The following is a 57250-nucleotide window of genomic DNA, read 5'->3' as shown; positions in this document are numbered from 1 at the left end:
GGGTGTAAGGCGCAGCTTTGTTGATTTAATAAGCCTGCATGGGCTAAAGCGATTGCGCCATTCCAGAGTCCGCCAATCAGCAAGTTTTGACTATCTGCCTGTTTCAGAATACGGGTGAGTTCCGGGTGATGTTGGGTTGAACAGCGATAGCCTCCACAAATAATCAGCAGATCGGGCAGAGGCTTGTTTTCAAATGCGCTCAGGGTTCCCTGGGCAGCGATTTCGATACCAAGATCACTTACCACCGGAGATGTTTCAGCAGCATAGGTCTGGTAATGAAACAAAGGGGTAGTGCGCACCAGATTCGCAGTGACAAGCGTATCTACTGCTGCTGTAAAGGCGGTCATAGAGAAGTGCTGTTGCAAAATAAAGCCTACCTCTACCGGTACTTCATTCTTATCTGAGGCGGGTAGGAATGGACTGTTGGTATCACGCATTAATGTGCTGAAGTTTCGTTTTTCTTTTATACAGGTCATGTGTGTGGCCCTTTTTTATTGTGAATGCTTTATAGCAGGTTTTTCTGGCTGTTAATAATGAGTAATCCGAGATGCGTTGTTGGTATGTAAAACTTTGTAAATAGATGTTAATGACCATTCATTTAACCCCCGTTTTTATTTGAAAAGGTTTTACATCTGTAATGTTTGTGCAACGAAAATTTTATTTCTGAACGACTTTAATAAGCTTTATAAGGTTTTTGTCTTAAGCGGTTTACATTCGATTGTATGAATAAATTTCAGCGGGTTTTTTTATTTTTTTATAGGGTTTTTAATCGAAGAGTATCGCTGTATAAAAATAAGGGTTCGTTTTTGAAAGCCTTTGAATATCTCAAATGAACATCACGCGAACATAAAAATAATTTTCTATTAAGAAAACGCGGAGACAACAATGAATAAGATCGAAAGTCGTTTTAGCCTGAAATCTGTAATTGCATCGTCCATGGTTCTGGGGGCTGTACTGGCGACGCCTGTTGAAGCTGCTACAACCCTGCGTATTGCAAGTCAGCATGCGCCTGATCAGTATGCATCTGAAGTACTACGTCAGATCAAAACTGATCTGGAAGGTGCGGGTGTAGATTTGAAAATCAAGCTCTATCCTGCAGGTCAGCTGGGTTCTGGTGAACAACTGATTGGTGAGGCGGTACGTGGCAGCATCGATATCGTTCACTCTTTTGTATACAGCCATAAAGACCCGGTATTGGAAATTAACTCGCTACCATACCTGGTATCAAACTACGATGAGATGGAGAAAGTGTTCAGCCCGGGCTCAAATTTCTACGGTATCTTCGATCAGCGTATGGATAAGATGGGCCTGAAATTGCTGGGTGTTACAGCTGAAGGCTTTATCGGTGTTATGTCTTCTTCAATGCCGGAAAATTATCAGACTACCGGCTCTAAAGGTCAGAATATCCGTGTATGGAGTGCGCAGTCAGCTAAGCTTGCCACCCAGGATATGGGTTACAACACGACGACAATTGACTGGGGTGATGCTTTCCCGGCGATCCAGCAGGGTGTAGTCGACGGTATGATCGGTGCTACACCGGAAGCGGCTTATACAACCTTCAAAGAAGCCATTAAGAACTATGTTCCTTACAACGCGTTTGTTGAAAACTACGCTTACTATGCCAGCAAGAAAACCTGGGAGAAGAAGCTAAACGAAGAGCAGCGTAAAGTTATTGCTGAGGTGTTTGCTAAAGCAGCGGCTGGTTTTGTTGACTGGAGCCGTGAGAACGACGCTGCCAACCTGAAGAAGCTAGAAGAATTTGGTGTGAAAATCCTGCCGCTGACCGACGCAGAACGCAGCGCTATTGCTAAGGAAGTACGGGCGAAAACCTGGCCTAAGCTGGAAGAACGTCTGGGTAAAGATATCCTGGAAAAAGTTATTGCTGATCTGTAATAGCGTCTCTCCCCATCGCTAAGTGGTGGGGAGTTTTTTAATCGAAATTTTATTAAATGATAATAGATTTTTAATCTTATGATTGGTGCTATTTCATTTTATAAGGTGTCGGTGTCTTAATAAAATAAGAGTGTAGCTCTATGCATCTGAATATACCGCGCCCTTTGGGCTCGCTGGTAAATATTCTGTTACGTAGCAAAGAATATATATTGGCGATTGCCAGCCTGATAATGGCATTTGTGTTTTTCTTTGTGGTTATCCTGCGTTACTGGTTTCAGGCTGACCTGTTTGCCTACGAAGAGTGGGTATTAATGATCGCGTTCTGGGTTTATTTCCTGGGCGGGGCAATGGGTAGTTATGAAAACACCCATGTGAAAGCTGATTTTCTGTTATCGCTTATTGATAGTGTTCGTACCAAATGGATCGTTGTGAATTGTACGATCTTCCTGGAAATCATTATCGGTATGGTTCTGAGTTACTGGGGCTGGCTGATGTTGTGGGAAGAGATCAGTGCCTATCCGGACTGGCAACGTACCACCGGACTGGAATTGCCATTTGTCATTCCTAAGCTAGGCATCTTTCTGGGTTTTGTCCTGATGACGTTTTACACCTCATTGCATCTTTGGAGCGGTCTGCGTGATGGCCCCACGGAAGAATGGGAATCTGACGAAGCGCCACCACATATCTGATTTAGGTATTCCTTATGTTAATTTTACTGACACTTCTGGTGATCTGTGTCGCGCTGGTGGTGGGTATTCCGGTACCTTTCGCCTTCGGTCTGGCACTAATCTATATGTCGCTTACCGGTGATCATGAGCCGGCGGGTTTTCTGACGTCTGGCCACTGGCGCATGAATGTACTGGTCCTGATGGCTATTCCGCTGTTTATTATGGCCGGAACTATTATGGAACGAGGCAAGATAGCTGAGCCTCTTGTTGATCTTGCTGAGCTTTTTGTTGGCCGGTTTAAAGGCGGTATTGCTTATACAGCGGTGGGCGCCAGTGCTATCTTTGGTTCGATTGCTGGCAGTGCGACAGCAACCCTGACCTGTATCGGCAGCATTATGATGCCGCAACTTCGCAAAGCAAACTATCCGGAAGGACTGTCCGCTGCGCTGATTACTAACGCTGCACCATTGGGGTTGTTGATTCCCCCCAGTGCGATTCAGATTATCTATGCCTGGGTAACCCGGCAGTCGGTGCTCAAGTGCTTTCTGGCGACGATCGTGCCTGGCCTGATTCTGGTGACCTTACTATGTATCGTTAATTACGTGATGTTACGTAAATATAACAATATTAAAGTGCTGCCAAAATCGGATAACTTCGGTAAAGAAGTCGCTAAGAAGGGGCGTTTTGCGTTTCCTGCTCTGTTAATGCCTTTCATGATTCTGGGGGGTATCTATGGCGGTATTATGACCCCGACAGAAGCAGCAGGTATTGCGGTGGTCTATGCCATTCCGGTTGGCTTCTTTATCTATAAAGGTTTGAACGTTGCTAACTTTAAAGAAGCATTAGTACAGTCTGCGACCACCACCGGTGTTGTAATGGTGATGTTCTTTATGGTGATGATTGTGAGTCGCCTGCTGATTTTTGAAGATATCCCTGATCTGGCCAAAGATCTGATCTTCTCAGTATCTGAAAATCCTATTGTGGTGCTGATTATGATCAATGTCGTGATGATCCTGATCGGTATGTTAATGGACGATGTTAGTGGTGTACTGCTAGCGTCACCTCTGTTATTCCCGATTGTGGTGGAGTTGGGTGTTGATCCGATTCAGTTTGCTGCCATTGTCGGAGTTAACCTGGGTATGGGTAATATCACACCACCGACAGCCCCCTTGCTTTATCTGGGCTCGAGGGTAACCGGTGTGAGGGTAAGTGCGATGCTTAAGCCCACCCTGATCATGATTCTGTTTGCCTGGATTCCAACACTGATCATTACCACTTATATTCCGCAGGTATCGTTATTCCTGCCGGAGATGTTCTTCGGTTAAAGCGGATGAATATGTGATATCTGATTGCTGCAATGCTGAAAAGGCCCTAAGGTAAAACCGTAGGGCCTTTTTTAAGTAAGGGATAACGGACTGTGATAGAACGATTAACACCTTCATCACCTGAAGTGCTTGCGGTTTCCGTACAAGAATGCGGTGAAGCTTTGGTTGATATTCGTAGCCTGGGTAGCCTTAAATTTGGTCCACCGCCGGAAAGTCCGGCGACGGCTGCAGACTACACCTTTATGCGACAGGGGATCTATCAGCGCTTACTACAAGCTCAGGCGTTGTTACCTGAAGGTATCAGTATGCAACTCTATGAAGCCTATCGTAGCCTCAAGGTGCAGGAGATGTTGTTTGCTGATGAGCTGGAAAGGGTGCGTAAGCGGCAATCAGATATCTCTGATGCAGACTGCTTTACTGAGGCCACCCGCATGGTTTCGGCCGTTGCTTATCCTGACGGAACTCTGAATATCCCCCCACATAATACTGGTGCTGCTGTCGACCTGCTGTTGTTAGATGAGAACGGGCAGGCATTGGATTTTGGTATGGATATATACCGCTGGACCGAAGTTGATCCTGACCTGTGTCTGACCCATGCGCCGGGGCTCAGTGATGAAGCTGTCAGCAATCGTCAATTACTGGTAGATGTGATGACCCGGGCGGGGTTTGTTAATTATCCGCAGGAGTGGTGGCACTTCTCCTATGGCGATCGTTTCTGGGCCTATCTGAGTGGCCATGACCATGCTATCTATGGCGCTGTGATGCACGCCTGAGGAGCTAAGCTCTACTCTCGAAATACTTCCTGACTCTGCCTATTAGATATCTGGAGGGCAATATAAAGGGAAATTATCCTTTAGAGCGCCCGAATGTTACTCATTTTGCGTAAATTCGGCTATGCAAATGTTTGGGCTCAGATGATAGTTAATCTAATATTTTGTATATGAAACAGCTGGTTACATTATAAATTGAGTGACTGTTTCATTTGTTTACTTGTTTTGATGGAAAGTTAATCAGCTGTTAGGCTCGAATGTTCATGTTGCACCTGGAGTTGTGATGGGTACCCCTAAGAGGTCCGAATCTGAGTTACATGAAGAGATAAGGCAGTTACGCTCTGAGCTGGCTTCTGTACATCAGAATAAAGAGGAACAGACTGCCGAGCTGTTCAATAGTGAGGAGCGTTTTGCCGAGGCTATGCGTGTCGCCAGTGATGGTCTGTGGGACTGGGATCTGGATACCGATGAGGTCTATTACTCGCCTCGCTGGAAGAGCATGCTGGGCTATGATGATGCTGAATTGCCTAACGATCTGAGTACCTGGGCAAAAACAGTTCATGCTGATGATAAAGAATTTGTACTTAACGCAGCCAAGGATTATCTGTCCGGCAAGCGAGACGCATTTGAAGTAGAGATGCGTATGCGGCATAAAGATGGCTATCATCTCTTTATCCGATCACGCGCCTTCAAGGTTCGTAAGGATTGCGGTAGCCAATCCTATCGTTTGATTGGCACTCATGTTGATATTACCCAGCGGAAAAGAGATGAGCTGTTTGCCGAGCGTAATGCCAAAATTCTGGAAATGATCGCTAAAGGTAACCCCGCCTCAGAGATCTATGATGAAATTGCCCACTTATATGAGGAACGTCACCCAGGAATGCGTTGTTCTATGCTTGAGCTGGAAGGTGATACGTTGCTTCATGGTGGGGCGCCAAGTATGCCTAAAGCTTATTGTGATGCTGTTCATGGATTAAAAAATGGACCGGAGATCGGTTCATGCGGAGCCTCAACATATACCGGTAAGCGGGTCATTGTCGAAAATATTGAAACCGATCCAAAATGGGAAAACCTGAAGCAGGTTGCTATGCCTTTTGGTATGCGTTGCTGCTGGTCTGAACCGATCAAAAGTGCATCCGGAAAAGTGCTTGGTGCTTTTGGTATGTACTATGATCATCCTGCAAGCCCTAACGAAGATGAATCCCTTGATCTGACGTCTGCAGCGCGATTGGCGAGTGTCATAATGGAGAGGGATCACAATCTTAAACGGATACGGGATCTGGCCTTTAAGGATGACCTGACCGGGCTATCGAGTCGTGCGCATCTGTTTCAGTATATCGATAAATTTATTCAAAATACGTCACAGGAAAACCACCGGTTTAGCCTGCTGTATATCGACCTCGATAACTTTAAGAGCGTGAACGATAGTCTGGGACATGATATTGGCGACCTGTTACTCAAAGAGATCGCTTCACGTTTGAAGGTGATAAAAGGTGAAATTGATTTTATTGCCCGGTTGGGGGGAGACGAGTTTTGCGTACTGATTAAGGATACAAATGATAGTTCGCATATTGTCAGTGTTGCGCAGCGTTGCCTTGATGTCATATCTAAACCGACTGATTTTTTTGGCCGCAAATTTATCCCGACCTGCAGTATCGGTATTGCGTGCTATCCGGATGATGGGACAGACCTTCAGGCGTTATTAAAAGCAGCTGATACAGCGTTGTATGCAGCGAAAGATCTGGGTAAGTATTGCTACGCTTTTTATCAGAAGGATCTGTCTGATAAAGCGGATTACCGCTTCAAAGTAGAGCAATATTTGCGGGAAGCGATTGAAAATTTTCAGTTAACACTGGTCTATCAGCCTCAGGTCGATATCAATAGTGGCGTTATTACGGGGGTTGAAGCGTTGTCCCGCTGGCATCATCCGCAATTAGGGCAGGTCTCCCCAATCGATTTTATAGGTACCGCTGAAAGAATCGGGATGATAAAGCCGTTAACCGAGTGGGTGTTGAAAACAGCCTGTAATCAGGCTGTTTCCTGGAAGCGTTCAGGTTTGCCTGTTGTTCGTATGGCGGTCAATATCTCGCCAAGTCATTTCCTCGATAGCGATCTAATTCCTTTGATCCAGAAAGTTCTGAAAGAGAGCGGTATGGTCGCCTCTGAACTGGAGTTAGAAGTCACTGAGAGTGTTGTCCAAACCAGTCAGCAAAATCTGTCTGTGTTTCGTGGCCTAAAAGAACTGGGTGTTTTACTGGCAATAGATGATTTTGGCACAGGTTATTCCTCTTTTGCTTCTTTAAAACATCTCAATGTTGATTACCTGAAGATCGATAAGTACTTCATCGATGATATGTTGAATGATAGAAAGTCAGAACTCTTAGTAGGCTCAATGATTGAAATGGGGCATAACCTGGGGCATGAAATTATTGCCGAGGGTATTGAAACCCCTGAGCAGTTAGGCATGCTGGAAAAGATGTGTTGTGAAACAGCTCAGGGTTATCTTTTCAGTCGACCGGTCAGCGCTGATGCTATTGCTGAACTGTTAGAGAAAGAGAAGATAACTGAATACGATATAGCCTGAGTCTTTTAGGTAAATACTTTGTGCCAAGAATAACGTCTTTAAGCCAGCACTGTTAGATCGGTTTTAAGTTCAGGATTTTTCAACCAGCAGGTTATTAACATTGCGTAGCGTCCGGGCCATTTCCCGGGCCAGGTTCATCATCAGAATACCGAATTCGAGAGGGTATTGGTGGTGAAAGTCGTGGTAAACCCGACTGTTAATTTCCAGTGAAACTGTTGCTCTGTCTGCTTCTGCCCGGCCAGCCCGGTCGTGCAGAGCGATCAGGCTGACGAAACCTATTTGTTCACCTTGTTTGAAGTCCCGGATATAGGCGTATCGACCATCGTGGTATTTATAGTATCCAACCTGGCCGACCAGAATAATATGGAAGCTGTCTCCCGGCTGTTGTCGGTCAAATAACCGTTCCCCTTTTTCGTATTCACGTATAACTCCTTGTTCCAATAACCAGTTGATGGCGGATTCAGGGAGTGCGCCAAACACCGATGCATCTGTAAAAGAGTGCAGGTCATGTTGCTTTAGCAGCTGTTGAACGGTCATTTTTTTCATCAGCAGGTCCTTCATTCAAGCTTAGTTATCGCTCTACTTATAGTTTAGCTCGAAAGTTTAGCTGGAAAGTTTAGCCCGAAGCCGGCAATGAGAGTGAAAGAAGCGCAGGCAGGCAGGACTTACTGGCAAGATCTTCAGCTTAACTTTTCCATTGTCTGGCCAGCGAAAGGGATTCAGCCATTACCTGTTGTAGAGTCTGTAAGAACTCATATTGGGGCGTTTCGCTGTTATCCGCTTGTTGTTCAAGCTGGCGCAGCAGATGGCTGGCCTGAGTGAAACCGATAGTGTCACAAGCCCCCGCCAGTTTGTGTGCTTGTTGCGATATTTCATAGTCATCGGTTGCCTGGATACTTTGCTGTAATACCGGCCAGAGTTCATCATGTACTTTACAGAACCCTTGCATCAGTGTTGCCAGCTTTTCTGAACCAAGCATCTGTTGATGTACCCTGATGATAGCCTGATCAAGCAAAGGTGAATCGGCATCAAGCTGAGACTGGGGTGTATCTGGCTGAGCTATGTTGGTAATTCCGGCAATGGCCTGCAGTAGTTGTTCTTTATGTACGGGTTTGGCGATTACGCTACTGATACCCGCTTCGAGATAGTTGTGTATGTCTTCTGGCCGTACACTGGCGGTGAGAGCGATAATCCGGGTGTTGTGATTGATACAGTCCGGATCATTATTGAGTCGGGCACTGACTTCCAGGCCGCTTAATCCTGGCAAGTGCATATCCATCAGAATCAGATCGAAGTGTTGTTCCCGACCCAGTTTTAGTGCTTTTATACCATCTCCGGCTATAGTCACCTGATGCTGTTGTTCTTCGAGCAGGCCCAGTACAACCTGTTGATTGATTTCGACATCCTCTACTAACAGGATCTGCTGGCATCTGCTGTGTTGAAGCGATACTGGTGTCTCAGCGGTCGTGGCTGGATCGGCCAGCGGCAGATTAAGTTCCAGCCAGAAAATACTGCCTGTGCCTGGTTGACTGGTGACGCCGATCTGGCCGTCCAGATGTTCTGCGAGTTCTTTACAGATAGCCAGCCCCAGCCCGGTACCACCAAAGCGGCGGGTAATCGTTTCGTCAGCCTGAGTGAAACGATCGAAGATATGCTGCTGTAGTTCCGGTTCTATACCGATACCGGAGTCACTGATACTGAATCTGAGCTTTTGTGTGTCTGCACTCTGCGCTAGCAACTCTACGCTTAGTTTTACATCACCCTGGTCGGTAAATTTAATCGCATTACTTAGCAGGTTGGTGATGATCTGGCGCAGGCTACTCTCCTCGGTATGAAACAGATCTGCTACATCAGCGCTGTAGTGGAGTTGGAGGTTCAGTTGCTTACGATTGGCCTCAGGTGTTAACAGGGCGGTGAGATTGTGCAGCAGGTTTTTAAGTGAAAACCGGGTCGGACTAATGCTGTAAGCACCTTCAACCAGACGACCATATTCCAGCACGTTGTTAAAGGTTTCCAGTAAAGCATTGGTAGAGTCGTGCAACACCTGAATATGCTGTCGCTGGCGGCTGTCCAGTTGTGAGTTTTCCAACAATTGGATCATTCCCAGCATACCGTTCATCGGGGTTCGGATCTCGTGGCTCATAGTCGACAAGAAACGTGATTTGGCATTACTGGCTTCCTCTGCCGCATCTTTAGCTTGCAACAGGCTGGCGGTGCGGCGTTCGACCATCGTTTGTAATTGATCTCTGTTATAGCGTAACTCCTCCTGTTCCTGTTCCCGTCGACGGATTTCCTGACGAATTGACTGGCGCATATCGTTCAGCGCTGTCACTAACTGATCCAGTTCATCACTGTTTTTCGGTGGTTGACGATTCAGGGTCAGGCTGTGTTCCAGCTGGCCGGCGCCGATATCCCGGCTGTAGTTGGCCATCGCTTCCAGATGGCGGGTAATTTTACGCTGAAAGATGATCAGTATGACCAGAACAATCAGTACCACTAACAGCGTCTGAGTGAGCAGAATGCTAAAGCCCCGGCTCCAGATGCGTTGATAAACCGCTTTGAGATCGAAGTTGACCTCCAGTTGTCCCAGATTGCGTTGTTGTTCCGGTGTTGTGTGAATCAGATTAAAGCTATGGCTTTGCAAAGGGTTGTCTGGAAACGAATTTAATTCCCCCTCTACTGAGGTTTCACCGGTGTCAGCGTTTTTTAGTACCAGATAGCTGACATCAGGCAAGTTGTGTATGCCTTTTAGTTGTAGTTCGATCTGTGCCTGATCAACATCCCAGAGGCTTTTAGCCAGACTGGCCAGGTAGCTGCTGCGAACCAGTTCGACCTGTTGATCAATGGCCCGAAACTCCCGCCGATAATCCAGCGTTAATTGCAGCGCAGTAGAGAACAGGATGAACAGGAAACTACAGCCACAGACATACACCATAATTCGAAAACCAAGGGGGTGTTCACTTGAGTAACGGGTGATTTTCGATAGCAGACCTTTAGGCTGTTTCATTGCTTGGGCTCCACCGGTGTCTGGTCGAGATATAGCAAACTATAGTGGTTTGTTAACTGACTAATAGTGCCATTCTGATGCATCTCTTGCAGGCGGCGGTTTATAAAGGGCAGGTGCTGTTGTAAGCCGCTATGTCGGCCCACCGCAAGAAAATAAAATTCAGTGCTGACTCTGTAGTTCAGCGGTTTTACCTGCTCATGAAACCCCAGCTTTCGGCTTTGTAGGCGCCCACTGAGTAGACCTACCGGCATAAAGTCGATCTTTTGATTAGCCAGTTTTTCAAAATTTTGTCGGTTACGGGAGACGTATTCAATACGGTTATTCTGTAATAGAAACTGATCGAAGCTTTCGCCAAAGCTGTCACCTAAAAGAAGGCCGGCCACTTTACCCTGCAGATCGTTCAGCGTTTTAAAAGGGATTGGTTTATCCCGATTGACGAAAACTGTCACCGGATCAGCGATGACAGGCTGACTGCTGAACCATAGATAGGACTCCCGACTGGGGATTCGGTAAGCGGCGACCACTATGTCAGCGTTACCCTGCTGTACTTCGAGCAGGCAGCGTTTCCAGTTATAACCGGCCCGGAGTTTTATACTGTAACCCAGTTCAGCAAATAGCTGTTGGGTGACGGCTGGCGCGAGTCCTGTCAGTTGCTGGTTACTCACCCAGGAGACCGGCGGGTAAAATGGGTGGCCGCAAGCTTTCAGGGTGCGGCTGAAGCTGGTAGTGGGTAGCAAGGTCAGTAAACTGATCAGTAATGCTACCCCGGTCCGGATCATGGCATGTCTACCGGTTTGGGGGTAAAGAGATAACCGGCGCCGTGCACGGTGAGTATTGTTTTAGGGTTAGCCGGATCATCATTAAGTTTGCGGCGCAGTCGGCCAATCAGGACATCGACGGTACGGTCACTGGGCACCCATTCACGGTTTCGAATCTGTTCCAGAATCTGCTCTCTGCTCATAACTCTGCCGGCATTAATCATCAGGGTGTTGAGTAGCTGAAACTCACCTTCAGTCAGTTGAATGCTTTGTTGCTGTTCATCTATTAGCTGACGGCGGTCCAGGTTCAGCTTCCAGCGTTCAAAGGTTTTAAAGCTATGGGGCAGGGAGTCGGTAGGCTTTTGATCGGTACAGTGGCGTACCCGCCGGATCAGGTTTTTAGTGCGGGCAAGTATCTCACGGGGATTGAATGGTTTAGTTACATATTCATCGGCACCACATTCCAGGCCGATTAAACGGTCAACTTCGTCCTGTCGGCCGGTGACCAGAATGATGCCCACTTCATTATTAACCCGTAGCTCCCGTGTCAGGGTCAGCCCATCTTTGCCGGGTAAGCGAATATCCAGCAAAATCACATCGATCGCTTCGCTGCGCAGAATGGCTTCGGCCTGCTCTGCGGTATCGGCGGTAAAGACGCTATAGCCTTCTTCTTCAAAATAGCTGCTAAGACAGTGCCGGGTCAGTTCTTCATCATCGACTACAAGAATTCGGGCTTCGGGGTTCATAAGGGTTGTATACCTGAGTGCGGAAAACCGCAGCTGCTGATTATTTTTATTGTCCTTTGAGTACAACTTCCTGATGTTAAAACTAGTGCCTTGTCGGGTCGCTTGGCAAGCGTTGTTTACATAATATTTACAAGGTTTTACAACTTTGAACCGAATTTTAAAGAAGGTCTATACTGTTTTGACCTCAATAATTGAGATTTTAGTGATACAACATGAAAAATAATCAAAATAATGATGTTACATTGATTATGGGCTTAAGCCTTGTGAACGCTGAGTTTATGGAAATGTAGACCAAAGTTTAATGAAATAAAGTGATACAATAAAATTGATCTTCATCAATAATTGTGTAATATATATTCTATCTTGAAAACTGAGTCAGCTGTAACTATTTGGTTTTCATCTTTACCTGTACAGGGGCGTTAGATCCCTGAATGTTAAAACGAGGAAATGACAATGACAGACGCCTTTATCTGCGATGCTATCCGTACACCTTTTGGTCGTTACGCGGGTGGTCTTGCTCCAGTTCGGGCTGACGATCTGGGTGCGGTGCCTATTAAGGCGCTGATGGATCGTAACCCACAGGTAGACTGGACTCAGGTAGAAGACATCATTTACGGCAACGCTAACCAGGCCGGTGAAGATAACCGTAACGTGGCGCGCATGTCTGCTCTGCTGGCAGGTTTGCCGACCGATGTTCCGGGTACCACGATCAACCGTCTGTGTGGCTCAGGTATCGATGCCATCGGCTATGCATCCCGTGCGATTAAATCCGGTGAAACCGATCTGATGATTGCCGGTGGTTGTGAGTCTATGTCACGTGCACCTTTTGTTATGGGTAAATCAGAGTCAGCTTTCAGCCGTAACCCGAATGGACTGTATGACACTACGATCGGCTGGCGCTTCATTAATAAGAAGATGAAAGCTGAATACGGCGTAGATAGCATGCCGGAAACCGCTGAAAACGTTGCCGAGCAGTTCAATATCTCTCGTGAAGACCAGGATCTGTTTGCTTTTCGTAGCCAGCAGAAGACTGCTGCAGCGATGGAAGCCGGTCTGTTTAATGAAGAGATCGTGCCGGTTGTTATTCCTCAGCGTAAAGGTGATCCGGTTGTTATCGATACCGATGAGCATCCACGTGCTTCAACTACACTGGAAGCATTAGGTAAGTTACGTGCACCGTTCCGTGAAGGTGGCTCTGTTACTGCGGGTAACGCATCCGGTGTAAATGATGGTGCCTGTGCGCTACTGATCGCGTCTAAAGAAGCGGCTGAAAAGCACGGTCTGACACCTAAAGCACGGGTTGTTGGTATGGCGACTGCCGGTCTGGAACCGCGCATCATGGGCTTCGGTCCTGCGCCAGCTACGCAAAAAGTATTGCAAAAAACCGGTCTGACTCTGGATCAGATGGACGTTATCGAATTGAACGAAGCGTTTGCCTCTCAGGGTCTGGCGGTAATGCGTGATCTGGGACTGCCAGATGATGCAGAAAATGTGAATCCAAACGGTGGTGCGATCTCACTGGGTCACCCTCTGGGTGCCAGTGGTGCGCGTTTGGTAACCACAGCGATGTATCAGTTGCACCGTACCGGTGGCCGTTATGCACTGTGCACTATGTGTATTGGTGTGGGTCAGGGTATTGCACTGATCATCGAACGGGTCTGACGAGCACTGGATATGCTGGTTCTTTTACTCAGCTGCGGCGTTAAAAACCTGTTCAATCGGTCATTGATAGTTATCAACTCCCTCATGACCCAGGTTTTTGCCTTGCTGCTGAGCAAAATTCCGGCGCATATCGAGCACTCGACGTCATACAAACAGAACAAGCAGTAAAAGAAGCGCATCACGGTCCCGAATACCGACATAACTATAAAGATGCGCTCAACAGAACTATAAGACAGGACGAGAATAACTATGCAATATGACCAGCCACTTCGTGGTTCTCTCGATCATATCGAAACTGCGAGCATTGATGAGCTACGTGAGCTGCAACTTAACCGTATGCAGTGGAGTATCGCTCATGCCTATAACAATGTACCGGCGTACAGAAACCTGTGTAAAGAGAAGGACGTTCACCCGTTCGATCTGAAAACACTGGATGATCTGGCGAAATTCCCGTTTACCACTAAATCTTACCTGCGTGATACCTATCCGTTTGATTCATTCGCGACGCCGATGAATGAAGTGGTACGTATACATGCTTCTTCCGGTACGACCGGTAAGCCAACGGTAGTAGGTTACACCCAGAACGATATTAATACCTGGGCGGACATTGTTGCGCGTTCCATTCGTGCTGCTGGCGGTCACTACGGTGACAAGGTTCATATCTCTTACGGTTACGGCCTGTTTACGGGTGGTATGGGTGCTCACTACGGTGCAGAGCGTCTGGGTTGTACGGTTATTCCGATGTCCGGTGGTCAGACTGAGAAGCAGGTTCAGCTGATGCGTGATTTTGATCCTGACATCATCATGGTGACGCCGTCTTACATGCTTAATATCATCGATGAGATGGACCGTCAGGGTCTGGATCCACGTGATACGGCACTGCGTCTGGGTATCTTCGGTGCCGAGCCATGGACTGACGAGATGCGTAAGAACATCGAGAATCGTCTGGGTATTGATGCGGTTGATATCTACGGTCTGTCTGAAGTAATGGGGCCGGGTGTAGCGATGGAGTGTATCGAAACCAAAGATGGCCCGACTATCTGGGAAGACCATTTCTACCCTGAGATCATTGATCCGAATACCGGTGCAGTATTGCCGGACGGCGAATACGGTGAGCTGGTATTTACCTCACTGACCAAAGAAGCACTGCCAATTATTCGTTACCGTACCCGCGACCTGACTCGCCTGTTACCAGGTACTGCTCGTCCGATGCGCCGTATCGATAAGATTACCGGCCGTTCTGACGACATGATGATCATTCGTGGTGTTAACGTGTTCCCGACTCAGATCGAAGAACAGATTCTGAAGATTGCTGCGCTGGCGCCTCATTACGAGATCGTAGTGGGTAAGCAGGGCAACCTGGATACGGTACTGGTTAAAGTTGAGCTGGCGCCTGAAGCCGCTTCTGCAAATCAGGATCAGGCGGCTAAAGAGCTGTCTCATCACATTAAATCGGTTGTGGGTATCTCCACGAAGATTGAGATTCTGCCAATGGGTGGGATTCCTCGTTCAGAAGGCAAAGCCAAACGGGTATTTGATAATCGCCCTAAAGGTTAATTACTGATAGTTGGCGGCTTCTTTACAGGCTACCAATTGAAAGAACGATCGCGACGACTGACATTAAATTCAGTCGGATGCGTGACATAAAAAATATAGAGGCGATTGAAATGACAGCACCTCAAGAAGAAAACTTCATGCGCAAGATTCAGGCCGAAGAGAAGATCGAGCCTAAAGACTGGATGCCTGAAGCTTATCGTAAAAATCTGATCCGTCAGATCTCCCAGCATGCTCACTCCGAAGTAATCGGTATGCAGCCGGAAGGTAACTGGATCACCCGTGCACCTTCACTGCGTCGTAAGGTAGTTCTGCTATCTAAGGTTCAGGATGAGGCGGGTCACGGTCTGTATCTTTACAGTGCTTGTGAAACGCTGGGTATCTCTCGTTCTGAGATGATTGAACAGCTACAAAGTGGTGTTGCTAAGTACTCTTCAATCTTCAACTACCCGACCCTGACCTGGGCGGATGTGGGTGCGATCGGTTGGTTGGTAGACGGCGCAGCGATTGTTAACCAGGTATCTCTACAGCGTACCTCTTACGGTCCGTATTCCCGTGGCATGATCCGTATCTGTAAGGAAGAATCTTTCCATCAGCGTCAGGGTTATGAAGCGATTCTGGAATTGGCTAAAGGTTCTCCAGGACAAAAAGAGATGGCTCAGGATGCACTGAACCGTTTTTACTGGCCTGCGCTGATGATGTTTGGTCCACACGATTCTGAGTCTGCGCACTCGCAGAAGTCGATGGAGTGGAAGATCAAGCGTGAAACTAACGATGACCTGCGTCAGAAGTTTGTTGACCAGACTGTTAAGCAGATTGAAGTGCTGGGTCTGGAACATCCTGACAAGGCTATTAAGTGGAACGAAGAGCGCGGTCACTACGATAGCAGCGATCTGAACTGGGATGAGTTCTGGAGCGTTATCAACGGTAACGGTCACTGTAACCGTCAGCGTATCGAGCACCATGTAGCCGCTCACGAAGAAGGTGAGTGGGTACGTGATGCGATCACAGCATATAACGATAAGAAGCGTGCCAAGAAAGCACAGAACGCGGCATAAGGGGTATCTGAAATGACAAACATCACTGAAAAACTGGAACTGTTTGAAGTATTTGTACGTTCCAAGCGTGGCCTGGACCACAAGCACATTGGTAGCCTGCACGCTGAAGACCATGAGCAGGCATTGGAATATGCCCGCGACTGTTACACTCGTCGTACTGAAGGCGTGAGCATTTGGGTTGTTAAGTCCGATGATATCTGTGCTTCTCAGGAAGACGATGCAGAGTGCTTCTACGACCCGAGCGATGATAAGCCGTACCGTCATGCGACTTATTACGTTCTGCCTGACCCAGTTAACAACATGTAATTGGGGGAGAGCTGAGAATGAGTGATCAAATTAAAAATGCAATTCAGGAATATGCTACCCGTCTGGGTGATGACTCCGTCGTACTGGGTCACCGTATTTCTGAATGGGTAAGCTACGGCCCGTTCCTGGAAGAAGATATCGCCTACGGTAACGTTTCTCTGGACTATGTTGGTCGTGCCCGTCTGTTTTACAGCTATGCTGCTGAACTGGCAGACGACGGACGTGACGAAGATGACTTCGCGTACATGCGTAACGACCGTGAATACCGCAACCTGTTGTTACTGGAGATGCCGAAAGGTGACTTCGCTTACTCTCAGGTGCGTCAGCTGTTTGCTGATGTTTACTACACTCTGGTGTTGCCTGAACTGCTTCAGTCGAAAGATGAAACCCTGGCGGGTGTTGCTGCTAAAGCCATCAAAGAGACTAAGTACCATCTGCGTCGCAGCCGTGACTGGGTGCTGCGTCTGGGTGACGGTACTGAAGAGAGCCATAAGCGTACTCAGAAAGCCGTTGATCAGCTGTGGGGCTATACCCATGAACTGTTCGATATGGATGAAACTGAGCAACTGCTGGTAAACGAAGGTATCGCGGTTGATGTTTCTAAGCTGCGTGATGCATGGCTGAAGATGGTTAGCGATATCCTGACTCAAGCCACTATCACTGTACCTGAAGACAGCTGGGCTGTTCGTGGTGGTCGTACCGGTTATCACACTGAACATCTGGGTCATATGCTGACTGAGATGCAGATAGTGCACCGCTCCCACCCGGGCTGTAAGTGGTAAATGGTTATGAAAGAAATCTCACTGATGGCCGAAGATCAGTATCAGCGTCAGCAGCAACGTAACGCTGAAGATGTAAAGGAGCTATGGGACCTGCTCGACGCAGTTAAAGATCCAGAAGTCCCGGTACTGAGCCTTTGGGATCTGGGGATATTGCGTGATATTCAGCGTGATGGTGACCGTATTACGGTCACTATCACGCCGACCTACTCCGGTTGCCCGGCGATGGACAATATCAGCACCGATGTGGCGCAACTGCTGAACGATAACGGCTATGCCGATGTGACTGTAAAAACGTCATTGTCGCCGGCCTGGAGTTCAGAGTGGATGTCTGCCGAAGGTCGTAAAAACCTTCGTGCCTATGGCATAGCGCCGCCGGAAGATGCTGAACTGGATGCTGATGGCCTGACGCCTGATGCCCATGCGGCATGCCCGCATTGTGGTTCACGTAATACCCGCAGAGTAAGTGAGTTTGGATCGACTGCATGTAAAGCACTGTTTCAGTGTGATGACTGTAGTGAACCTTTTGATTATTTTAAAAAGATCTGATCTTAGATCAGTCTTATTAATAGGACAGGTGAAGCATGTCTGACACCAATTTTTACACGCTTAAAATCGCTGATGTACAACCGGAAACGGACACGGCTATCTGCGTGAGCTTTGCTGTACCGGCTGAACTGGCCGATAAATTCAAGTTCATCCAGGGCCAGTTTCTGACCCTGCGCGCTATGATCGATGGTGAGGACGTACGTCGTTCTTACTCTATCTGTTCCGGTGCAAACGATGGTCATATGCGGGTTGGTATCAAGCGGGTTATGAACGGTAAGTTCTCTAACTTTGCTAATGAAACCTTTAAGCCGGGTATGGATATCGAAGTAATGCCGCCGCAGGGTAGCTTCTACACCGAAGTTAAGCCTGATCAGAGCAAGAACTACATGTGCATTGCTGCGGGTTCCGGTATTACGCCGATGATCTCGATTCTGAAGACCGTTCTGTCAACTGAGCCAGAGTCTAAAGTGACCCTGATCTACGGTAACCGCCGAAGTAACTCAGTGATGTTTAAAGACGAGCTGAACTTCGTTAAGAACCGTTACATGAACCGCTTTAAGTGGATCAACGTGATGGACTATGAAGATCAGGGTGCTGATCTGCTTAATGGCCGTATCGATAATGCTAAAGGTTACGCGCTACAGAAAGCGGGTCTGATCAACATTAAAGAAGTTGATGAAGCCTTTATCTGTGGCCCTGAGTCGATGATGTCTGAAGTATCCCGGGGCTTCCGTCTGGAAGGCCTGACGGATGATCAGATCCATTATGAACTGTTTGCTAACTCTTCTGAAGACTCGAAAGAGATGCTGGAAAAAGCCGCTGCCCGTAAAGAGCAGTTTGGCGAAGAGAAGATGTCTAAGGTGACGGTTAAGGCTGATGGCCGTGCGGTGATGTTTGATCTGGCTGCTGTTGGTGAGAACATCCTTGATGCGGGCATGAACAATGGTCTGGATCTGCCATACTCCTGTAAAGCTGGCGTATGTTCTACCTGTAAGTGTAAGTTGGTAGAAGGTGAAGTCGACATGGATATCTCTCACGGCCTCGAGAAACATGAGATCGAAGCGGGTTATATCCTGAGCTGTCAGGCACACCCAATTTCCGACACTGTTGTAGTGGATTTCGACGAGCGTTAAGCGTTGAGTTGAAGATAAAAAACCCGGCTTTTGCCGGGTTTTTTTGTGTCGGGCCCTGGGCTGATTTAATTCAACTGGTAAGCGCTAGCTAAAGGTCCACTCGGTTGATAAGCCGATAATCTTAGGTGGCAGCCGGGTCTGGTTTTCACCACGCTCCAACCGTTGTAGGAATATCTGCCAGATCTCTGCGACGGATACACTGTTATCCAGCCGCTCAACAAATTCAATTTGATCACCCACCTGAATCTCTCCACACTCCAGCACCCGGTAGTACCAGCCAGAGATAGCCTGAGACATAATAAGGGCTGCCATATGACTATTGCCAAACTTGTGGTTGATCTTCCAACAGGGACGGCGGGGCTGGGATACCTGAACCACAGCGGTGCCTAGCTTGAATATATCGCCTATATGTACGGTTTCATCGGTCAGCCCGAGAGTAGAAATGTTCTCTCCAACGGCGCCGGGAACAAACTGCTCAGCCAGATGGGGCAGGGCTTCCTGTAGCAGAGCGTAGTGTTCGGCAGGGTAGTGATAGATCGCTTTTTCGAGGCCTCCGTGCACTCTTCTGTCTGCCTGTAGATCATCCACCAGGCCCTCGGTTTCTATTCGGTGGCGCTGGTCGGAAAATGCCTTATAGATCCCGGTCGGCGCCTGGTCCGGGCCAATTGTTCTTAGCTGGCCAATATAGATTCCATTAACGTTTGTTGTCTGAATATCCATATAACAGCGATCCTCTAACAGTTTTTTATCGAGAGTGACTTATGTTTTCAAAGAGGTAAATACTGCTTGAGTACTGTTTCGAATTTTGTTGGCTAACGGGTCTATCTATACTTCATATATGAATAATGATCCCCATGCCCCCGTGACTCATACCGCCAGTTTCCGATTTTATGAAGAACTGAATGATTTTCTACCCCGGGATAAACGTAAGCTAACTTTTGATTGGTCCTTTATTGGCTGGCCCACAGTGAAAGACTGTATTGAAGCGATCGGAGTACCCCATTGTGAGATCGATCTGATCCTGGTAAATGGCGCATCAGTGGAGTTCAATTATCCGATGCAGGGCGGTGAAAGGGTGGCGGTATATCCACAATTTGAAGCCTTTGATATCACCCCTTTGATCAGGTTACGTCCAAAGCCGCTAAGGGAGACTAAATTTGTTGTGGATGTAAATCTGGGGACCCTGGCCCGCAAGCTCCGGTTGCTGGGTTTTGACACGCTATACCGCAATGACTTCGGTGATAACGAGCTGGTGGATATCTCGGTAGCGGAGCGACGTATTATTCTGACCCGGGATCTTGGGGTACTAAAGCATGGGGCAGTGAGTCATGGCTATTGGGTACGTAGCGATGATCCCCGGCAGCAGGTCAGGGAGCTGGTTGAGCGGCTTCAGTTACAGAAGCAGTGCCAGCCTTTTATCCGCTGCTCCCACTGTAACGGGATTCTGCAGGAAGTAGATAAGGGGGCGATTGTTTCCCGGATACCTGAAGACACACTGAAATATAGCAACAAGTACTGGCAATGCCCCGATTGTAAGCGTGTCTACTGGCGCGGCAGTCATTACAGCAGAGTTCAGGAGTGGATAAATGATCTAATCGGATAACTCTTTAGCCTGCGTCGTTGGTTGCAGCAACATCGTCAGTTCATGCTTGCCAGAGATATTCATTTTTTTATAGATGGACGTAGCCTGATTCTGGATGGTTGAGGGTGATCGTGCCAGTGCCAGAGCAATTTTCTTATAGCTATCCCCCAGTGCCAGCTTTATAGCGATCTCCTGCTCTCTTTCAGTCAGGACTGCCAGTGGGTTTTGCTCTGTTCTGATTTCGACCAGGTAATGGTCGTCATCGATCTTATAGAGGTGCAATTCGTCGATGTTGATGGTTGCGTGTTCGTTGCTTAGTAATTTTTTCCAGGTATCGGGGGCGACTTGAAAGCCATTGATTATGCCATTTTCCAGTCGGGCATCGAGAATGAAACGGTTATTGCAGTAGATAATGTTGCCGGTGTCGTTACAAATTGCAAAGGCGTGGGAAGATGTATCCGAGGTTATACCAACCTCCTTCTGAATATGGAGTAGTAAACAGATCTCATAGCTTTCTCTGATGTGAGGATCAAGCATCTGCTTGATCAGCTTATCCTGATGGTTGAAAGGTCGATTCAGGTCATTGCGATACCAGGTTATATAGGTAAATAACTGAGTGCCGGGTCTTTCAAAACCGAGTGAAATTGCCTGAAGGATTCCATATTTTAAACAGTGAGATTTGAAATTTGGATCGAGGAGGTTCGGATATACTATTTCAGAAAGGATCACCGCCTGTCCCAGATTCTCATTCGTTTTAGCAGCAAGTATGTCCTGAGCACCTGTTTCCAGTACCCTGGTATAGCTTTCGATCATTTCGTATGGCTGATTAAAAAGGTAGAGAGATACAAAATTCAGAGGCGGAATACCGTCAGTCCAAAAACCTGAATCGAACTCTAAAAGCTCTGCTGTTTCTGTCATCGCCCAGGCCTGAAATTCAGGTGGAGACATCAACTTTGCCTGGCTATAGAGTTGAGCTATCAGGGTTTCTATCTGATTCTGCATATTTTCCATCAACCAGCCTCTTTAGGTTTAATCACTTGTGTCAATTCGTCTTTACCTTTGATCTGGAGTTTTTTATAGATCGTATAGGCCTGATTTTTTATCGTAGACACTGACCGGTTACGTTCTCTGGCGATCTCCTTATAGCTCATCCCGGTAGCCAGATCCTCTGCGATTAACTGCTCGGTATCTGTCAGCTGCCGGGTATTATCGATCGGTTGCAGACTGATCAACCACTGATTATTTTCGATTCGGGTTAAGCTGATATGGGTTTGGTCAATGCTAAGTTGCCGCTGGTTTTTAAATTTCTTCCAGAGGTTGGGATGAATGACCGCATTTCGAGCGATATCAGATGTTTGCAGATACTGTATAAAGTTTTCGTTGCAGTAGTAGATATATCCTTCATCGTCGGTTAAGGCGATTGACTGCTGCTCCCAGCTGTTTGCGATGTCATTGTTATCTTTATACAGATTGAATAACAGGCAGAGCTCATAGCTTTCCCGCAGATGGGGATCGATGATCTCTTTGAGTCGTTTATCTTCTTCTGTGAATGGTCGGGCAGGGTCAGCCCGGTAATAAGCAACTGAGGTAAAGAGCTGGAGTTTTGGCTTATAGAAAGCCATGGCACAACTATGTTCCATAGAAAATTGTTTGCAATGGCGCTGGTACCACTCGGTACTGTGCCAGTCGGAGTAAAAATCCTGTTGTGCAACTGCAGTGCCGAGATTATTGATTATATGTATAGTCAATTCATCTGCTAATCCGGACATTAGCAGTTTGCCGTAGTTGTCCACCATCTCAGGGGACTGCTTATACAGAAACAGAGAGTGGATTTTTGTAGCACCAACACCATCACCCCAGATCCCGGAATCAAAGGCAACGATCTTGCTGGCTTCTTCCATAGCCCACTCCTGAAAGAGAGCAGGTGAGATCTGTTTAGCTTGTGTGTATAAGCGCTCGATCAGTTGTTCTGCCTGCTTAGTTTTACTATTCATAGGTCAAAGAAACTCGAGAGATAATTGGTTTTTGTTATTCAGTTTTAGCTTTTCAAAAATACTGTTCAGGTGATTATTCACCGTGGAAGGGGAGGAATTGGTCACTTTGGCGACCTCTTTATAAGAGAGGCCGCGGGCGTAATGAAAAGAGACCGCAAACTCTACCGGTGTCAGCGAGAGTAGTCGTGCTGGTGTTATCCCGATATTGATCAGAATATCATCCTGAAACGCACCAACGGTTCGTAGAAACTGGTTGTTGTCCCTCAGAACCTTATATTTCATCAGAAAAGGGATGTTAGAAGAGCTAAGCTGAATTTTTTGTTGTAACTGTTGCAGCCTGTCCCGGGTATGTTTGCTGCAATGTTTAATCGTACCGCTGGCTGTTAGCAGGGCAAAATGATCGCTGTCCTGTATTTTTGAAAAGTAGGCCAGGTGAGAAGTGTCATAGGCTTCAACCATATGCGGGATCAGCGTAATGATCGCCGCGCGGGTCTGACTGTCAAATGGCTTTTCAGCGGCCAGAGTGAGTCTGTGCTGACGCTCACAGAGGACCAGGTCAGCTGAGCCGGTGATACTGGAATCAGTTTCAGCGGTGCTGATGTTTTGCTTATGATCGCAGCTGGATTGATCATCTGGCAGCTTAAGCAGCTCAATTTTAGAGCTGTTCATTAAATAGCTGTCATCAAAGCTCATCATCCTGGCTTTGTCACCCTCCCGCCAATACAGGGCGGCGATACCGAAACGACTCTGGCATTGCTGGAACAGCCAGTCCCGGAACTGATAGGGGGGGAGCTGTTGCGCTGTCCGATGCAGCAAAAGTATAAAAGCAGATAGTTCCTTGTTCACAATACGACTCACTGAACATGGTGATCTTCAGCGACTTCATAGGTCATCTGACCTATACACTACTTCAGCCTCTGAGGTTAACCTAATCAAAGACATTTAAACAATCCTAATAAAGAACTTAAGTGGCTGTACAGGGAGAGTATCGCCGGACAAAGATATGTCGGAGTGTCCTGATACTACTATGTATAATCTAAATCCTGCAGTTAGTTTTTCCTCGTCCGCTATGCCCTCTGAACCAGTCTATTTACGTTTTTACGACGGTCTGAATGACTTCTTGGCGTTTCAACATCGTTTTACCACCCTTAACTGGCAATTGATGGATAAGTTAAGAATTAAGGAGCTGATTGCAGAGATAGGTATTCCGTTTGATGCAATAGGCCTGATACTCGTGGACGGTGATTCTGTCGATCTGGATCACATATTAAAGGGCGGTGAAAGGGTGTCTGTGTGCCCGGTTTTTGAAGATGTAGATATTGGCTCGCTCTTCGCGGAATAATTTAGTCGAATAACATGTTGCCAGTGAACAGGTCAGCCATCTAAACTAAAACCCTAAGATGATATGTATTTAAGTTGTTAATATCTGGGGAGTTATAATGGAAATGGATCTGAGCCTCACGCAAACCCGGGTGCTAGGTTGTCTGATTGAAAAAGAGAAAACCACACCGGATCAATATCCCCTGACCCTTAACTCCCTTACCAGTGCCTGTAATCAGAAAAGTAACCGCGAGCCTGTTATGGGGCTATCAGAATCTGAGGTTCAGGACGTTCTGGATGAGCTGAATAAGAAACATCTGGTCCGGGATGAAAGCGGCTTTGGTAGCCGGGTGTCTAAGTTTAAACACCGTTTCTGTAATACCGAATTTTCTGAGCTTCAGCTGAGTGAACAGGAACTGGCTATCGTTTGTGTTTTGTTCCTGCGGGGACCTCAGACACCGGGTGAATTACGCAGCCGTACTAACCGGCTCTGTAGTTTTACCGATGTACATGAAGTGGAAGCCGTGCTGCAAAAGATGGCCGAGCGAGAAGATTTTCCCCTGGTGGTCCGTATGCCTCGTGAACCTGGTAAACGGGAATCCCGGTATGCTCACCTGTTCAGTGGTGAAGTCGAAGCGGCAGATCCTTCAGATTACAGTGCTCCGGTTGCGCGTCAGAGTGTCAGCAATGATGTGATTGAATCGATGGAACAGCGTATTGCTGAACTAGAAACAAAAGTAGCTGATCTACTGGAAAAACTCGGTGAGTAATAGTTAGGGAGGGTGAGTACAAGTCCCTTACGCCTCTATAGACAACCTTAAGCCCTCAGTGTCAGACTGTGGCCATGCCAGTTTGATACTGAGGACAAACAATGTCTCCCCGTAGTCTGAATTTTTATTTCGATTATATCTCTCCCTATGCCTACTTTAGCTGGCGTAAAATCCATACGCTATGTGAACGCTACGATATTGTACTTAATGCTCATCCAGTGGTGTTCGGTAAGCTGCTAGACCACTGGGGTCAGCTTGGCCCGGCCGAGGTCCCGCCGAAAAAAACAGCGCTGTATAAGTACTGTGATCGCTACGCAAAACTGCATGGATTTGAATTCAATCCCCCGGCCTGCCACCCCTATAATCCATTACCCGCATTGCGCCTGTCGTTGCAGAAGGTTAGTGGTGCAGAACAGCATGCGGTTATTAGCGCAATTTTTGAGGCGGGCTGGTCAAAGGGAGCTGACCTTTCCTGTCGGGACACTCTGGCTGGTATTCTGGATAACCTGGGGCTCGATAGCGTCGCTATGCTGGCCGCAATTGAACGTGCTGACATCAAGGCTCTGCTGCAGGAAGAAACCAGCCAGGCGATTAGTTGTGATGTATTTGGTGTGCCGGCGTTTATTATCGACGATGAGCTGTTCTGGGGGAATGATCAGCTGGAGCATATCGAGCTTTACCTGCAGGGTAATGACCCACTGGATCCTGAACGAGTAGAAGCTATGCTTGCCCGACACCGGGGGATTGACCGCAAAACCTTCCTTAAGCGTGGAACAGGTACAGATTAAAGCAGCAGTTTTTTTCCTATAATTTGCTGCGGCCCCTGCATTCGCGGAATACCGCTGTAGCCTGAAGGTAGCTGAGTGATTCGCCCTCCCTGTTGCAAAAACTGTTCGGTTTGCTGGCGGATTGAATCGTGAGTTTCATGGGCGGCGGGCGCTTTAGGCCGGTTACGTTGACGCAAGGCTTTCATGGTAATGCTCGGGATTTATCTGTTTAGGTGACAAGGCAGTATAGGAAGAGATTCTGAATTAGCTAATTTCTGGTCAAAATTTAACCGTTTTCGTCTTTTTATAAATGTATTCGTCTTATAGTCATACTGTAGTAGTAACTTAAAACTGAGGCTGATTCATGCTTGAAACTGTTTGGCAGGAATATAGAACTGCACTTAAGGCTTTCCTGCTATCGAAAGTAGCGGGGAGGGATGATGTGGATGATCTGTTACAGGAAATCCTTATTCGCACCCATAACAATATCCACACCCTTAAAGAGGCTTCAAGCATTAAAGCCTGGCTGTTTAGCATTGCTAATAATGTCATTATTGATTTTTACCGTTCGCGAGCCCGCAAACAAGGACGCGAGCAGCAACTGGTCGCAGATGATCTGTGGTTGAATGAACAGAGTGAACCGGAATTCATGCAGGGCCTCGCAAACTGTGTTGTACCTTTCATTCAGGCACTACCTGCTCAGACATCTGAACTTTTAATGGCGATAGATTTGCAGGGCCGTTCGCAGAAACAGTTGGCAGAAGAGCTGGATATCAGTTACTCAACCCTTAAATCGCGAGTGCAGAAAGGGCGGCAGGAATTACGTGGTTTGTTTGAACAATGTTGCAGTTTTGAACTGGATAGCAGGGGGAATCTGATGGGTTGTGACCCTAAGCAGTCCCGCTGCAATGATTGTTAGCAGTAAGGTGTGATTTAGTGTTGATCTCTGTATCAGTCTGTAGTGCATTAAGAATATATTTTTCCCACAGCACCCGATATCTGGCCCGGTGCCAGCCGATATGGCCGATTCGTTTCTGACCGACATCCGAAGGTTTTATCTCAAGCCTGGTTTGGGGAGCCTGGGTAAAAAACTGATGCAGCATTTCGATATTCCTGGCGGACATCATTTCATCGTCGCTGAACTGCAGAGCCGTAATAGGCATAGTGACCCGGGCGAAGCGTTGTCGTAACCATTCGCCTTCATAACCAACCGCATAATCCCGCTTCAGGCACCAACGTCGCCATTGCATCACTACTCCTTTGGGCATGTCACACATAAAACGCAGTTTTTTGCCTGGGAAGTAACCGTACAAGGGCACTGCCACGGGCACAATAAAGTACCAGAACAGCCAGGCGATACGACGGGTTGGCGGGGCGTTGAACCACCAGGTGCCTGTTCCGGCAGCGACCGTGATCGCCTGATCAATTCTATCGGTGTTATCCATCATACCCAGCATATGGCCACCAACACTGTGACCTATCCAGGTCCGTTTCTGATCAGGGTAATTCTGTTCGGCAAAATCGAGTACAGCAGCACAATCATGTGTTGCCCAGCTTAGTTTATCGCTTTTACTGTACTTTACATGGCGATTTACAGATAAGCCGATACCTTCATAATCGAAAGTTATTGCAGTGAACTGTTGTTCGGTTAGCCAGATTGCAAAGTCATCGTATAGGTACTGCGCAACCCCTGTGGCCGGAGCAATAATCACAACGCCCTTATTTTCACCGATGCTCTCAAATACACGGGCGGTAATCGAATGGCCTGCCTTGGTTATCAAGGAATGAGTTGTCAAAGTATGGATCGGCACAGCATGAGTTGTGTTGGTCATAGAGAGTCTCTGCTAAAACGGTTGTTTCAGAATCGTTGCATCATGGTGTTGAGAAACCGCAGTACTACCTTGATCTCAGCATCGCTGAAGCCCTCTGCGATTAGCAAATTAAGATCGGTAATCATCGGCTTAATTGCCTCGACCTTTGCGTTGCCGCTTTCGGTTGGGTAGAGACACATTGCACGGGCATCTTCTGTACTGGGGGTTCGCTGAATCAGTCCGTTACTCTCCATTCTCCCCAGTAAGCCGGTTACCGCAGGTTTATTAAGCGCCAGTGCTGCAGCAATCTCTTTCTGAAAACAGCCTGGATGCTGTGCGATATACAGCAGAGCGGACATCTGAGAAACCGATGCGTTGAGCTGCTCCTCGCAGGCCTTATCGGCATAGTTAAACATCCGGCGCTGGACCATATTGATCAGAAAGAAGAGTCGGTTATCCATAGCTTGTTTAATATTACCTGTAAGATGGTTTTTAGTTTGCATGCGAACTAATGTAGTTTGTACAGGAATAAAAATAGTTTGCATACGAATTAATTTACTTTTTTCGTCAATGGCTCGTCTTCTGGATCGCTGTGTCGTCTTAGAGGTATCAGTTAACAAGATGAGAATCAGAGATGATCAAAGTAATCAGTTTTAAAATTTGCCCTTTTGTTCAGCGCATTACCGCTATCCTGGAAGCTAAAGGCCTTACCTATGAGATCGAATATATCAGCCTCAGCGATAAGCCGGACTGGTTTATGGCTATATCGCCAACCGGTCAGGTTCCGGTCCTGATCAGTGAATCGGGTATCGCGTTATTTGAGTCTGATGCTATCGCTGAATACCTGGATGATATCGCTGCTCCGCTGGAGTCAGAGGTTACTCCTGAACAGCGAGCTCTGGATCGTGCCTGGAGTTATCAGGCCGCTAAACACTATCTAGTTCAGTGCAGTACGCTGCGTAGCGCAGATAAAGAGACGCTGTTGGAACGCAGCGGTAAGCTGGGTAAAGCCTTTGCTAAGGCTGAACTGCAACTCTCAAATGTAGAGCAAGGGGCATTCTTCAAAGGTAAACATGTGAGTAACGTGGATATGGCCTGGCTGCCGTTGCTGCATCGCGCCGATATTATCCGCTGTCGTACTGGTTTCGATCTGCTGGAAGGCTTTCCTAAAGTGCAGGCCTGGCAACAGGCGTTAATGGCGACCGGATTGGCAGAAAAATCGGTTGCTACAGATTTTGAACAAAAGTTTTCAGACTTTTATCTGTCTGATGAAACGTACTTAGGGGCGGGGCAGGACTGCTGTGGAACATCTTCAGATGATGTCCTTAAAGCGGGAAGTTGCTGCTAAGACTAGTCGATCACAAAGAGAAGCTTTGTTCTCAAGGTTAGAATATTAAGGAGCCTTTGGCTCCTTTTTTCATAGCTGAAAAGTGCTTCCTGTAGGATTTCGCGTAGAAGGGCGGTCGATTGGAGTGGCGATCAACTGATCGTGAAAGCTTGGTGTGAGTAACTGATTGAAGACTTCTACATTGGTGACATCAGGATCAAGCCATTGCTGAATGATCGCTTTGTCTGCATGAGGTAAAAACAGTGGCGTCGACTGGCTGTGGATCGTTTGCCACTTAGGGTGCGGCGGCAGGGTGATCACCGAGCAGGATGTAGCCTGCTCACCGGTCACTTTGTTTATCCATTGTCGATATAAGCCGCCCATGGCAAAGGCGCAGTGCTGTGGTTTTATGCTGTGGTAACGGCGTGATCCCTTAGCGCCTTCTCCCTCAATAACAGCCGTTGCGGGAATGATGCAGCGGTTATGCCTGTAAGGGATAAAGCCTGCCGAGCTCCTTACATTGAGCTTATCCGAACGGGTGTTGAAGGAGGTATAGCGGGATGGCTTGAGTGTTTGAGGGTCTAACAATAACCACCAGACCGCCGGAACGACGATCCGATCACTACCGCTTTGTACGATTATGTCCACCGATGAGGCTGGCCCTGCGCCCATATTCGCTCTGAACATTGGGGTTTGCTCATCGATATCCAGCGCTTCAATTAATTCATCAGCGAGGGGGGAGTTGTTATTGAACTCAAAAAATCCGCACATAGGATGAGCATAACACGAACAAAAACCCCAGGCTTTTTCGCGTTATGCTCAGGCCGTAAAACAAAAGTTTGCTCGTCTGATTGTTGTACAGATTAAGTTGTACAGAATAAGTTGCACAGGTTAAGTTGGCCAGATCAGGTTTAGTCGCTTACCCGAAAACGTTTTACTCTTTCAGGATAAAAACATAGCTTATAAGCTGGTTGAAAAGGGACGATCTATCCCAACCTATACAGGAACGGAACTGAATATACTGAGGGTCTTTGCTATGTCTAAAACTGTTGTAATCACCGGGGCAAGCCGGGGTATCGGTTTATCTTTTGCTCGCTTGTATAAGGGCCAGGGCTATGAGGTTTATGGGGTTTGCCGACAGGCTTCAGAAGAACTTTGCAATCTGGGTGTGAATGTTATTGATGATGTTGATGTGACGCTGCAGGAAGGTATCGACCGTCTGGATTCAGCTTTGCATGGTGTAAGCATCGATCTGCTGATCAATAACGCCGGTATTCTGCGCAATGAGGTGCTGGGTAGTATCTCCCCGGGCTCGATTCGTCAGCAGTTTGAAACTAATGCGCTGGCACCCCTACAGGTAACTGAAACGCTGATGGACAACCTCTCTTCTGATGCCAAGGTTGCGTTGATTACCAGTCGTATGGGGTCGGTTACTGACAATACCAGCGGTGGTCGATATGGCTATCGGATGTCCAAAGCGGCGCTGAATATTGCCGGTATGTCGTTATCCCATGATCTTAAGCCGCGCGGCGTTGCGGTAGCGCTTTTGCATCCGGGGCTGGTGGGTACTGAGATGATTGGTGGGCATGGGGATATTACGCCTGATCAGGCAGCAGAGCGGCTTTCTCAGCGGATTGATGAGCTTAATCTTGAGAATAGTGGGACGTTCTGGCATTCCAATGGCGAGGTTCTGCCTTGGTAAAGCGTCTTCGACAGTAGCCAGATGTCGCTGCGCGACTTTGGGCAGATAAAAGCTATTTACCACTGTACCCAAGGGGCATGCTAAGGGCACAGAGATCACTGAGAAGGTCAAAAGAAAACAATATGGGTAAGGGCTTTCATGTAATAGCTTTTATCATTTGAGATTTTTACCTCTGTGTTCTCAGTGTCCTCCGTGGTGAGAATGCTTTAAAAGTTTTTTAAGGGTAATAGCCAGGAAGAGCCTTCTTAATATCTTTGGAGAAAGCTCATAACGTAAGTCCGTTTTATTGGTGGGGCAATGTCCTTAAAAAAGCACTAAGCGATGCCCAGCAAAGGTATTAGGACTTACCAGTATTTTTGATGGTTAAGTGCTGATACACAGCTCGTATTCCCAACCTCGGGTGTTATCTCTTTCCCGGTTAGTGACTGTGCCAGCCAGCCGTGAGGAAAGCTCAGCTCTAGTGGAGCGGGGATCAGCGTTTCAGTGATTTGTTGAAAACCGGTTTTGCTGTAGTAGTTGGGATCGCCATAGGTCAGTAGTATTTCAACTCCCTGAGCTTTCATTGCTTTAATACCAAAGCGAATTAACTGCTGGCCTACTCCTTTGCCTTGTACTCCTGTTGATACGGCAACCGGTGACAGAATAAATGCAACCTTGTTGCTGGGCAGGGTAAAGCGGGAGTAGAAGATCGCACCGATAGTCTGGTTATCCTCTTTGGCCATAAACCCCTGCAGCTCTTCAGGAGGTGTGGAGTTGATCATTTCCCTGACTAAAGCACCGATAACCGCACCTTCATCTTTCCCTTCTGAATCAGAAAATACAGAAGTGAATAGTTTGATTACTTCTTCAGCGTGATCTGGAGTAAAAGCGCTCAGTTGCATTGGTAGGCTCACAGGGTTGGTTTTTTGATTATTTTACTTGGTTAAGCGTAGGTAGATAAATAGAGGGGATAAAGTTGTTGTTTTGAATTAGGGCTGGTGTAGCGAGGGTGATAGCGACTTCGCGATCGCTCTTAGTTGATAATCGAAGTACTTTTTGAATTTTTGTTCTGCTCTTGCTGAGCCTTATTATTTTAAAGACAGGGGGGCTTTGGGTGATTACGCCTACTTCCTTGTACCGCTATGGTTTTGTGTCTTTTTGATTGTCGTAGTACGCCTTATCATCCTGTTCCGCTCTCGCTGAGCGGGCCAAGGTCTTTAGTCGCTATGGTTTTGTATATTTTTGATTGTCGTACTGCAGCTTACCTTCTCGTTCCGCTCTCGCTGAGCGGCCAAGGCCTTTAGTCGCTATGGTTTTGTATATTTTTGATTGTCGTACTGCAGCTTACCTTCTCGTTCCGCTCTCGCTGAGCGGCCAAGGCCTTTAGTCGTTATGGTTTTGTGTATATTTGATTGTCGTAGTACGCCTTATCTCCCTGTTCCGCTCTCGCTGAGCGGGTCAAGCCCTTTGAACGGCAAAGGTCTTAACAATCTAAAGCCGTCGCCCACTGCTTGGTCGCTTCGCGACTTCCCTGCGCGTTTCACTGTTTAATGGGGGCTGCGGAACTCGACCGCTTCGCGCTCTCAGACAGTCCTCACCCTTATCCATTAATCAGTTGCAATGCTCGGCTGCACAGAAGGGGAGTATTAGTCTGTGCCAGCTTGTAGTTCAGTAGTCAGAATGAGTAATTACCAATATAGATCAATTGTACCCCTATGATTTATCGGGCATATTTAATCTATGGAACCGCGCGGCACCACCGCGCAACTGATCAAATGAGCCAGCTCATTTTCAGCGGACGAGAATGTAGTAGCTTCTTCTTAGATTTTCTCAGAATTTTACCGATAGCCGGTTGATACCTTACAAGGTGAGTAAGCTTACAAGCTTCCGGGCCTTGCAAGGGCATAATATTAAAGTTGTTAGGCACTCGTACAGAACGGAGTATTAAACACAGATGTCAGAATTAGTGAATGACTGCCCACGATGTGGGGCAAACAAAATCACCTTCGATCTAATCAGTGCGATTAAGACACGAATTGAATATGACTGGCAAAATTGGTACGAAGCTTTTTGCATCTGTAGGCAGTGTCGGCGTTCAACAGTATTTGTTCTTTCTGAGAGTGTTCATGGTGACTATAAGTACGTCCACAAAACCGGCTTGGTAAAGATTGAAGGTGCTGTAAACCGTTTTGTTGATGTTAAGGGTGTTATTAGCTTAAAAGACAAAGCAGCCTATGCCCCACCCGAATTTATACCTCCTGATATTGAAGCAGTATTCCGCGAGGGTGCAACCTGCATTACCGTTGGCTGCAATAATGCCGCTGGAACGATGTTCAGATTGTGCATTGATTTAATAACTCGAACACTATTGCCTGAAGGTGAAGCAGAAGGTTTAAATTATCGAACAAGAAGAGACCTTGGCCTAAGGCTACCGTGGCTATTTAAAAACAACTTGCTTCCACATGCATTAGAAGACATCTCTACTTGTGTGAGAGAGGATGGCAATGATGGTGCGCATCAGGGAACATTAACAGCCGAGGATGCAGAAGATTTATTGGATTTTACCTTTCTGCTACTAGAGCGCATTTATACCGAGCCAGAGAGATTAAAAGAAGCTCAGTTGCGTCGTCAAAAACGTCGCGAGCAAAATGCCTAACAAAGCCAGCCAGAGGGACCAAAAAACCGCCGCTTCGCTCTGGTTTTTCGGCCCCTGCTGGCGGCGTTAGCAGTTAAGGAGAGACATGGCAGAAGCATCTGGATTACTAAACGCAATCACTTGGGAACAGCTCTTGTTTGTTTTCTCTGTGGTTTTCATATTTCTATTTAGAAAACCTATTTGTATTCTTATTCCTCGAATCAGGAAAATTGGCAGGGATGGTGTAAGCACTGAATCTGCTCCTGAAATACAACTTGAGAAACAAAATTCAGAAGCAGTCTCAGAGCTGCTAAACGTGGTACAAAACACAATAGTCATTACCGATCTAGAAGAGCGCATCAAACATGACCTTAAGGTGAAAAATCTAAGTTACGACAGTGATACTGAAAAAGTATTAACAAGGCATTTAGCAGGGACGCAGTTACTCCTAAATTTCGAACAAATACACACCTTAATATTCGGAAGTCAGATCTATCTACTTAAAAAATTAAATGAGTCCGTTGGCCAAGGGCGAAGCGTTGACTTTGTTTTAGATCACATAGCACATGCCAAAGAGCTTTTTTCAAACAACCTTGGCAACTGGCCCGACGACAAATACTTGAATTTCCTGTATGAGCGGCATTTGATAGTTCGACACGAAGAACAAATTCATATTACGAACTTAGGTGTTGAGTACCTTGTTTGGATAGCTCGGAGTGGTAAGAGTGATAGCAATCCACTTTAAAACTGCTAACAAAGCGTTTAAAAATCGCTAAAATTAGCGAGGTAGGACAGGCATGTTTCAATCCCGCGTAATCAAGGGATCAGAGTCGTTGGTTTCTGCTCAAGAAATTTGCCTGTTCCCTCATTGTTTTCCGAGTAACGTGTTACTAAGAAACAAAAAAAATGGGGTTAGAGTAAAATTGTGATCTTTTAGCTGGCACGGACTAATACTCCCCCTTTCTGTACAGCCGAGCATTGGAATGAATCAATAGATAAGTGCGAGGACTGTTTGAGCGGGCGGAGCCCGTGAGTTCCGCAGCACCTATTGATTTATGAAACGCGCAGGGGAGTCGCGAAGCGACCCAGCAGTAGGGGCGGTTTTGGATTGTTAAGGCTTTTGGGCGCCCAAAAGTCTTAACCCGCCGAAGGCGGAAAATGGAGCCAAGCATCACTAATGAACGATCAACTTACACTGTAGAAACGGAAAAAAGGAGCCAGCGGCTCCTTTTTACTTTCTAGTTACTTATCTTAAAGTAATACGATCGCCTGTTTAGCAATCGGTGACAGTTCACTACCGTCGCTTTCCAGATACTCTGTTATCTGAGCTTTCATAGATCTAGCCCAGAATTTGCGAAGGTGGTCTGCAACCATCTTAGCTTCGGCGACATCATCGCCAATGTGGGTGTTGTTGGCGGCGATCTGATTAGCCATTTTTATCAGGCTGGCCAGTTGATGATTTCCCATTCTTAATTCCTCTTATTCTTTTTCAGCTGGCGCATTCTCTTTAACTAAGAGTGCTTGATTGTAGATAACGTGACGGCCTGGACGGGCGAAGCCGATCAGATTTAATCCTGCCTGTTTGGCCAGGTCCAGTGCCAGTCGTGTTGGTGCGGATACGGCGACCAGGGTGGGCACGCCACAGCTGGTGGATTTGTGCACCATCTCATAGCTGGCGCGGCTGGAGACCAGTACAAAACCCTCGCTGAGATCGGTATCGCTCTGCTTTAGCGCACCGAGCAGTTTATCCAGAGCATTATGCCGGCCGATATCTTCCCGCAGTAGTTGTATTTCACCGCTTTGGTTACACCAGGCGGCACCGTGGAAGGCACCGGTCAGTGATTGCAACGGTTGCTGTTGGGTAAGTTCAGATACAGCCTGTTCAACGGCTTGAGCCTGGATCATCGGAACAGCGCTGACCGGTTTAACCGGTCGGATTGCCTGTTCCAGGGATTCAGCGCCACACAAACCACAACCGGTACGGCCGGTGAGGTTACGGCGGCGTTGCTTGAGCTGCACGGAACGCTGGGTGGTGATCGACATACGAATCTCCACGCCAGTGCTCAGGTTATCCGCATCGGCGACCACATCGATCTCGTAGATCTCCTGTGGCGTTTTTACGATGCCTTCACTAAGACTGAAGCCTACCGCGAAATCTTCGAGATCGCAGGGACTGGCCATCATCACCACGTGGGAGATACCGTTGTAGATCATCGCTACAGGGATCTCTTCAGCGATGCTGTCCAGCGCATCCAGCTGGCAGTTGTTCTGCCAGCGGGATACCGCCGCCTGATTGTGGCAGTTATCCACGCTCAGGCTGATGCTATCATCGTTGATTGGCTGTTCTGGTTTCTTCATAGCCATTGGATTTTTCCTGCGTTAATCCCGCGCTTTAGCCTTTTTTTCACGACCTTCTTTAAGGAAGCTTAGCTGCTTGTCATTAAACTCGTGATAGCGTTGCTGCCATTGCGATGGTTCGTTGACTTTTACCGCCTGCACTGCGGTTACCTTGTACTCAGGGCAGTTGGTGGCCCAGTCTGAGTTATCCGTGGTAACCACGTTAGCGCCGCTGCCTGGATGATGGAAGGTTGTGTAAACCACACCCGGTTGCATCCGGTCAGAGACTTTCGCACGCATCACGGTTTCACCGGCGCGGCTGGCAATACCAACCCAGTCGCCATCATTCAGACCGCGATCTTCTGCGTCCTGCGGATGAAGTTCCAGTACATCTTCATCATGCCATGCCTGATTCTCTGTACGACGGGTTTGTGCGCCAACATTGTACTGCGACAGAATCCGGCCAGTTGTTAACAGCAGTGGATACTTGCGGGTTGAACGTTCTTCGGTTGCCACATATTCGGTGATCGCAAAGTGACCTTTACCGATCGGGAAGCTATCGATATGCATGGTCGGCGTACCGTCCGGTGCTTCATTGTTACAAGGCCACTGGATACTGCCCATCTCTTCTAATCGGTCGTAATTAACACCGGTGAAGGTCGGCGTCAGCAGGGCGATCTCATCCATAATTTCTGATGGATGGCTGTAGTTCATCTCATAGCCCATCGCATTCGACAGGGCCTGAGTCACTTCCCAGTCCTGCATTCCAGCTAATGGCGGCATTACCTTGCGTACACGGTTGATACGACGTTCGGCGTTGGTAAAGGTACCGTCCTTCTCAAGGAAGGAGGCGCCAGGCAGGAATACATGGGCGAATTTGGCTGTCTCGTTAAGGAATATATCCTGTACTACCAGGCATTCTAGCGAGCGCAGGGCTGCCTGAACGTGATTGGTATTTGGATCGGACTGGGCGATATCCTCACCCTGACAGTACATACCCTTGTAGGTACCATCCAGCGCAGCATCGAACATATTCGGAATACGCAGGCCAGGTTCGTTATCGATAGACACTCCCCAAACCGCTTCAAAGCGAGCCCGGACTTCATCATCAGCAACGTGCTGGTAGCCAGGTAGTTCGTGCGGGAAGGAGCCCATATCACATGAGCCCTGCACGTTGTTCTGACCGCGTAGCGGGTTAACACCCACACCTTCACGACCGATGTTACCAGTGGCCAGTGCCAGGTTGGCGATACCCATCACCATGCTGGAACCCTGGCTGTGCTCAGTTACACCCAGACCATAGTAGATCGCTGCATTGTTAGCGTTGGCATAGATACGGGCGGCACCGCGTAGCTCTGTAGCATCAATGCCGGTGACCGAGGCGGTATTTTCCGGCGAGTGACGGTCTTCGCTGATAAAGCTGCGCCATGCCTGATAAGCTTCTGTTTCACAACGTTCAGCGATGAACGCGGTGTCTTCCAGCCCTTCGGTGATAATCACGTGTGCCATGGCATTGATAAAGGCAACGTTACTGCCCGGACGCAATGTCAGGTGGTGATTGGTTTCAACATGGGGGCTTTTCACCAGGTCGATTCGACGCGGATCGGCAACGATCAGCTTAGCGCCCTGACGCAGACGCTTCTTCAGCAGTGAACCAAATACCGGGTGGGCATCGGTCGGGTTTGCACCGATTACCATCACCGCATCGGCGTACATGACAGAATCGAAAGTCTGGGTACCTGCTGACTCACCCAGGGTGGTCTTGAGGCCGTAACCGGTCGGCGAGTGGCAGACCCGGGCACAGGTATCGGTATTGTTGTTACCGAAGGCCGCACGGATCAGCTTCTGTACCAGGTAAGTTTCTTCGTTAGTACAGCGGGAAGAGGTGATACCACCGATGCTTTCGCGACCATACTTTTCCTGAATACCCTTCAGCTTGCTGGAAGCGAAGCTCAGTGCTTCTTCCCAACTTACTTCCTGCCATGGCTGATCGATAGAATCACGGATCATCGGCTTGGTGATACGGTCGTCATGGGTGGCATAACCAAAGGCAAAACGACCCTTAACGCAGGAGTGACCATGGTTGGCCTGACCATCTTTGTAAGGCACCATGCGGATCACTTCTGAGCCTTTCATCTCAGCTTTGAACTGACAGCCAACACCACAGTATGCGCAAGTGGTCACAACGCTGTGCTCTGGCTGACCCGCGTCAATAACCGATTTTTCCATCAGTGTTGACGTTGGGCATGCCTGTACGCAGGCGCCGCAGGAGACACATTCAGAATCCAGGAATGGTTGCTTCTGGCCCGGTGAAACGGTGGAGTCAAAGCCACGGCCATCGATGGTCAGTGCGAAGGTACCCTGAACTTCACCGCAGGCGCGAACGCAGCGGGAGCAGACGATACATTTGCTCGGATCGAAGCTGAAGTAGGGGTTGGAATGATCTTTTTCGGCCGACAGATGATTGTCGCCCTCAAAACCGTAGCGTACTTCACGCAGGCCAACTTCACCGGTAACGTCCTGTAGTTCACAGTTACCGTTAGCCGGACAGGTCAGACAGTCCAGCGGGTGGTCGGAGATATACAGCTCCATAATATTACGGCGCAGTTTACCCAGACGCTTATTCTGAGTAACAACTTTCATGCCTGCTTCAGCCGGTGTGGTACAGGAGGCTGGAGTACCGCGGCGCCCCTCAATCTCGACTGCACAGATACGGCATGAGCCAAAGGCTTCCAGATTATCAGAGGCACACAATTTAGGGATATTGATATCCGCTTCGGACGCTGCACGCAGTACCGAGGTACCCTCAGGTACCGTTACCGATACGCCATCGATCTCTAAAGTAACCAGGTTTTCAGAAACCTGAGCTGGAGTACCGTAATCTTTTTCAGGATCAAAATGCTGCAACATGATCAGGCACCTCCTTTAGAGCTGATAGCTGGTTGATTGAAGTCTTCGGGGAAATGCTTAACCGCACTCTGAACCGGGAAAGGGGTCATACCGCCCATCGCACACAGAGAACCATCGATCATGGTTTCGCACAGATCTTCTAACAGCTCCATATTAGCTGCCCGGTTTTCATCGTTGCGAATGCGATCGATAACTTCGACGCCGCGGGTTGAGCCGATGCGACAAGGGGTACACTTACCACAGGACTCAGCGACGCAGAACTCCATAGAGAAGCGTGCCTGTTCAGCCATATCGACCGTATCGTCAAACACAACGATACCGCCGTGACCCAGGCCAGCACCTACTGCCTGGAAGGATTCATAATCCATCGGCGTATCCCACTGGCTTTCCGGCATGTAAGCGCACAGTGGTCCGCCTACCTGTACTGCACGCATCGGACGTCCGCTAAAGGTGCCGCCGCCAAAGTCTTCTAGCAGTTCTCGCAGCGTGACACCGAAGGCCATCTCGATCAGGCCTCCGCGTTTGATATTGCCCGCCAGCTGGAACGGTAGGGTACCCAGAGAGCGCCCCATACCGTAATCTGCATAAGCCTGACCACCTTCAGCGAGAATGTAAGGTATCGCGGCCAGTGACAGTACGTTATTGACGATAGTTGGCTGACCAAACAGGCCAACTATGGCTGGCAAAGGGGGTTTAGCCCGGACCATACCGCGTTTACCTTCAAGGCTTTCTAACAGCGAGGTTTCTTCACCGCAGATATAAGCTTTGGCACCCAGGCGTACTTCGAGATGGAAGGTTTTGCCACTGCCCTGAATATCTTCACCGAGGAATCCGGCGGCTTCAGCTTTGGCAATTGCTTCATTCAGAATCTGGTGAGCTACCGGGTATTCGGAGCGCAGGTAGATATAACCCTGGTCTGCGCCAACAGCCAGACCCGCGATGGTCATACCTTCGATCAGCATAAAAGGGTCGGCTTCCATCACCATACGGTCGGCGAAAGTACCAGAGTCGCCTTCATCGGCGTTACACACTATATACTTCTGATCGCCGTCCGTAGGGCTGGCATCCAGCACTGTCTGCCATTTGATACCGGTAGGGAACGCTGCACCGCCACGGCCACGCAGGCCTGAGGCTTTTACTTCATCAACAATGGTTTGGCCACTCAGTGACAGGGCTTTAAGCAGACCTTTGAAGCCATCGTGTGCCTGGTAATCTTGCAGTGATACCGGGTCGGTAATACCTGCACGGGCGAAGGTCAGACGTTGCTGTCTCTTAAAGTAGGGGATCTCTTCTGTGAGTCCCTGACACAGTGGATGTGACGTTTCACCGGTCAGAAAAGACTGCTCGAACAGGTTATCAATATCTTGAGTCTCAACCGGGCCATACGCTATTCGGCCGTTTGCCGTTTCAACTTCTATCAATGGTTCAAGCCAGAACATTCCCCGGGAGCCATTACGGATGATCTCTATCGCTTCGCCGCGTTTAGCGGCTTCTGCTGCTATCTCTGCAGCAAGACGATCTGCGCCCATTGCGAGGGCGGTCGTATCGCGAGGGATATATACCTTGGTACTCAGAGCAGTCATTACAGCACCTCCAGCTTTTGTGAGCGCAGCTCATCGATCAACTGGTCAAATTTTTCAGTGGTTACCCGACCGACTATCTCGTCGTTAACCCGTACTGAGGGAGCACAGGCACAATTGCCCAGACAGTACACCTCTTCCAACGTGACGCTGCGATCAACGGTAGTACCGTGATAATCAACCCCAAGGGATGACTTTGCATGGGCTTCCAGTTGACGGGCTCCCATCGACTGGCAGGCTTCAGCACGACACACTTCAACGGTATGTTTACCCGGTGGCGTAGTGCGGAACTGGTGATAGAAACTGATAACGCCATGGATGTCGGCGCGGGACTGGTTCAACGCAGCTGCGATCAGCGCTACCGAATCAGTTGGGATGTAGCCCAGTTTATCCTGAATGCCGTGCAGAATCGGTAGCAGTGCTCCCGGTTTATTCTGCAGACGGGTGATCACCTCTGTCACCTGCTCTAACTGTGTGGTCATTGTTGTTATTTTCCTGTGTCAGACAATTGGCTGTCTGGTTTTAAATATGTACTAGAGTTCATATCTAACGGTTTAAACTTGTGTATGACTGTGTTTCCAACTGCGTTGCTCTAAAGATCAATGCCAAGTATTACAACGCTACAGCTATACATTTATAGTAAGTTTAAAGTAGCATTTGTTCCATAAATACAAAATATGAAATGTCGTGCATATGAAGAGAGTTCAGGTTGTACCTACCTGGTCATTCCGGGATAGCGAAGGTAACCAGTTGAATCCGCAATTGTTTTCGTTGCTGGGTGCTATTCATGAAACAGGAAAGCTCACAGCGGCGACGTCGCAAACAGGCATTTCTTATCGTCATGGTTGGAATTTACTCAAGACCTGGGCGGCTTTTTTTGGTTTGCCCCTGGTTGAGATGCAAAAGGGTAAGGGGGCAAAGCTGACCGCATTGGGGGAGAAACTACTCTGGGCAGAGCAACGGGTGGTTGCACGACTGGAGCCTCAGTTAGATAGCCTGGCATCTGAGCTCAATATGGAGATCCACCGGGCGCTGGAAGGGGTTAGTCCATTAATCCGGCTGCATGCCAGCTATGGTTATGCGGTGGCGTTACTGCCCGGTTTTTCTGAAAAGATACAACTGGATCTTCAGTACAAAAGTGCCGAGGAGGCGTTGGCCTCTCTGAATCGGGGTGTTTGTGATGTGGCGGGCTTTCATGTACCGGTAAATGGTCGTGCCGGAGGTATGAGTGAAGAGCTTTATGAAACCTATAACCGACACCTGAAGCCGCGGGTACATAAGATTATCAAGTTTATTACCCGGCGACAGGGGTTGATGATCAAGCCTGATAATCCTAAACAGATTGAAGGTTTACAGAGCCTTGTCAAAAAGGATGTGAAATTTATCAATCGGCAAAAGGATTCCGGTACCCGGGCGTTACTGGATGAACTGCTGTCACGGGAAGGGATTAATAGCCAGCAAATAAAAGGCTTTGATGATGAGGAGTTTACTCACTCAGCCGTGGCAGCATTTGTAGCAGCCGGGATGGCGGATGTAGGAATGGGGGTTGAAGCGGCTGCGCGACAGTTTGGACTTGATTTTATACCGTTATCTTCTGAATACTATCTGTTAGTGTGCCATAACAGAACCCTGAAGCAGGAAGCGATGCAGCGGTTGTTGGATATCATACGTAGTGAACCTTTTCATCAGGCGGTCGGTAAACTCCCCGGTTATTCGCCGGATGACTGTGGTGATATCGTGACGGTGGATATGGTCTTTGCCGAGCGCAACTAGAGAGTTTAAAAAAGAGGGTAGTTGTAAAAGCCAGCTTACAACTTTACATATTTGAGTATGACTAAGTCCCGGTGATTTTATTCAAGTACCTGATTATCAGGTTTTTTAATTATTGGGCGCAGATATTGTATATATCTTTGATGTAGCCATTAGCTTAGCGTAAGCCCAGCGCTGTTTTCTGTTGCTAAAACTATCTTCTAACGAGCTTTGACAGTGCTTCGCCATTCTTACTCCAATACGCCTTACCTAAGGGCTAATTAAGCTTTGGGGAGACGTATGAAGATTATTAACATTAGGAAGATTGCCTATTATCTGGGAGTTGCCTACGTCATTCTGGCTGTATCTATGTTTCTGTTCGGATTTGTCGGCGCGATTATTTTTTACCTTTCAACTTGAATCACGGGCGAGTTGTATTCCGGTTGCTTCTCGAAAGCCTGAACAGGTGCTGCTGGCGGCTGTTATGGGTTGAGGAACGTCGGTATTTCATTGCCATTGTTAATAGTCAACTTTCGGTGGCCATAACTATGCCCATACACCGGGTTTCATTCATTTGTTATTCGTGAATCCTAATACGAGAATGCTTATCACCTTGTTGTTTTAAATCTGTTCAAAAGCTTTTTCTTCGGCCTGGTGTTCTTTATTTTGCTTTTTATGGATATACATCTGACGGTCACTGGTATTCAGTAGCTGCTCAAGCGTCGTACCGTCTCTAGGAAATGTGGCAGTGCCGAAGCTGCCTTTAACCTGAATACTGTTATTAGCAACCGTAAATGGCTGATCAAATACCGACATAATCTTATTCTGGACCTGACCGAGGACCTTATCATTTGTGATCTTAGGTAGCAGGACGACGAATTCATCACCATGAATGCGGGCTACGGTATCTTCTGCCCGAAGTACCCGCTGCAGTCGATCTGCTAACTGACTTAACAGGTCATCACCGGCCTGATGGCCCCAACGGTCATTTATTCGTTTAAACCGGTCGATGTCCAGATAGCAGATAGCCACCGAACTGCCGGATCGTTTCGCCATCAGTATTGCCCGGTCCGCTCTGTCCATCAGCAGATTTATATTGGGTAGCTTAGTCAGAACATCGTAGTTGGCCTGGTTGTATAAGCGCTCACGTTCTTTTTCTGCCTGTATTTTTCTGCGGTGACTCAGGTTGAGTCCAAATCCGATATAGGATGAAAAGACTATGCCTATTAACAAAACCCCAAAAATATTGATCCAGTTGAAAGAGTACAAATTGATGTCTTTTTCAATCATCAGGCGAAAGGGCTGGGATTCATTATCTATTTGAACGGTTCGGGAGTAGGTTTGCAGAACAAAGGATTGATTATCTGTCCTGACTGGATCGATAAGGGCTTCTGCGACGTCTTCAGCATGGATAGTGGTATAAGAAAGCGTTACCCGGTAATCCCTGCTTTCTTTGAGCCATGCTGGCAACAGGTCATTGCCCCGGATCACCAGCATGGCAAAGTCCGGATTCGTGATTTGATGTTTTACTGAGTTATTTGAGACAGGCTGAACGACGGGCCGGTACATTACGTAGCCTTTACCGCCCTCCAGAAACGTAAAGGGTCGCGACGCGATGGGGCGGGGGGCGCTGAGGGATTGCATCATGGTTGCTATCAGTACATCGGAGGTGCGGGCCATATCAAGTCCCAAGACTGCCTCTGTCTCGGCTGTTTCGGGCTCAATAAAACGGATAGGGTAATAATAGTCCTGTTCGGGTATCGCTATAATCTGTCTGGAGTTATCGTAATCAAACGCGTGAATTCTGAAATTAAAGTAGCCTTTATAATGCATCATTTTTTCAAAAGAGCGGCGCTCAGTTTTAGAAACATAGCTAGCAATTTCAAACATATATAGCTCTGGGAAAACTTCCATCACCCCCTGTGTGTATGCTCGAATCGCTTTATCATTTGTCTTTTCAGAAACGGCTAAAAAGTTGGCAAAGCCTTCTAATGCAACTTCAAACGCGTTTACTTTGGTGCTGATTTCATAGGTGGCTGCATCGACCTGACGGCCAAAGTTTTGTTCCAGTTGATAGAGCTCTATCTGGAAGGCAAGTATAAGTGCCGCTAATGGACCAAGCAGTAAGATAAGCCTTACATGTAGAGGGCTTTTACGAAGCTTTAAATTACGCATCATATTACATCCTTTACTCCAGACCGGTGAAAACATCCGGGGACTTCCTCATCCTGAGAACCCCTTTCTGGCGAACATGCTGTTGTACTGCTCTGCATTAGTTCGGGCCAGATAGATCTGAGTTTTTATATCAGAGATAGATTATATACCTCCTAGGTAAAGGGCGTGCTACAGAGGTGTTGGGTTCGACTCTTTGCTATAAGGTTTATTCCCCATTTTGTGTAATTCAAACAGTGGTTTGAATCTATAGTTATGAAAAAGCCGACTGTTATCACCCCGGAATCTAAGTATGAAAAGAACCGCAGGTAGCGTCAGTTTGGGTATTTCTGAGGTGCGTTGACGGCATTTTACTGCTTTAATCCGTTTATATTCTGAAGCCCAATAAAGAGATTAAAATCATGCTTCATCTGCCTTTGTTAAATGCGTTAAAAACCTTTGTTGTAGCTGGGCATTATCTGAACTTTACTAAAGCCTCTGAAGACCTGCTGGTATCTCCTTCAGCGGTGAGCCATCAAATCCGTGTGTTGGAAGATTATCTGGGTATTAAGCTGTTTATCCGCCAAAATCGTACCCTGACATTGACGGTAGAAGGCGCTCATTTGCATGCTTCACTTGAAGGGCCTTTTGATCAGATTGCCCGGGCGATTCAGGATACGTTGCATAACCGGGGTCGGGAGTCCCTGAATATCTCTTTGCGACCTTTTTTCTCCAGCGCCTGGTTAGCGCCCCGGTTGAACAGCTTCTGGGGACAGAATCCGAAAATTGAGATCGATCTTACCCATACCATTAAAGTGCCGGACTTTATGACCGATCATATTGATCTGGGCATTGTCTGGGGCAAAGGTGACTGGCCGGAAATGGAATCAAAGTTCCTTTTGCCCGGTGATCTGACACCCATCTGTAGTGCCAGTCTGATCGAACAAAAAGGGCGGCCACAGGAGCCTGCTGACTTAGAGCGTTTTACACTGATACATGATGAAGACCGTTCAGCCTGGGATGCCTGGCTGGAGAGATCCGGCGCAGGTAGTGTCAGCTGTAAAGCCAATCTGATTATTGATGATACTAATGTTCGGGTGCAGTCGATCCTGAACGGTCAGGGCATTATGTTGGGTTGTCCAAGATTACTCAGGCATGAATTGGAAGCGGGCCGGTTAGTGCAGTTGTTTGATATCTGCCTCGATACTTATGCTTATTATCTGGTGTATCCAAAGAAATTAGAGCTGACACGCAATATGGAGATCTTTATTGACTGGATTTTGCAGCAAGCCGGTGACAAACCTTTCTCATAGTAAGGTTAATTTTATTCATTGACGTCATACTATAGTGGCCTTAATCGCTTTGTTTAGGGTCGCTATTACTTAGTTATTAGCCCTCCTTTAATCTGCTGTTTTTCTGTTTTTTTCAACAAAAACAAAGGCTTGATATATATCAAGACTCTCTTCTAAGTCTTTGTAATTAGAGCTATGCATTTAATTCATTTGTTATGAACCCTGCTCACAGTTCCTTGAGGACCGCTTCATGGTCAGGCGGAAAAATTATGACATTATTGATCTGGATCTAAGGAATCGGGCTGATAGGTTATATCACCCTGCTTAAACGGTGAAATGATTATCCGTCTCGCAGGTTCCTGAAAATTCTTTGTTGAAGAAGGATTTTGAAGGTCAGATCTAAGGGTTCTATGGCTGCTTTGCTGACCTTAAGGTTCGTCTCAATAACAATAATATCTGAACTGCTGTGAGGGTAGTTCGACAACCTGGGATACGACAATGATTAAAAAAATAACTACTACATTGGGTCTTTCTGCTGTTTTATCCGTTGCCTCAGCGTTGCCTGTCAGTGCTGCGTCAATGGTCTGGGATATGCCTAACGAATATCCTGCTACTTCAGTTCAGGGTGAGGGTGATAAATATTTTGGCGTTATGCTGAATAAGACATCCAAGGGTGAGATTGAAATTGCCCATCACTTTGGTGGTGCACTGGGTCTTAAATCTAAAGACCAGCTGGATGCGGTGGGTGACGGAGCCGTGGTGCTGGCGAATACTTTTATTCCACCATTAGGTGGTGTTGATCCGATCTTCCTGTTGTCCTCTCTGCCGTTCCTGAGTTCCAATACCGAAGAGGCTAAAACTTTATATGACGTAGCTAAGCCTGAGTATCAACGGGTACTGGCTAAGTACAATCAAAAACTATTATACGCATCTCCATGGCCTTCAAGCGGTTTGTGGGGTAAGGAAGCGCTGACTAATAACGACGCAGTCAACAACCTGAAAATGCGTACATATGATGCTAACGGTACTAAGGTATTTCGTAATGCCGGTTCTTCACCGATTCAGCTGAGCTGGGCAGATATCGTACCGCAGTTGAGCACCGGTGGTATTGATGGTGTGCTGACTTCAATCGAAGCGGGCTTAAGTGGCAGCTTTAATGATTACGTAAGTCACTTTACTGCACTGAACTATGACAGCACGATCAATCTGGTAACCATGAATCTTGATACCTGGAACGGTCTGTCTCCTGAGTTACAAAAAGCAGTTAGCGCTGCTGCAATTGAGACTGAAACGCATGTCTGGAACAACACCAGCAATGTGGTGCAAAAAGCCTATGCGGCTGGCCGTGAAAAAGGTCTGACCGTAGTTGAGGATGTGCCGACGGCCTTCCGTTCAGAGTTGCAATCTGCTGCTCAGCCTGTGATCCAGGAATGGGTTAAGAAAATGGGCCCTAAAGGTGAAGAGCTGCTGTCACAGTATCACGCTGCAGTAGCTAAGAAGGTTGCTTCTAACTAAACCTGTACTCTGATTTAACTCCGCAGGCCGGGGTCCCCCCGGTCTGTTTTTTCCTGAACTGTTCTGTGCTTGCCGAAGTGGTGTGGGGTATTTATACCCTGTCATTCGCTTTGGTTATAACAATAACAAAAAGCTAACACGGGTGTGGCTATGAATACCGATTCAAATGTTTTGCAGTTGTTAGCTGCGCTATTTATCCGCTTCGCTTCAATACTTGCCAAGGCAGGGGCTGTGCTGGCGGTATGTCTGATGGCAGGTATGACACTGCACGTCATTCTGGAGATTGTGTTGCGTGCATTCTTCAGTACTTCAACCTTTGTTCTGGATGAATTTGTTGGCTACGGTGTGGCTGCTATGACTTTCATGGCACTGGGTTATACCTTTGAAACCAATACCCTGATCCGGGTAAATATGCTGCTGACCCGGGTTCGCAGCCGGCTTGGTCGTCAAATTATTGAAATTCTCTGTGTCAGTGCTGCATTGGTATTGACCTCGTATATCGCCCTGTATTTCTGGAAAAGTGTGGAGCGAAATATTGAGCGGGGTTCAACCAGTGAGACGATTGCTGCGGTACCTCTGTGGATACCGGAAGCTTTCGTTTTGGTAGGTCTGGCGATTTTTATTATTCAGATGCTTGCCTACATTGTGCGGGTTGTATCAGGTCAGCCACTGCTTAGTGAGCAAGACTGACCTATTGTCGCAGCTGTTTGTCGCAACGATAACAATTATAAGAGAGTCTGCTATGGATGTTTTAATGACGATGGGCATTATGCTTGCCCTGATCATACTGTTTCTCGGCCTTGGGGTGTGGGTCTTTGTTGGCCTGTTTCTGGTGGCAATTACCAGTCTTACTCTGATCGCTGATTTTCCACTGGATCGGGTTGGATATATTGCCCGCTCCGTTATCTGGCGTAGTTCCAGTGCCTGGGAGCTATCGGCTATCCCGCTGTTTATATGGATGGGAGAGATCATCTTCCGCACCGATATTTCTGATCGATTGTTTCGCGGTCTGTCACCGTTTGTACAGTGGATGCCGGGTCGTTTGCTGCATACGAATGTACTGGGTTGCACTTTGTTTGCCGCGGTAAGTGGTTCTACCTCTGCCACGACTGCAACTGTGGGTAAGATTACGACGACTGCATTGGCAGAGCGTAGTTATAACAACTCATTATCCGTTGGCTCACTGGCCGGTGCCGGTAGTCTGGGGCTTTTGATTCCACCATCAATCGTTATGATTATCTACGGTGTGCTGGCCGAGGTATCAATAGCTAAGCTGTTTGCTGCGGGTATCATGCCGGGCCTGCTGGTGGCGTTCCTGTATTCCTCTTATATTATTGTGCGTTGTATCGTAAACCCTGAACTGGCTCCGCGCTCAGAAGAAAAGCTGACTTTTACTCGTCTGCTTAGTGGTCTGAAAGACCTGACTCCTATAGTTACTCTGATTGTGTTGGTACTGGGTGGTATCTATAGCGGCATTGCAACACCATCTGAAGCGGCGGCGGTGGGTGTGGCTGCAACTTTTATGTTGGTTATCTTCATGGGGAGTTTCTCCTGGGATATCGTCATTGAGGCGGCGATGGGGGCAGTGAAAACATCCTGCATGGTGTGCTCGATTCTGATTTCAGCGGCTTTCTTATCGACCGCTATTGGCTATCTGCATATACCTGTTGAGCTGGTGAAGATGATCGAAAGTCTGGCGCTTTCTCCCTACGCATTGTTGGGAATACTGGCACTGTTTTATATTTTGCTGGGATTCTTCCTCGATGGTATCTCTATTATCGTCATGAGTTTGCCAATTACGCTGCCCCTGATTTTGCAGGCCGGGTTTGATCCGATCTGGTATGGCGTATTTCTGGTACTGATGGTTGAGTTGGCGCAGATGACGCCTCCGGTTGGCTTTAACTTGTTTATATTGCAGGGGCTGACAGGACAATCAATTGGCAGGGTTGTACAAGCGGCATTCCCGTTCTTTGTGCTGATGTGTGTCGCGGTTGTTATCGTCAGCTTTTTCCCGCAGGTCGTGTTGTTACTACCGAATTTGATGTAAGGAATGATGACTATGAGTTTGCCGCAAATAAACAGGATTCTCTATACCACTTCATTGGGCCCGTATACCCGTTCGGTTTATCGTCATGCGATTCAATTGGCGCAGCAAAACCAGGCAGAGCTAGTGATGTTACATGTAGTGAATCCGGTGGGTGAGTTGGGTGAGGCTCTGATTCGTCAGTACCTGCCTAAAGATCTGGTGAAAAAAGTGCATGATGAAGGAGTTGCAAAAGTCATTGGGCAGATGGAAGAACGGGTAAAACTGTTCTTCGATGAGGAACTGAATTCACTGGATCAGCCGGTACAAGTGAATGTTGTGCCGAAGGTAGTTGAAGGAAATCACGATGAGGCAATTCTGGCAACGGCGAAGCAGGAACAGGTTGATCTGATTGTGATGGGTACTGAAAATAAACTGGGTCTGCATAGTCAGAGTTACACGACTCAACAAGTGATTAAGCGGGCAAAGGTGCCGGTGTTGGTGGTGCCAACGGGTAAAGATTTTAACCAGTAGCGGTCTGATCACAACATAACTGCGTTTTTGGTTTACCACTGAGGTCGCAGAGAACACAGAGTAAAATTCAATAACACCTCGGTGTCCTCTGTGATCTCGGTGGTGAATAATAGTTGGGCATAAATGACCAAACGATCAAAAAAAGCCGGCAATTGCCGGCTTTTCTGTGTCTGGTTTTGCTTTTTTAAGAGCTTTGATTGAGCGGTTCGTTCAGTTCAATAATGTAACCATCGGGGTCAAACACGAAGCCCAGCATGCGGGTGCCGTGATTCATCGGTTTTGCAGGGCTTTTTATTTTTACACCCTCGCTTTCCAGATAGTCCATTGCAGCAGAAACATCATCTACATTAAATGCCAGGTGACCATAACCTTCGCCTTTTTCGTAAGTGGTTTTAGTGTCCCAGTTATTTGTTAGTTCAATGGTTGTTGTTTGGTTTTCTGGGCCGTAGCCAATGAAAACATTAGTAAATCTACCCTCTGGATATTCATTTTTACGTAATATTTTCATGCCCATTATACGAACGTAAAAGTCTAGTGATTTATCAAGATCTTCCACTCTTATCATTGTGTGGTCCAGACGGAAATTTATTTTGTTTGGCATCGGTTTTCTACTCATTTTTATTGATTATTAATGATGAGAATTTTACAAGATGTAACCTGTTTTTTACCTTTAGCTGTACTCACGCATCATTGAATTTTACTTGCTTTAAAGCTACGTGATTGCTGTGTATCTTCAATTGTGTGAGAGAAATTCAATAATTGTCCTGAGTTGAGCGGTTCATTGAGTTTGATTCATAGATCTTTGAAATATGCTTTGTTCTTCAGGATGGTTTTTTTTGAGACTATTTGACCTGAAGGTTTAAAGTTTTATTTATATAGCTAAGCGCTGATTAATATTATTTTAAATTAAATTAATGTATTAACCAGTACGACGGGAGTCTTGGTGAGATGACTAAAAAAACAATAAAAAGTCCAATTCCTATTTCTGAATTTGATTCTAGTTATAGTGACGGCGGTCCTGTTTATTCACTGCCGCCAGAATGTTTTACGGGTGAAGATTTTTATAATTTCGAATTAAACGCTGTATGGGGCCATGAATGGTTTTGTGTTGGCCGTGCGAATGAAATCCCTAAGGCGGGCGATTATTACACTATAGATGTTGGTGACGACCCATTGATCATTATTCGTGACCGTAGTGGCTCGGTCAATGTTGTATCCAATGTTTGTCAGCACCGCGGTATGCTGATCGTTGAAGGTCGGGGTAATACCCGTCGTTTACGTTGTCCATTACATGCCTGGGTTTACAGCACCAGCGGCGAGCTGACATCTGCACCTGGCCTGACCGATAAGAACGAAGAAGATTTTAATATTAAAGATGTATGCCTGCCGAAGATCCGTACTGAGATCTGGGAAGGTTTTATCTTTATTACCTACGATGAAAACCTGCCACCACTGAGTGATCGCCTTGCCAACCTGGGTGAGCAGTTAGCTAACTATAAAATATCCGAACTGCGCTCTTCTGAACCTCTGAAAATGGAAGCGTTTGACTGGAACTGGAAGATCTTTAACGACGAATGCTACCACTGCTCTTACCTGCATGGTGGTTCATGGGGAGAGATGTTTCCGCTACCTCAGTGCAATGTCGATGAGACCGTTAAATTCAATGATGTCGATAAAGGACTGGTCGCATACAACCTGATTAGCCCGCATAAAGATGCTGCGCCAACCCATACCGGTTCAATTCTGCAACCGCCGATGACCGGTCTGACCGATCAGGAACGTGAGCAGCTGTCTTACATCACCGTGGCGCCAAATATGTTTATGGTGGCGATGCCAGACAAGGTGAAGTACTTCATCTGGTTGCCTAAAGGCCCGACTGAATCCTGGTATGGCGTATCCTGGATGTACCCTGAATCGACCCTGAAGCTGGATACCTATCAGAAAAACTTCCAGCAGGAACATGATGATCTGTGGCAGGTCATGGAAGAGGATCTATTCGCCTGGAAGGCGATGCAGAAAGGGATGCACTCTAAACATGCTACCCGTGGTCGCCTGACTTCTGAAGAGCTGGTTATCCAGCGCCTGCAGAACTGGTTGATCGACATGTATCGGGCTGAAGAGAAACGTGCCGATGCTGAATAAGCGGAGCGGATAGTCCCGCTCTGATAATAATAAGAAAGATGGGCGATCCGGTTGTTCTATGCCAACCGGATCCGCTCAGCTTTGAGGCAGGTTTCGATCGCAGGCAGACCTGCAGAACGAAGCGTGAATAGGGTGATCTCATGGCTAAGAATGATCAGATTGTGGTTAAGATAGCTGCCAAAGAGCAGCTGACAGAAGATGTTGTCGGACTAACATTGGTGTCCCTTGAGGATGAACTTTTGCCAGCCTGGGATCCGGGTGCTCATATAGAGCTGACACTGGAAACCTGTACCGATGCTGCTGGCAAAATTGATACTGAAAATGTCATGCTGCGTCAGTATTCTCTGTGTAGCGATAATCGTGATTGCAGTCAGTGGCAGGTGGCAGTCTTACGCGAAGAGGGTGGCCGTGGTGGTTCACTGTTTATTCATAATCAGCTGCAAGCGGGTGATACTCTGAAGGTGTCACAACCGCGTAATCATTTTCCGTTTAAACCCCGTAAAAAATGCCTGTTCATTGCTGGTGGAATAGGTATTACGCCTATGCTGCCTATGATCCAGCAGGCTGAAGCCGACGGACTGGACTGGCGTCTGGTATACCTTTCCCGTGAACGCAGCCGGATGTCATGTCTGGATAAACTGGCGTCATATGATCAGTCTCGTATCACCCTGAACGGTGATAAAGAGGATGGCTATATCGACCTGCCAGGTCTGTTGGCGAGCTGCGATTCTGAGACGTCCGTTTATTCCTGTGGTCCGAAACCCTTGCTGGATGCGCTTGAGCAACAGCATGCAGAGCAGGCCGGTCAATCCGATAGCTGGAGCCTGGATATCGAGCGCTTCGCAGCAGGGCCGGTGGATAGCTCAGGTGGTGCCTTTGATGTAGTCATTAACAGTACCGGACAACGTATCCGTATACCTGAAGGGCAGTCTGCTCTGACGGTACTGCGAGAAGCCGGTATCAAAATTCCAACATCCTGTGGTGATGGGGTCTGCGGTTCGTGTGAAACCGGGGTGTTATCCGGTACGCCTGATCACCGTGATTCGATCTTGTCTGAAGAGGAACGGGCCGATAACGATTACATGATGTTGTGTGTCTCGCGGGCTATCTCTCCTGAATTGATTCTGGATCTTTAAGCCGATCTGAAAAGTTTTGTTTGCTCAGTTGAGCAGAAAATTAGGTAACTCTATGTCTATAAAACGTGTTGTTGTGACCGGCGGTGCCGGTCGTGTGGGGGGCTATGTTGTCCGTCAGTTACTGAAAAATTATGAGGTGGTTATCGCCGATCTGGTCGCGGGTGACAGCGGTGTTGAGTATGTTGAAGCCAATGTGATGGATTTGCCGCAGCTGCGCAAAGCGTTTGAAGGTGCTGATGCGGTGGTGCATCTGGCCGCGCTGGATTATGACTGGAACTGTGCACCGGAAGAGTATATCGACGTGAACGTGCGGGGTACCTGGCATGTGTTGCAGGCGGCTTCTGAAGCGAAGGTTCAGAAAGTTGTGCTCTGTTCCAGTATTTCTGCCTGTGGTTTGAGTGAGATGCGTCCGGATTGGAAACCAACCTGTCTGCCGGTTGATGAAAGCCATGAAAACAAGCCGGTTCAGGCTTACAGCGTTTCTAAAATTCTGATGGAGCAGATGGCGAAAAGCTTCGTTGATGGTACCGATATGGATGTCATCTGCTTACGTCCACTGGCCGTCGTGCTGGATGAAACTCTGGAGCAATATCTTGAATTTGTTGATGCACCTGATCGTCACTGGTTGTTCTATTACGTCACTGCTGAAGATGTAGCAACAGCATTTGACTGTGCTCTGAAAACAGAAGGCTTGCGTTATGGGACTTTCTTCCTGAGTGCTGATGATACTTCGCACCCTGAACCTACTTTGGATTGGTATCTGGAAACGATCGGTGATCTGCCGGAAATTACGATTCCACGACGCTTCCAGGAAAATCCCAGGGCATCTGTTTTTTCCAGCAGTGCAGCGAAAGAGGTTCTGGGCTGGCAGCCGACCTCTGACTTTGAACAGTTGCGAGCGAAGGCTAAAGCGCGCGCCTGACTGGTTGCTTCATTAACCCGCTAATTATAAAAAATATTACATAAGGATCTATGCTATGAATTCTATCCGTACAGGTAAGGTTGACTGGACCGGTGATAACCCATTTATCTATCTGAAAACTGATCCTGAAGGTGACTGGTCTTCACTGTCACTGTACTTCCGTATTGCTGCGTCAGATTACGGCCGTGGAGAAGCAATTTTGGTATTGGAAAATCCCTACCAGAAAGAAGATGGCTCGGCGGTACGTAAGTGTCTGACTGACAATCTGGAGCTGGCCCGGTATCTGGTTGAAAACTTTGTGCGTCGGTTTGGGTTATTTCGTCCGGCTGTTGCCCTGGATAACCTGGAATATATTGCGGATGCCAGCTTTAAGACAGAAGCCGACTATCCGAAGCAGCAAGCCTGTATTGCCCATTCTGAAAGTACTGATACGACCCTGAGTATGATCTGGAAAGATCTGGCTGAGCCTTTTGCTGTAGCACTGCCGCCGGAAGAAACGCAGACGGGAGAGCATGAAATGTTTGCAATCTTCCAGCCAGCAGGTGGTGCGGTTGTTGAGGTGAATGGAACACCACTGGCTGGGACCACCGTCGAACGTGACTTCCTCAATCGGATTGCTCAATCAGCCGCACTGGCAAACAGTGAAAGCTGGGTGCGTGCCGATTAAACCTCCTTTTATGTCGGCATCTGCCGGCTTTTTGAGTACTGCTAATTCATAATAAAAAGCGGCTGCTATCGATGCTGATAGTAAGCCGTCAGGAGAGTCTTTCTATGTTGTTATCTGCTGCCGATCAGATCGCATTCGACCGGGTATCACAATGCCGCCCTCAGTGGACCGGAATGTGCCGGGTGAATGAAGTTTTGCCCGATCAATCTAAACGCTTATTACATGCCGGCCCTCCTTTTAAATTGATTGATACCATACCTGCTCCGGTGATGAATTCCCTCTGTGTTGGTGCTGTCTGGGAAGGTTGGGCCGAAACTAACGATCAGGCAAAACAGATGATTCTGCAGGGTGAGATCTGCGTAGAACCTGCACAGGATCATAGTATTGTTGTGCCTTTGGCAGGTGTGGTTTCGCCTTCGATGCAACTGATGGTGGTTGCCGATGCGAATAATCCAGGTGCCAGGAAATACTCGGTACTGAATGAGGGTATGGTGCACTGTACCCGTCTGGGTAAACTGGATCCTGAGCTGCAGGCCCATCTGAGTTGGCTCAATAGTTCACTGAGTGGCTGGATTACTACCGGACTAACGCAACCTATCGATCTGTTACCGGTGATTGCAGCGGCGTTGGCTGATGGCGATGATTGCCATGGCCGGACAATCGCCGGTTCTGCTTTGATTGCAGCGCAGTTGAAACAAGCCAATACAGGAACGATTCCGACAGATGTTAATGAGTTTATGGATGGCGCAATGGCTTTTGCCCTGAATCTCTGGATGGCTGCCAGTAGTCTGATGATGTCAGCTGCTGAAGCTGTTGAAGGTGCATCTCTGATTACTAAGGCGGCGGGTAATGGTTACGAGTTTGGTGTTCAGGTGGCTGCAAAACCGGGACACTGGATTACTATGCCTGCGCCTGAAATTAAAGGTGCTGTTGAAGAGGTACATGCCGGTCTTAATGCCTTAGGTGCTATCGGAGATAGCGCAGTAGTTGATTTTATTGGTTTAGGCGGTCAGGTATTGAATAGTGCACCTGCTTCTTACGAAGGCTTGAAAGCCTATCTGCCTGAAGATGCACTGGGGCGTCCCGATAAAGCGTTGACAGGTATGCTTTCCGGTTTTGGATCCCGTCCGGCTATGACTTCTGCACGTCAGGTGGTCGAAAATCAGGCTGGCCCTATGGTACTGCTGGGAATGATCGAAAGTCGTGGTGAGGCTGGGCGGATAGGGGGCGGTGTTGTTGATGTACCGGCTGAATTCTTCCGCCATGTGCTAAATGAGGCAGGCTTATGAACAGTCTGTCTTTGAATGGTTTAAGTTTACGTCAGGCGCTGGCTCTGATCGCTGAGGGGCATTGCGCTCCGGTTGATGTGATTAATGCCTGCTACGATCAGATCGAAGCACGGCAAGCCGATGTTGGGGCCTGGCATTTTCTGCTGTCGAGAGAGCAGTACTTGCAACAGTACTATGAGAAAGAGGCGTTTTATAAAGCCAGCCTGTTACAGGGACTGCCGATAGGTATCAAAGATATTATTGATACTGACTGTATGCCAACCGAAATGGGATCGACCATTCATAGTGGTCGACAGCCAACGGATAATGCCAGTTGTGTCAATTTGTTGTTAAAAGCCGGGGCTATAGTGCCGGGTAAAACAGTGACGACAGAGTTTGCTTATTTTAAACCGGGTAAGACCCGCAACCCTAAGGATCTGAATCGGACTCCCGGGGGGTCTTCGAGTGGCTCAGCTGCGGCGGTTGCTGATTTTATGATCCCTGCTGCAGTAGGTTCTCAGACCGCTGCGTCGGTTATCCGTCCGGCGGCGTATTGCGGAGTAGTGGGTTATGTCGGAACCCGTGGCGAGTATTCTCTGCGGGGTGTTCAGCCGTTAGCCCAGTCGTTGGATTCACTGGGTTTGTTTTCACGTCGGGTGGAAGATATAGGCCTGTTACGTAGCATTTTGTTGCAGCAACCTGATACTGATCTGGTTAAGCAGGATCGGCCTTACCGGATATTGGTGTGTAAAGGGAGCTCGGTAGGGGAAAGTGATCCTGAAATGGATCTGGCACTGGAGCAGTTCAGCGTATGTTTAGCTCAACAGGGAGCGGAGCTGATTGAGATGCATAGCTGCGACCTGATTCGGCGCCTGGTTGAACATCATCATAAGATTATGGCCTGGGAGGCCACCCGTAATTTGTGTTATGAAGCGGATCGGTCCGAGCAGGTATCGGAAGCTTTACAACAATTGTTTGAACTGGGGCGCGGGATGGCGCGAGAAACCTATCTCGACTCGCTACAGGTAGTTGCTAAGATTGGCCACTGGCTCTGGTCTAACCCTGATCATAAAGGTGTTGATGCAATACTGGCACCGGCTGCACCGGGCGTTGCGCCGCAGGGGCATTGCAGCACCGGTCAGCCGCATATGAGCCGGCCATGGCAGGTATTAGGGTTACCTGTCGTAACTTTGCCGGGGATGCAGGATGACAATGGCTTGCCCTTGGGCTTGCAGTTTATCGGTCGGGCCCGTGAAGATGATCAGTTATTGGGTTTAGCTCATTGGGCTGAAACTGTTTTAAGCTGAGGAGCAGGCTGATGGCTTATATACCGTTGATGAATGCCCTGAAGACCTTTGTCGTGGCGGGTAAATATCTTAATTTCACCAAAGCGGCGGATGAACTGCTGGTATCGCCATCGGCGGTGAGCCATCAGATTAAAACTCTGGAAGAGTATCTGGGTATTCGTTTGTTCAGCCGAACCAGCCGAAGTATGTTGTTGACGGATGAAGGTTATCGGCTTTATACCTCACTGGATGAGCCTTTTAAGGCGATCGCTGGTGCTGTCAGGGATACCATGGCGGTAAAAAAACAGGAGAATTTACATATCTCTTTGCGGCCCTTTTTCTCAGTTTCATGGCTGGCGCCAAGGTTGAGAAATTTCTGGCTGGATAACTCTGATACCCAGGTGGATCTGATTCACCGCAATATGGCACCGGATTTTCGCGCGGAGAATATTGATGCTGCGATTATCTGGGGTAAAGGGGAGTGGTCCGGGGCTGATAGTGAGCTATTGATTCCAGGTGAACTGACGCCAGTCTGCAGTCCAGCTTTTATTCTGGAACATGGTCGGCCTCAGCAGCCATCTGATCTGGCGGTACATACCTTTATTCATGATACCGATTATGCGCCATGGCGTGAATGGATGGACCTGGCTGGAGCGGATGCCGTGCGCTGCGAAAGCGGTTTGATATTCGATGATACCAATGTTCGTTTACAGGCAATTCTGAACGGTCAGGGCATTATGCTTGGGTGTCCTTTATTGCTTCAGAAGGAATTACAGAATGGGACCTTGGTCCGGCTGTTTGATATTGAGCTGACAGATTACGCTTATTATATCGCCTGGCCTGATTTTAAGCAGCCGGACCGGAAAACCGCCGCATTTATTGACTGGATCGGCCAGGAAGCTCAGCAGTGGGTAGAAAAGAGTCGCTAAGGCTAAAATTATCTGGGTCGTTCAAAGTGCTGAGCTTTTTCAACCTAAAATGTTAAACAAAAAATGCCTGATACAGGCCATAAGCTAGCAGCATTAATCCAATAGCTATTGCCGCAATTTCCGGTTTGTC

56 protein-coding genes (2 of these 56 cut by a window edge) are annotated in these 57250 nt (G+C 47.7%); 34 read left to right on the top strand and 22 right to left on the bottom strand.

All coding sequences use genetic code 11. The annotated features are described in order from the left end of the window. Positions 1-476: the start of a GlxA family transcriptional regulator gene (locus tag EHS89_RS02650; RefSeq protein ID WP_124924551.1), read on the bottom strand. The gene continues 565 nt to the left of window position 1, outside the view; the window shows 476 of its 1041 coding nt (coding positions 1-476); the start codon lies at positions 474-476; the stop codon falls past the left edge of the window. Between the two features lie 409 nt (positions 477-885). Between EHS89_RS02650 and dctP the strand changes: the two genes are divergently transcribed. The 5 genes from dctP (at position 886) to EHS89_RS02625 (ending at position 7240) form a co-directional block, all read left to right on the top strand. Continuing rightward, positions 886-1893 (top strand): TRAP transporter substrate-binding protein DctP, encoded by a 1008-nt coding sequence (dctP, locus tag EHS89_RS02645; RefSeq protein WP_124924550.1) that lies wholly within the window; start codon positions 886-888, stop codon positions 1891-1893. Between the two features lie 140 nt (positions 1894-2033). Beyond that, positions 2034-2582: a TRAP transporter small permease gene (locus tag EHS89_RS02640; RefSeq protein WP_124924549.1), complete on the top strand. Its 549-nt coding sequence runs from the start codon at positions 2034-2036 to the stop codon at positions 2580-2582. A gap of 14 nt (positions 2583-2596) precedes the next feature. Next, positions 2597-3886, top strand: a complete 1290-nt coding sequence (locus EHS89_RS02635) for a TRAP transporter large permease (protein WP_124924548.1) — start codon at positions 2597-2599, stop codon at positions 3884-3886. Between the two features lie 92 nt (positions 3887-3978). Continuing rightward, the gene (locus tag EHS89_RS02630) at positions 3979-4659 is read left to right on the top strand and encodes a M15 family metallopeptidase (RefSeq protein WP_124924547.1); all 681 of its coding nucleotides are present in this window, start codon (positions 3979-3981) and stop codon (positions 4657-4659) included. A 280-nt stretch (positions 4660-4939) separates the two neighbouring features. After that, a complete protein-coding gene (locus EHS89_RS02625) occupies positions 4940-7240 on the top strand; it encodes a bifunctional diguanylate cyclase/phosphodiesterase (RefSeq protein WP_124924546.1) in 2301 nt (766 codons plus the stop codon). Between the two features lie 69 nt (positions 7241-7309). On the opposite strand, the gene EHS89_RS02620 is transcribed toward EHS89_RS02625, so the two are convergent. The 4 genes from EHS89_RS02620 to EHS89_RS02605 all read right to left on the bottom strand — a co-directional run bounded on the left by EHS89_RS02620 (position 7310) and on the right by EHS89_RS02605 (position 11751). Continuing rightward, entirely contained in the window at positions 7310-7786 is a 477-nt protein-coding gene (locus EHS89_RS02620; RefSeq protein WP_229753490.1) for a Crp/Fnr family transcriptional regulator, read from the bottom strand. 139 nt (positions 7787-7925) lie between these two features. Beyond that, positions 7926-10247 carry an ATP-binding protein gene (locus tag EHS89_RS02615; protein WP_124924545.1) on the bottom strand — a complete coding sequence of 774 codons (2322 nt, stop codon included), beginning with the start codon at positions 10245-10247 and terminating at the stop codon, positions 7926-7928. After that, the gene (locus tag EHS89_RS02610; RefSeq protein ID WP_124924544.1) at positions 10244-11026 is read right to left on the bottom strand and encodes a substrate-binding periplasmic protein; all 783 of its coding nucleotides are present in this window, start codon (positions 11024-11026) and stop codon (positions 10244-10246) included. The genes EHS89_RS02615 and EHS89_RS02610 overlap by 4 nt, the downstream gene beginning before the upstream one ends. Continuing rightward, positions 11023-11751 (bottom strand): response regulator transcription factor, encoded by a 729-nt coding sequence (locus EHS89_RS02605; protein ID WP_124924543.1) that lies wholly within the window; start codon positions 11749-11751, stop codon positions 11023-11025. Before EHS89_RS02605 ends, EHS89_RS02610 begins: the two co-directional genes overlap by 4 nt. Positions 11752-12204: 453 nt before the next feature. On the opposite strand from EHS89_RS02605, the gene pcaF reads away from it, so the two are divergent. The 7 genes from pcaF (at position 12205) to paaE (ending at position 18792) form a co-directional block, all read left to right on the top strand. After that, positions 12205-13413, top strand: coding sequence for a 3-oxoadipyl-CoA thiolase (pcaF, locus tag EHS89_RS02600; RefSeq protein WP_124924542.1), 1209 nt, complete (start codon positions 12205-12207; stop codon positions 13411-13413). A 249-nt stretch (positions 13414-13662) separates the two neighbouring features. After that, the gene (gene paaK, locus EHS89_RS02595; RefSeq protein WP_124924541.1) at positions 13663-14970 is read left to right on the top strand and encodes a phenylacetate--CoA ligase PaaK; all 1308 of its coding nucleotides are present in this window, start codon (positions 13663-13665) and stop codon (positions 14968-14970) included. Positions 14971-15080: 110 nt separating this feature from the next. Further along, entirely contained in the window at positions 15081-16025 is a 945-nt protein-coding gene (paaA, locus tag EHS89_RS02590) for a 1,2-phenylacetyl-CoA epoxidase subunit PaaA (RefSeq protein ID WP_229753492.1), read from the top strand. Positions 16026-16037: 12 nt separating this feature from the next. Next, positions 16038-16331: a 1,2-phenylacetyl-CoA epoxidase subunit PaaB gene (paaB, locus tag EHS89_RS02585; protein ID WP_124924539.1), complete on the top strand. Its 294-nt coding sequence runs from the start codon at positions 16038-16040 to the stop codon at positions 16329-16331. 17 nt (positions 16332-16348) lie between these two features. Beyond that, positions 16349-17113, top strand: coding sequence for a 1,2-phenylacetyl-CoA epoxidase subunit PaaC (gene paaC, locus EHS89_RS02580; protein WP_124924538.1), 765 nt, complete (start codon positions 16349-16351; stop codon positions 17111-17113). A gap of 6 nt (positions 17114-17119) precedes the next feature. Then, complete coding sequence (gene paaD, locus EHS89_RS02575; protein ID WP_124924537.1) at positions 17120-17659, top strand: 1,2-phenylacetyl-CoA epoxidase subunit PaaD; 540 nt, start codon at positions 17120-17122, stop codon at positions 17657-17659. Positions 17660-17694: 35 nt separating this feature from the next. Continuing rightward, positions 17695-18792 (top strand): 1,2-phenylacetyl-CoA epoxidase subunit PaaE, encoded by a 1098-nt coding sequence (gene paaE / locus EHS89_RS02570; RefSeq protein ID WP_124924536.1) that lies wholly within the window; start codon positions 17695-17697, stop codon positions 18790-18792. An 84-nt stretch (positions 18793-18876) separates the two neighbouring features. On the opposite strand, the gene EHS89_RS02565 is transcribed toward paaE, so the two are convergent. Continuing rightward, positions 18877-19512, bottom strand: coding sequence for an MOSC domain-containing protein (locus EHS89_RS02565; RefSeq protein ID WP_124924535.1), 636 nt, complete (start codon positions 19510-19512; stop codon positions 18877-18879). Between the two features lie 118 nt (positions 19513-19630). On the opposite strand from EHS89_RS02565, the gene EHS89_RS02560 reads away from it, so the two are divergent. Next, positions 19631-20395 carry a Mut7-C RNAse domain-containing protein gene (locus tag EHS89_RS02560; RefSeq protein ID WP_124924534.1) on the top strand — a complete coding sequence of 255 codons (765 nt, stop codon included), beginning with the start codon at positions 19631-19633 and terminating at the stop codon, positions 20393-20395. Here EHS89_RS02560 and EHS89_RS02555 read toward each other — a convergent pair. Genes EHS89_RS02555 through EHS89_RS02545 form a run of 3 tightly spaced genes read right to left on the bottom strand, consistent with a single transcriptional unit; the run spans position 20384 to position 23214 of the window. Next, complete coding sequence (locus EHS89_RS02555) at positions 20384-21385, bottom strand: helix-turn-helix transcriptional regulator (protein WP_124924533.1); 1002 nt, start codon at positions 21383-21385, stop codon at positions 20384-20386. The genes EHS89_RS02560 and EHS89_RS02555 overlap by 12 nt on opposite strands. Beyond that, the gene (locus tag EHS89_RS02550) at positions 21385-22368 is read right to left on the bottom strand and encodes a helix-turn-helix transcriptional regulator (protein WP_124924532.1); all 984 of its coding nucleotides are present in this window, start codon (positions 22366-22368) and stop codon (positions 21385-21387) included. The genes EHS89_RS02555 and EHS89_RS02550 overlap by 1 nt, the downstream gene beginning before the upstream one ends. A gap of 3 nt (positions 22369-22371) precedes the next feature. Then, a complete protein-coding gene (locus EHS89_RS02545; RefSeq protein WP_124924531.1) occupies positions 22372-23214 on the bottom strand; it encodes a helix-turn-helix transcriptional regulator in 843 nt (280 codons plus the stop codon). Positions 23215-23371: 157 nt separating this feature from the next. Here EHS89_RS02545 and EHS89_RS02540 point away from each other — a divergent pair, with 157 nt between their 5' ends. The 3 genes from EHS89_RS02540 (at position 23372) to EHS89_RS02530 (ending at position 25246) form a co-directional block, all read left to right on the top strand. Then, positions 23372-23710, top strand: a complete 339-nt coding sequence (locus tag EHS89_RS02540) for a ubiquitin family protein (RefSeq protein WP_124924530.1) — start codon at positions 23372-23374, stop codon at positions 23708-23710. A gap of 97 nt (positions 23711-23807) precedes the next feature. Continuing rightward, entirely contained in the window at positions 23808-24458 is a 651-nt protein-coding gene (locus tag EHS89_RS02535; protein WP_124924529.1) for a YceH family protein, read from the top strand. A gap of 101 nt (positions 24459-24559) precedes the next feature. Next, positions 24560-25246 carry a 2-hydroxychromene-2-carboxylate isomerase gene (locus EHS89_RS02530; protein WP_124924528.1) on the top strand — a complete coding sequence of 229 codons (687 nt, stop codon included), beginning with the start codon at positions 24560-24562 and terminating at the stop codon, positions 25244-25246. On the opposite strand, the gene EHS89_RS02525 is transcribed toward EHS89_RS02530, so the two are convergent. Beyond that, positions 25243-25431, bottom strand: a complete 189-nt coding sequence (locus EHS89_RS02525) for a hypothetical protein (protein WP_124924527.1) — start codon at positions 25429-25431, stop codon at positions 25243-25245. The genes EHS89_RS02530 and EHS89_RS02525 overlap by 4 nt on opposite strands. Before the next feature lie 158 nt (positions 25432-25589). On the opposite strand from EHS89_RS02525, the gene sigZ reads away from it, so the two are divergent. Next, positions 25590-26144 (top strand): RNA polymerase sigma factor SigZ, encoded by a 555-nt coding sequence (gene sigZ, locus EHS89_RS02520; RefSeq protein WP_124924526.1) that lies wholly within the window; start codon positions 25590-25592, stop codon positions 26142-26144. On the opposite strand, the gene EHS89_RS02515 is transcribed toward sigZ, so the two are convergent. Together EHS89_RS02515 and EHS89_RS02510 are read right to left on the bottom strand one after the other, a co-directional pair. Further along, positions 26116-27057: an alpha/beta hydrolase family protein gene (locus EHS89_RS02515; protein ID WP_124924525.1), complete on the bottom strand. Its 942-nt coding sequence runs from the start codon at positions 27055-27057 to the stop codon at positions 26116-26118. The two genes, sigZ and EHS89_RS02515, sit on opposite strands and share 29 nt — an antisense overlap. A gap of 26 nt (positions 27058-27083) precedes the next feature. Continuing rightward, positions 27084-27497: a MarR family winged helix-turn-helix transcriptional regulator gene (locus EHS89_RS02510; protein WP_124924524.1), complete on the bottom strand. Its 414-nt coding sequence runs from the start codon at positions 27495-27497 to the stop codon at positions 27084-27086. Between the two features lie 173 nt (positions 27498-27670). Here EHS89_RS02510 and EHS89_RS02505 point away from each other — a divergent pair, with 173 nt between their 5' ends. After that, positions 27671-28384 (top strand): glutathione S-transferase family protein, encoded by a 714-nt coding sequence (locus EHS89_RS02505; protein WP_124924523.1) that lies wholly within the window; start codon positions 27671-27673, stop codon positions 28382-28384. A gap of 69 nt (positions 28385-28453) precedes the next feature. Here EHS89_RS02505 and EHS89_RS02500 read toward each other — a convergent pair whose 3' ends face one another. After that, complete coding sequence (locus EHS89_RS02500) at positions 28454-29134, bottom strand: SOS response-associated peptidase family protein (RefSeq protein WP_124924522.1); 681 nt, start codon at positions 29132-29134, stop codon at positions 28454-28456. A gap of 265 nt (positions 29135-29399) precedes the next feature. Between EHS89_RS02500 and EHS89_RS02495 the strand changes: the two genes are divergently transcribed. Beyond that, the gene (locus EHS89_RS02495; protein ID WP_124924521.1) at positions 29400-30065 is read left to right on the top strand and encodes an SDR family oxidoreductase; all 666 of its coding nucleotides are present in this window, start codon (positions 29400-29402) and stop codon (positions 30063-30065) included. A gap of 344 nt (positions 30066-30409) precedes the next feature. On the opposite strand, the gene EHS89_RS02490 is transcribed toward EHS89_RS02495, so the two are convergent. Next, complete coding sequence (locus tag EHS89_RS02490; protein ID WP_124924520.1) at positions 30410-30946, bottom strand: GNAT family N-acetyltransferase; 537 nt, start codon at positions 30944-30946, stop codon at positions 30410-30412. Between the two features lie 1052 nt (positions 30947-31998). On the opposite strand from EHS89_RS02490, the gene EHS89_RS02485 reads away from it, so the two are divergent. Together EHS89_RS02485 and EHS89_RS02480 are read left to right on the top strand one after the other, a co-directional pair. Next, positions 31999-32700: a DUF4145 domain-containing protein gene (locus tag EHS89_RS02485; protein ID WP_124924519.1), complete on the top strand. Its 702-nt coding sequence runs from the start codon at positions 31999-32001 to the stop codon at positions 32698-32700. Between the two features lie 85 nt (positions 32701-32785). Continuing rightward, positions 32786-33424, top strand: a complete 639-nt coding sequence (locus tag EHS89_RS02480) for a hypothetical protein (RefSeq protein ID WP_124924518.1) — start codon at positions 32786-32788, stop codon at positions 33422-33424. Positions 33425-33930: 506 nt separating this feature from the next. Here the strand turns inward: EHS89_RS02480 and EHS89_RS02475 are convergent. From EHS89_RS02475 to EHS89_RS02455, 5 genes are read right to left on the bottom strand one after another with little or no spacing between them, the layout of a single operon-like run. Then, positions 33931-34146, bottom strand: coding sequence for a formate dehydrogenase subunit delta (locus EHS89_RS02475; RefSeq protein WP_124924517.1), 216 nt, complete (start codon positions 34144-34146; stop codon positions 33931-33933). A gap of 12 nt (positions 34147-34158) precedes the next feature. Further along, positions 34159-35043: a formate dehydrogenase accessory sulfurtransferase FdhD gene (fdhD, locus tag EHS89_RS02470; RefSeq protein WP_124924516.1), complete on the bottom strand. Its 885-nt coding sequence runs from the start codon at positions 35041-35043 to the stop codon at positions 34159-34161. A 15-nt stretch (positions 35044-35058) separates the two neighbouring features. After that, a complete protein-coding gene (fdhF, locus tag EHS89_RS02465) occupies positions 35059-37926 on the bottom strand; it encodes a formate dehydrogenase subunit alpha (protein ID WP_124924515.1) in 2868 nt (955 codons plus the stop codon). 2 nt (positions 37927-37928) lie between these two features. Continuing rightward, positions 37929-39509: a formate dehydrogenase beta subunit gene (locus EHS89_RS02460; RefSeq protein ID WP_229753494.1), complete on the bottom strand. Its 1581-nt coding sequence runs from the start codon at positions 39507-39509 to the stop codon at positions 37929-37931. Further along, positions 39509-39988 (bottom strand): formate dehydrogenase subunit gamma, encoded by a 480-nt coding sequence (locus EHS89_RS02455; protein ID WP_124924514.1) that lies wholly within the window; start codon positions 39986-39988, stop codon positions 39509-39511. Before EHS89_RS02455 ends, EHS89_RS02460 begins: the two co-directional genes overlap by 1 nt. Positions 39989-40199: 211 nt before the next feature. Between EHS89_RS02455 and EHS89_RS02450 the strand changes: the two genes are divergently transcribed. Continuing rightward, a complete protein-coding gene (locus tag EHS89_RS02450; protein WP_124924513.1) occupies positions 40200-41279 on the top strand; it encodes a substrate-binding domain-containing protein in 1080 nt (359 codons plus the stop codon). A 597-nt stretch (positions 41280-41876) separates the two neighbouring features. On the opposite strand, the gene EHS89_RS02445 is transcribed toward EHS89_RS02450, so the two are convergent. Beyond that, entirely contained in the window at positions 41877-43433 is a 1557-nt protein-coding gene (locus EHS89_RS02445) for a sensor domain-containing diguanylate cyclase (protein WP_170167390.1), read from the bottom strand. Between the two features lie 395 nt (positions 43434-43828). Between EHS89_RS02445 and EHS89_RS02440 the strand changes: the two genes are divergently transcribed. From EHS89_RS02440 to EHS89_RS02420, 5 genes are all read left to right on the top strand, one after another. After that, positions 43829-44719 carry a LysR substrate-binding domain-containing protein gene (locus EHS89_RS02440; RefSeq protein ID WP_124924511.1) on the top strand — a complete coding sequence of 297 codons (891 nt, stop codon included), beginning with the start codon at positions 43829-43831 and terminating at the stop codon, positions 44717-44719. Between the two features lie 477 nt (positions 44720-45196). Continuing rightward, on the top strand, positions 45197-46213 hold the full coding sequence (locus EHS89_RS02435) for a TRAP transporter substrate-binding protein (protein WP_124924510.1): 1017 nt from the start codon (positions 45197-45199) through the stop codon (positions 46211-46213). Between the two features lie 150 nt (positions 46214-46363). Beyond that, entirely contained in the window at positions 46364-46903 is a 540-nt protein-coding gene (locus EHS89_RS02430) for a TRAP transporter small permease (protein ID WP_124924509.1), read from the top strand. A gap of 52 nt (positions 46904-46955) precedes the next feature. Continuing rightward, entirely contained in the window at positions 46956-48260 is a 1305-nt protein-coding gene (locus tag EHS89_RS02425; RefSeq protein WP_124924508.1) for a TRAP transporter large permease, read from the top strand. A 12-nt stretch (positions 48261-48272) separates the two neighbouring features. Next, entirely contained in the window at positions 48273-48770 is a 498-nt protein-coding gene (locus EHS89_RS02420) for a universal stress protein (protein WP_124924507.1), read from the top strand. 184 nt (positions 48771-48954) lie between these two features. Here the strand turns inward: EHS89_RS02420 and gloA are convergent, their stop codons facing one another. Continuing rightward, positions 48955-49371, bottom strand: coding sequence for a lactoylglutathione lyase (gene gloA, locus EHS89_RS02415; RefSeq protein WP_124924506.1), 417 nt, complete (start codon positions 49369-49371; stop codon positions 48955-48957). A gap of 347 nt (positions 49372-49718) precedes the next feature. On the opposite strand from gloA, the gene EHS89_RS02410 reads away from it, so the two are divergent. From EHS89_RS02410 to EHS89_RS02380, 7 genes are all read left to right on the top strand, one after another. Continuing rightward, positions 49719-50912, top strand: coding sequence for an aromatic ring-hydroxylating oxygenase subunit alpha (locus tag EHS89_RS02410; protein ID WP_124924505.1), 1194 nt, complete (start codon positions 49719-49721; stop codon positions 50910-50912). A gap of 140 nt (positions 50913-51052) precedes the next feature. Beyond that, the gene (locus EHS89_RS02405) at positions 51053-52048 is read left to right on the top strand and encodes a PDR/VanB family oxidoreductase (protein ID WP_124924504.1); all 996 of its coding nucleotides are present in this window, start codon (positions 51053-51055) and stop codon (positions 52046-52048) included. Between the two features lie 52 nt (positions 52049-52100). After that, positions 52101-52970: an NAD-dependent epimerase/dehydratase family protein gene (locus EHS89_RS02400; protein ID WP_124924503.1), complete on the top strand. Its 870-nt coding sequence runs from the start codon at positions 52101-52103 to the stop codon at positions 52968-52970. 55 nt (positions 52971-53025) lie between these two features. Next, complete coding sequence (locus EHS89_RS02395; protein ID WP_124924502.1) at positions 53026-53637, top strand: NAD-dependent dehydratase; 612 nt, start codon at positions 53026-53028, stop codon at positions 53635-53637. A gap of 104 nt (positions 53638-53741) precedes the next feature. Next, positions 53742-54926: an oxamate carbamoyltransferase subunit AllG family protein gene (locus EHS89_RS02390; protein WP_170167389.1), complete on the top strand. Its 1185-nt coding sequence runs from the start codon at positions 53742-53744 to the stop codon at positions 54924-54926. Beyond that, on the top strand, positions 54923-56212 hold the full coding sequence (locus EHS89_RS02385) for an amidase (RefSeq protein ID WP_124924500.1): 1290 nt from the start codon (positions 54923-54925) through the stop codon (positions 56210-56212). The genes EHS89_RS02390 and EHS89_RS02385 overlap by 4 nt, the downstream gene beginning before the upstream one ends. Positions 56213-56223: 11 nt before the next feature. Next, a complete protein-coding gene (locus EHS89_RS02380) occupies positions 56224-57120 on the top strand; it encodes a LysR substrate-binding domain-containing protein (protein WP_124924499.1) in 897 nt (298 codons plus the stop codon). A gap of 52 nt (positions 57121-57172) precedes the next feature. On the opposite strand, the gene EHS89_RS02375 is transcribed toward EHS89_RS02380, so the two are convergent. Beyond that, positions 57173-57250: the final stretch of a hypothetical protein gene (locus EHS89_RS02375; protein WP_124924498.1), read on the bottom strand. Its footprint extends 363 nt past the window's final position; the window shows 78 of its 441 coding nt (coding positions 364-441); its start codon lies off the right edge, out of view — the gene reads right to left on this strand; its stop codon occupies positions 57173-57175.

Source organism: Amphritea balenae (assembly GCF_003858655.1).
In the GTDB taxonomy this organism is placed as follows: Bacteria; Pseudomonadota; Gammaproteobacteria; order Pseudomonadales; family Balneatricaceae; genus Amphritea; species Amphritea balenae.
Note: the sequence above shows the minus strand (reverse complement) of the source record. Positions and strands in the feature narration are given on the sequence as shown.

Excerpts from the sequence above, each read along its gene's own strand:
- dctP (WP_124924550.1), top strand. The coding sequence starts at position 886 with ATGAATAAGATCGAAAGTCGTTTTAGCCTGAAATCTGTAATTGCATCG.
- EHS89_RS02640 (WP_124924549.1), top strand. The coding sequence starts at position 2,034 with ATGCATCTGAATATACCGCGCCCTTTGGGCTCGCTGGTAAATATTCTG.
- EHS89_RS02635 (WP_124924548.1), top strand. The coding sequence starts at position 2,597 with ATGTTAATTTTACTGACACTTCTGGTGATCTGTGTCGCGCTGGTGGTG.
- EHS89_RS02625 (WP_124924546.1), top strand. The coding sequence starts at position 4,940 with ATGGGTACCCCTAAGAGGTCCGAATCTGAGTTACATGAAGAGATAAGG.
- EHS89_RS02620 (WP_229753490.1), bottom strand. The coding sequence starts at position 7,786 with ATGAAAAAAATGACCGTTCAACAGCTGCTAAAGCAACATGACCTGCAC.
- EHS89_RS02615 (WP_124924545.1), bottom strand. The coding sequence starts at position 10,247 with ATGAAACAGCCTAAAGGTCTGCTATCGAAAATCACCCGTTACTCAAGT.
- EHS89_RS02610 (WP_124924544.1), bottom strand. The coding sequence starts at position 11,026 with ATGATCCGGACCGGGGTAGCATTACTGATCAGTTTACTGACCTTGCTA.
- EHS89_RS02605 (WP_124924543.1), bottom strand. The coding sequence starts at position 11,751 with ATGAACCCCGAAGCCCGAATTCTTGTAGTCGATGATGAAGAACTGACC.
- pcaF (WP_124924542.1), top strand. The coding sequence starts at position 12,205 with ATGACAGACGCCTTTATCTGCGATGCTATCCGTACACCTTTTGGTCGT.
- paaK (WP_124924541.1), top strand. The coding sequence starts at position 13,663 with ATGCAATATGACCAGCCACTTCGTGGTTCTCTCGATCATATCGAAACT.
- paaA (WP_229753492.1), top strand. The coding sequence starts at position 15,081 with ATGACAGCACCTCAAGAAGAAAACTTCATGCGCAAGATTCAGGCCGAA.
- paaB (WP_124924539.1), top strand. The coding sequence starts at position 16,038 with ATGACAAACATCACTGAAAAACTGGAACTGTTTGAAGTATTTGTACGT.
- paaC (WP_124924538.1), top strand. The coding sequence starts at position 16,349 with ATGAGTGATCAAATTAAAAATGCAATTCAGGAATATGCTACCCGTCTG.
- paaD (WP_124924537.1), top strand. The coding sequence starts at position 17,120 with ATGAAAGAAATCTCACTGATGGCCGAAGATCAGTATCAGCGTCAGCAG.
- paaE (WP_124924536.1), top strand. The coding sequence starts at position 17,695 with ATGTCTGACACCAATTTTTACACGCTTAAAATCGCTGATGTACAACCG.
- EHS89_RS02565 (WP_124924535.1), bottom strand. The coding sequence starts at position 19,512 with ATGGATATTCAGACAACAAACGTTAATGGAATCTATATTGGCCAGCTA.
- EHS89_RS02560 (WP_124924534.1), top strand. The coding sequence starts at position 19,631 with ATGAATAATGATCCCCATGCCCCCGTGACTCATACCGCCAGTTTCCGA.
- EHS89_RS02555 (WP_124924533.1), bottom strand. The coding sequence starts at position 21,385 with ATGGAAAATATGCAGAATCAGATAGAAACCCTGATAGCTCAACTCTAT.
- EHS89_RS02550 (WP_124924532.1), bottom strand. The coding sequence starts at position 22,368 with ATGAATAGTAAAACTAAGCAGGCAGAACAACTGATCGAGCGCTTATAC.
- EHS89_RS02540 (WP_124924530.1), top strand. The coding sequence starts at position 23,372 with ATGTCGGAGTGTCCTGATACTACTATGTATAATCTAAATCCTGCAGTT.
- EHS89_RS02535 (WP_124924529.1), top strand. The coding sequence starts at position 23,808 with ATGGAAATGGATCTGAGCCTCACGCAAACCCGGGTGCTAGGTTGTCTG.
- EHS89_RS02530 (WP_124924528.1), top strand. The coding sequence starts at position 24,560 with ATGTCTCCCCGTAGTCTGAATTTTTATTTCGATTATATCTCTCCCTAT.
- EHS89_RS02525 (WP_124924527.1), bottom strand. The coding sequence starts at position 25,431 with ATGAAAGCCTTGCGTCAACGTAACCGGCCTAAAGCGCCCGCCGCCCAT.
- sigZ (WP_124924526.1), top strand. The coding sequence starts at position 25,590 with ATGCTTGAAACTGTTTGGCAGGAATATAGAACTGCACTTAAGGCTTTC.
- EHS89_RS02515 (WP_124924525.1), bottom strand. The coding sequence starts at position 27,057 with ATGACCAACACAACTCATGCTGTGCCGATCCATACTTTGACAACTCAT.
- EHS89_RS02510 (WP_124924524.1), bottom strand. The coding sequence starts at position 27,497 with ATGGATAACCGACTCTTCTTTCTGATCAATATGGTCCAGCGCCGGATG.
- EHS89_RS02505 (WP_124924523.1), top strand. The coding sequence starts at position 27,671 with ATGATCAAAGTAATCAGTTTTAAAATTTGCCCTTTTGTTCAGCGCATT.
- EHS89_RS02500 (WP_124924522.1), bottom strand. The coding sequence starts at position 29,134 with ATGTGCGGATTTTTTGAGTTCAATAACAACTCCCCCCTCGCTGATGAA.
- EHS89_RS02495 (WP_124924521.1), top strand. The coding sequence starts at position 29,400 with ATGTCTAAAACTGTTGTAATCACCGGGGCAAGCCGGGGTATCGGTTTA.
- EHS89_RS02490 (WP_124924520.1), bottom strand. The coding sequence starts at position 30,946 with ATGCAACTGAGCGCTTTTACTCCAGATCACGCTGAAGAAGTAATCAAA.
- EHS89_RS02485 (WP_124924519.1), top strand. The coding sequence starts at position 31,999 with ATGTCAGAATTAGTGAATGACTGCCCACGATGTGGGGCAAACAAAATC.
- EHS89_RS02480 (WP_124924518.1), top strand. The coding sequence starts at position 32,786 with ATGGCAGAAGCATCTGGATTACTAAACGCAATCACTTGGGAACAGCTC.
- EHS89_RS02475 (WP_124924517.1), bottom strand. The coding sequence starts at position 34,146 with ATGGGAAATCATCAACTGGCCAGCCTGATAAAAATGGCTAATCAGATC.
- fdhD (WP_124924516.1), bottom strand. The coding sequence starts at position 35,043 with ATGGCTATGAAGAAACCAGAACAGCCAATCAACGATGATAGCATCAGC.
- fdhF (WP_124924515.1), bottom strand. The coding sequence starts at position 37,926 with ATGTTGCAGCATTTTGATCCTGAAAAAGATTACGGTACTCCAGCTCAG.
- EHS89_RS02460 (WP_229753494.1), bottom strand. The coding sequence starts at position 39,509 with ATGACTGCTCTGAGTACCAAGGTATATATCCCTCGCGATACGACCGCC.
- EHS89_RS02455 (WP_124924514.1), bottom strand. The coding sequence starts at position 39,988 with ATGACCACACAGTTAGAGCAGGTGACAGAGGTGATCACCCGTCTGCAG.
- EHS89_RS02450 (WP_124924513.1), top strand. The coding sequence starts at position 40,200 with ATGAAGAGAGTTCAGGTTGTACCTACCTGGTCATTCCGGGATAGCGAA.
- EHS89_RS02445 (WP_170167390.1), bottom strand. The coding sequence starts at position 43,433 with ATGATGCGTAATTTAAAGCTTCGTAAAAGCCCTCTACATGTAAGGCTT.
- EHS89_RS02440 (WP_124924511.1), top strand. The coding sequence starts at position 43,829 with ATGCTTCATCTGCCTTTGTTAAATGCGTTAAAAACCTTTGTTGTAGCT.
- EHS89_RS02435 (WP_124924510.1), top strand. The coding sequence starts at position 45,197 with ATGATTAAAAAAATAACTACTACATTGGGTCTTTCTGCTGTTTTATCC.
- EHS89_RS02430 (WP_124924509.1), top strand. The coding sequence starts at position 46,364 with ATGAATACCGATTCAAATGTTTTGCAGTTGTTAGCTGCGCTATTTATC.
- EHS89_RS02425 (WP_124924508.1), top strand. The coding sequence starts at position 46,956 with ATGGATGTTTTAATGACGATGGGCATTATGCTTGCCCTGATCATACTG.
- EHS89_RS02420 (WP_124924507.1), top strand. The coding sequence starts at position 48,273 with ATGAGTTTGCCGCAAATAAACAGGATTCTCTATACCACTTCATTGGGC.
- gloA (WP_124924506.1), bottom strand. The coding sequence starts at position 49,371 with ATGCCAAACAAAATAAATTTCCGTCTGGACCACACAATGATAAGAGTG.
- EHS89_RS02410 (WP_124924505.1), top strand. The coding sequence starts at position 49,719 with ATGACTAAAAAAACAATAAAAAGTCCAATTCCTATTTCTGAATTTGAT.
- EHS89_RS02405 (WP_124924504.1), top strand. The coding sequence starts at position 51,053 with ATGGCTAAGAATGATCAGATTGTGGTTAAGATAGCTGCCAAAGAGCAG.
- EHS89_RS02400 (WP_124924503.1), top strand. The coding sequence starts at position 52,101 with ATGTCTATAAAACGTGTTGTTGTGACCGGCGGTGCCGGTCGTGTGGGG.
- EHS89_RS02395 (WP_124924502.1), top strand. The coding sequence starts at position 53,026 with ATGAATTCTATCCGTACAGGTAAGGTTGACTGGACCGGTGATAACCCA.
- EHS89_RS02390 (WP_170167389.1), top strand. The coding sequence starts at position 53,742 with ATGTTGTTATCTGCTGCCGATCAGATCGCATTCGACCGGGTATCACAA.
- EHS89_RS02385 (WP_124924500.1), top strand. The coding sequence starts at position 54,923 with ATGAACAGTCTGTCTTTGAATGGTTTAAGTTTACGTCAGGCGCTGGCT.
- EHS89_RS02380 (WP_124924499.1), top strand. The coding sequence starts at position 56,224 with ATGGCTTATATACCGTTGATGAATGCCCTGAAGACCTTTGTCGTGGCG.